At 61.7% G+C, this 56754-nt stretch carries 58 protein-coding genes (2 of these 58 only partly in view); 39 read left to right on the plus strand and 19 right to left on the minus strand.

Annotation, left to right across the window (positions count from 1 at the left end; all coding sequences use genetic code 11):
* Together VR863_RS07100 and VR863_RS07105 are read right to left on the minus strand one after the other, a co-directional pair.
* Positions 1–429, minus strand: partial view of a periplasmic heavy metal sensor gene (locus VR863_RS07100; RefSeq protein ID WP_324827772.1) — the 5' portion only. Its footprint begins 6 nt before the window's first position; 429 of the gene's 435 nt are visible here — the first part of the coding sequence; it begins with the start codon at positions 427–429; the stop codon falls past the left edge of the window.
* Between the two features lie 3 nt (positions 430–432).
* Positions 433–729, minus strand: coding sequence for a hypothetical protein (locus VR863_RS07105; RefSeq protein ID WP_202086632.1), 297 nt, complete (start codon positions 727–729; stop codon positions 433–435).
* Positions 730–878: 149 nt separating this feature from the next.
* On the opposite strand from VR863_RS07105, the gene VR863_RS07110 reads away from it, so the two are divergent.
* The 10 genes from VR863_RS07110 (at position 879) to VR863_RS07155 (ending at position 8417) form a co-directional block, all read left to right on the plus strand.
* Positions 879–1565 carry a class I SAM-dependent methyltransferase gene (locus tag VR863_RS07110; RefSeq protein WP_324827773.1) on the plus strand — a complete coding sequence of 229 codons (687 nt, stop codon included), beginning with the start codon at positions 879–881 and terminating at the stop codon, positions 1563–1565.
* Positions 1562–2029, plus strand: a complete 468-nt coding sequence (locus VR863_RS07115) for a DUF411 domain-containing protein (RefSeq protein ID WP_324827774.1) — start codon at positions 1562–1564, stop codon at positions 2027–2029. The genes VR863_RS07110 and VR863_RS07115 overlap by 4 nt, the downstream gene beginning before the upstream one ends.
* A 44-nt stretch (positions 2030–2073) precedes the next feature.
* Positions 2074–2349 carry a hypothetical protein gene (locus VR863_RS07120; protein WP_324827775.1) on the plus strand — a complete coding sequence of 92 codons (276 nt, stop codon included), beginning with the start codon at positions 2074–2076 and terminating at the stop codon, positions 2347–2349.
* Positions 2350–2630: 281 nt separating this feature from the next.
* Positions 2631–3914 carry an APC family permease gene (locus VR863_RS07125; RefSeq protein ID WP_434784977.1) on the plus strand — a complete coding sequence of 428 codons (1284 nt, stop codon included), beginning with the start codon at positions 2631–2633 and terminating at the stop codon, positions 3912–3914.
* Positions 3915–4026: 112 nt separating this feature from the next.
* Entirely contained in the window at positions 4027–4776 is a 750-nt protein-coding gene (locus VR863_RS07130) for a glutaredoxin family protein (RefSeq protein WP_324827867.1), read from the plus strand.
* Positions 4773–5186, plus strand: a complete 414-nt coding sequence (locus tag VR863_RS07135) for a potassium channel family protein (protein ID WP_324827777.1) — start codon at positions 4773–4775, stop codon at positions 5184–5186. Before VR863_RS07130 ends, VR863_RS07135 begins: the two co-directional genes overlap by 4 nt.
* Positions 5183–5710 carry a DUF305 domain-containing protein gene (locus tag VR863_RS07140; RefSeq protein ID WP_251105518.1) on the plus strand — a complete coding sequence of 176 codons (528 nt, stop codon included), beginning with the start codon at positions 5183–5185 and terminating at the stop codon, positions 5708–5710. The genes VR863_RS07135 and VR863_RS07140 overlap by 4 nt, the downstream gene beginning before the upstream one ends.
* Positions 5707–6195 carry a DUF6692 family protein gene (locus VR863_RS07145; RefSeq protein WP_324827778.1) on the plus strand — a complete coding sequence of 163 codons (489 nt, stop codon included), beginning with the start codon at positions 5707–5709 and terminating at the stop codon, positions 6193–6195. The genes VR863_RS07140 and VR863_RS07145 overlap by 4 nt, the downstream gene beginning before the upstream one ends.
* A 93-nt stretch (positions 6196–6288) precedes the next feature.
* Positions 6289–6993: an NAD(P)-dependent oxidoreductase gene (locus VR863_RS07150; RefSeq protein ID WP_324827779.1), complete on the plus strand. Its 705-nt coding sequence runs from the start codon at positions 6289–6291 to the stop codon at positions 6991–6993.
* A gap of 71 nt (positions 6994–7064) precedes the next feature.
* Positions 7065–8417, plus strand: a complete 1353-nt coding sequence (locus VR863_RS07155; RefSeq protein ID WP_324827780.1) for an MBL fold metallo-hydrolase — start codon at positions 7065–7067, stop codon at positions 8415–8417.
* An 11-nt stretch (positions 8418–8428) separates the two neighbouring features.
* On the opposite strand, the gene VR863_RS07160 is transcribed toward VR863_RS07155, so the two are convergent.
* The 14 genes from VR863_RS07160 to VR863_RS07225 all read right to left on the minus strand — a co-directional run bounded on the left by VR863_RS07160 (position 8429) and on the right by VR863_RS07225 (position 28027).
* The gene (locus VR863_RS07160) at positions 8429–10759 is read right to left on the minus strand and encodes a heavy metal translocating P-type ATPase (protein ID WP_324827781.1); all 2331 of its coding nucleotides are present in this window, start codon (positions 10757–10759) and stop codon (positions 8429–8431) included.
* A 139-nt stretch (positions 10760–10898) separates the two neighbouring features.
* Entirely contained in the window at positions 10899–11282 is a 384-nt protein-coding gene (locus tag VR863_RS07165) for a copper-binding protein (RefSeq protein WP_324827782.1), read from the minus strand.
* Entirely contained in the window at positions 11261–14428 is a 3168-nt protein-coding gene (locus tag VR863_RS07170) for an efflux RND transporter permease subunit (RefSeq protein WP_324827783.1), read from the minus strand. Before VR863_RS07170 ends, VR863_RS07165 begins: the two co-directional genes overlap by 22 nt.
* The gene (locus VR863_RS07175; protein WP_324827784.1) at positions 14425–15915 is read right to left on the minus strand and encodes an efflux RND transporter periplasmic adaptor subunit; all 1491 of its coding nucleotides are present in this window, start codon (positions 15913–15915) and stop codon (positions 14425–14427) included. The genes VR863_RS07170 and VR863_RS07175 overlap by 4 nt, the downstream gene beginning before the upstream one ends.
* Positions 15912–17147, minus strand: a complete 1236-nt coding sequence (locus VR863_RS07180) for a TolC family protein (protein WP_324827785.1) — start codon at positions 17145–17147, stop codon at positions 15912–15914. The genes VR863_RS07175 and VR863_RS07180 overlap by 4 nt, the downstream gene beginning before the upstream one ends.
* A 121-nt stretch (positions 17148–17268) precedes the next feature.
* On the minus strand, positions 17269–17784 hold the full coding sequence (locus tag VR863_RS07185) for a hypothetical protein (protein ID WP_324827786.1): 516 nt from the start codon (positions 17782–17784) through the stop codon (positions 17269–17271).
* Positions 17735–18373, minus strand: coding sequence for a cation diffusion facilitator family transporter (locus VR863_RS07190; protein WP_324827787.1), 639 nt, complete (start codon positions 18371–18373; stop codon positions 17735–17737). The genes VR863_RS07185 and VR863_RS07190 overlap by 50 nt, the downstream gene beginning before the upstream one ends.
* Positions 18370–20862 (minus strand): heavy metal translocating P-type ATPase, encoded by a 2493-nt coding sequence (locus VR863_RS07195; protein WP_324827788.1) that lies wholly within the window; start codon positions 20860–20862, stop codon positions 18370–18372. Before VR863_RS07195 ends, VR863_RS07190 begins: the two co-directional genes overlap by 4 nt.
* A complete protein-coding gene (locus tag VR863_RS07200) occupies positions 20862–24083 on the minus strand; it encodes an efflux RND transporter permease subunit (protein ID WP_324827868.1) in 3222 nt (1073 codons plus the stop codon). Before VR863_RS07200 ends, VR863_RS07195 begins: the two co-directional genes overlap by 1 nt.
* Before the next feature lie 46 nt (positions 24084–24129).
* Entirely contained in the window at positions 24130–25227 is a 1098-nt protein-coding gene (locus tag VR863_RS07205; RefSeq protein ID WP_324827789.1) for an efflux RND transporter periplasmic adaptor subunit, read from the minus strand.
* Between the two features lie 65 nt (positions 25228–25292).
* Positions 25293–26531 (minus strand): TolC family protein, encoded by a 1239-nt coding sequence (locus VR863_RS07210; RefSeq protein ID WP_324827790.1) that lies wholly within the window; start codon positions 26529–26531, stop codon positions 25293–25295.
* Positions 26532–26595: 64 nt separating this feature from the next.
* Positions 26596–27009 carry a hypothetical protein gene (locus tag VR863_RS07215; RefSeq protein WP_173214090.1) on the minus strand — a complete coding sequence of 138 codons (414 nt, stop codon included), beginning with the start codon at positions 27007–27009 and terminating at the stop codon, positions 26596–26598.
* A 2-nt stretch (positions 27010–27011) separates the two neighbouring features.
* Complete coding sequence (locus VR863_RS07220; protein WP_324827791.1) at positions 27012–27656, minus strand: class I SAM-dependent methyltransferase; 645 nt, start codon at positions 27654–27656, stop codon at positions 27012–27014.
* 8 nt (positions 27657–27664) lie between these two features.
* Positions 27665–28027: a DUF3703 domain-containing protein gene (locus tag VR863_RS07225; RefSeq protein ID WP_324827792.1), complete on the minus strand. Its 363-nt coding sequence runs from the start codon at positions 28025–28027 to the stop codon at positions 27665–27667.
* An 82-nt stretch (positions 28028–28109) separates the two neighbouring features.
* Between VR863_RS07225 and VR863_RS07230 the strand changes: the two genes are divergently transcribed.
* Entirely contained in the window at positions 28110–28496 is a 387-nt protein-coding gene (locus VR863_RS07230) for a MerR family transcriptional regulator (protein ID WP_010412642.1), read from the plus strand.
* Positions 28497–28543: 47 nt separating this feature from the next.
* On the opposite strand, the gene VR863_RS07235 is transcribed toward VR863_RS07230, so the two are convergent.
* Entirely contained in the window at positions 28544–28810 is a 267-nt protein-coding gene (locus tag VR863_RS07235; protein WP_324827793.1) for an AlpA family transcriptional regulator, read from the minus strand.
* 1 nt (position 28811) lies between these two features.
* On the minus strand, positions 28812–29204 hold the full coding sequence (locus VR863_RS07240) for a hypothetical protein (protein ID WP_324827794.1): 393 nt from the start codon (positions 29202–29204) through the stop codon (positions 28812–28814).
* A 432-nt stretch (positions 29205–29636) separates the two neighbouring features.
* On the opposite strand from VR863_RS07240, the gene VR863_RS07245 reads away from it, so the two are divergent.
* The 18 genes from VR863_RS07245 to VR863_RS07330 are packed head-to-tail and all read left to right on the plus strand — an operon-like array spanning position 29637 to position 47235.
* Positions 29637–29963, plus strand: a complete 327-nt coding sequence (locus tag VR863_RS07245) for a hypothetical protein (RefSeq protein ID WP_173214078.1) — start codon at positions 29637–29639, stop codon at positions 29961–29963.
* Between the two features lie 26 nt (positions 29964–29989).
* Entirely contained in the window at positions 29990–30277 is a 288-nt protein-coding gene (gene traL, locus VR863_RS07250; protein ID WP_324827795.1) for a type IV conjugative transfer system protein TraL, read from the plus strand.
* A 12-nt stretch (positions 30278–30289) separates the two neighbouring features.
* A complete protein-coding gene (locus tag VR863_RS07255; RefSeq protein WP_324827796.1) occupies positions 30290–30859 on the plus strand; it encodes a type IV conjugative transfer system protein TraE in 570 nt (189 codons plus the stop codon).
* Positions 30856–31611, plus strand: coding sequence for a type-F conjugative transfer system secretin TraK (locus VR863_RS07260; RefSeq protein ID WP_324827797.1), 756 nt, complete (start codon positions 30856–30858; stop codon positions 31609–31611). The genes VR863_RS07255 and VR863_RS07260 overlap by 4 nt, the downstream gene beginning before the upstream one ends.
* A complete protein-coding gene (locus tag VR863_RS07265) occupies positions 31611–32894 on the plus strand; it encodes a TraB/VirB10 family protein (RefSeq protein ID WP_324827798.1) in 1284 nt (427 codons plus the stop codon). The genes VR863_RS07260 and VR863_RS07265 overlap by 1 nt, the downstream gene beginning before the upstream one ends.
* Complete coding sequence (locus VR863_RS07270) at positions 32891–33769, plus strand: DsbC family protein (RefSeq protein WP_324827799.1); 879 nt, start codon at positions 32891–32893, stop codon at positions 33767–33769. The genes VR863_RS07265 and VR863_RS07270 overlap by 4 nt, the downstream gene beginning before the upstream one ends.
* Positions 33770–33813: 44 nt before the next feature.
* Positions 33814–34350: a hypothetical protein gene (locus tag VR863_RS07275; RefSeq protein ID WP_434784978.1), complete on the plus strand. Its 537-nt coding sequence runs from the start codon at positions 33814–33816 to the stop codon at positions 34348–34350.
* Positions 34347–36896 carry a type IV secretion system protein TraC gene (traC, locus tag VR863_RS07280; protein ID WP_324827801.1) on the plus strand — a complete coding sequence of 850 codons (2550 nt, stop codon included), beginning with the start codon at positions 34347–34349 and terminating at the stop codon, positions 36894–36896. The genes VR863_RS07275 and traC overlap by 4 nt, the downstream gene beginning before the upstream one ends.
* Entirely contained in the window at positions 36896–37300 is a 405-nt protein-coding gene (locus tag VR863_RS07285; protein WP_324827802.1) for a hypothetical protein, read from the plus strand. The genes traC and VR863_RS07285 overlap by 1 nt, the downstream gene beginning before the upstream one ends.
* Positions 37293–37673, plus strand: coding sequence for a type-F conjugative transfer system protein TrbI (locus VR863_RS07290; protein ID WP_324827803.1), 381 nt, complete (start codon positions 37293–37295; stop codon positions 37671–37673). Before VR863_RS07285 ends, VR863_RS07290 begins: the two co-directional genes overlap by 8 nt.
* Positions 37670–38176: a S26 family signal peptidase gene (locus VR863_RS07295; RefSeq protein WP_324827804.1), complete on the plus strand. Its 507-nt coding sequence runs from the start codon at positions 37670–37672 to the stop codon at positions 38174–38176. Before VR863_RS07290 ends, VR863_RS07295 begins: the two co-directional genes overlap by 4 nt.
* Positions 38176–38808, plus strand: coding sequence for a type-F conjugative transfer system protein TraW (traW, locus tag VR863_RS07300; RefSeq protein ID WP_324827805.1), 633 nt, complete (start codon positions 38176–38178; stop codon positions 38806–38808). The genes VR863_RS07295 and traW overlap by 1 nt, the downstream gene beginning before the upstream one ends.
* On the plus strand, positions 38805–39818 hold the full coding sequence (traU, locus tag VR863_RS07305; RefSeq protein WP_324827806.1) for a conjugal transfer pilus assembly protein TraU: 1014 nt from the start codon (positions 38805–38807) through the stop codon (positions 39816–39818). Before traW ends, traU begins: the two co-directional genes overlap by 4 nt.
* Positions 39815–40570 (plus strand): type-F conjugative transfer system pilin assembly protein TrbC, encoded by a 756-nt coding sequence (gene trbC, locus VR863_RS07310; RefSeq protein ID WP_324827807.1) that lies wholly within the window; start codon positions 39815–39817, stop codon positions 40568–40570. The genes traU and trbC overlap by 4 nt, the downstream gene beginning before the upstream one ends.
* Positions 40567–42288, plus strand: a complete 1722-nt coding sequence (locus tag VR863_RS07315; RefSeq protein ID WP_324827808.1) for a conjugal transfer protein TraN — start codon at positions 40567–40569, stop codon at positions 42286–42288. The genes trbC and VR863_RS07315 overlap by 4 nt, the downstream gene beginning before the upstream one ends.
* Positions 42285–43097, plus strand: a complete 813-nt coding sequence (locus VR863_RS07320) for a conjugal transfer protein TraF (RefSeq protein WP_324827809.1) — start codon at positions 42285–42287, stop codon at positions 43095–43097. The genes VR863_RS07315 and VR863_RS07320 overlap by 4 nt, the downstream gene beginning before the upstream one ends.
* Positions 43087–44523 (plus strand): conjugal transfer protein TraH, encoded by a 1437-nt coding sequence (locus VR863_RS07325; RefSeq protein WP_324827810.1) that lies wholly within the window; start codon positions 43087–43089, stop codon positions 44521–44523. The genes VR863_RS07320 and VR863_RS07325 overlap by 11 nt, the downstream gene beginning before the upstream one ends.
* 9 nt (positions 44524–44532) lie before the next feature.
* On the plus strand, positions 44533–47235 hold the full coding sequence (locus VR863_RS07330; protein ID WP_324827811.1) for a conjugal transfer protein TraG N-terminal domain-containing protein: 2703 nt from the start codon (positions 44533–44535) through the stop codon (positions 47233–47235).
* Position 47236: 1 nt separating this feature from the next.
* Here the strand turns inward: VR863_RS07330 and VR863_RS07335 are convergent, their stop codons facing one another.
* A complete protein-coding gene (locus tag VR863_RS07335; protein ID WP_324827812.1) occupies positions 47237–47446 on the minus strand; it encodes a hypothetical protein in 210 nt (69 codons plus the stop codon).
* 109 nt (positions 47447–47555) lie between these two features.
* Between VR863_RS07335 and VR863_RS14940 the strand changes: the two genes are divergently transcribed.
* The 10 genes from VR863_RS14940 to VR863_RS07380 all read left to right on the plus strand — a co-directional run.
* Positions 47556–47690: a DUF6961 family protein gene (locus VR863_RS14940; RefSeq protein WP_434784979.1), complete on the plus strand. Its 135-nt coding sequence runs from the start codon at positions 47556–47558 to the stop codon at positions 47688–47690.
* A gap of 300 nt (positions 47691–47990) precedes the next feature.
* A complete protein-coding gene (locus VR863_RS07340; protein WP_066769721.1) occupies positions 47991–48626 on the plus strand; it encodes a S24 family peptidase in 636 nt (211 codons plus the stop codon).
* A 361-nt stretch (positions 48627–48987) separates the two neighbouring features.
* Positions 48988–50928, plus strand: coding sequence for a hypothetical protein (locus VR863_RS07345; RefSeq protein ID WP_324827814.1), 1941 nt, complete (start codon positions 48988–48990; stop codon positions 50926–50928).
* A gap of 225 nt (positions 50929–51153) precedes the next feature.
* Positions 51154–51600, plus strand: a complete 447-nt coding sequence (locus VR863_RS07350) for a hypothetical protein (RefSeq protein ID WP_324827815.1) — start codon at positions 51154–51156, stop codon at positions 51598–51600.
* 87 nt (positions 51601–51687) lie between these two features.
* Positions 51688–52077: a YybH family protein gene (locus tag VR863_RS07355; protein ID WP_324827816.1), complete on the plus strand. Its 390-nt coding sequence runs from the start codon at positions 51688–51690 to the stop codon at positions 52075–52077.
* A gap of 54 nt (positions 52078–52131) precedes the next feature.
* The gene (locus tag VR863_RS07360; protein WP_324827817.1) at positions 52132–52713 is read left to right on the plus strand and encodes a VOC family protein; all 582 of its coding nucleotides are present in this window, start codon (positions 52132–52134) and stop codon (positions 52711–52713) included.
* A gap of 13 nt (positions 52714–52726) precedes the next feature.
* Positions 52727–53704 carry a sulfotransferase domain-containing protein gene (locus tag VR863_RS07365; protein WP_324827818.1) on the plus strand — a complete coding sequence of 326 codons (978 nt, stop codon included), beginning with the start codon at positions 52727–52729 and terminating at the stop codon, positions 53702–53704.
* A gap of 64 nt (positions 53705–53768) precedes the next feature.
* The gene (locus VR863_RS07370) at positions 53769–55661 is read left to right on the plus strand and encodes an SMP-30/gluconolactonase/LRE family protein (protein WP_324827819.1); all 1893 of its coding nucleotides are present in this window, start codon (positions 53769–53771) and stop codon (positions 55659–55661) included.
* A complete protein-coding gene (locus VR863_RS07375; RefSeq protein ID WP_324827820.1) occupies positions 55651–56448 on the plus strand; it encodes an SDR family NAD(P)-dependent oxidoreductase in 798 nt (265 codons plus the stop codon). The genes VR863_RS07370 and VR863_RS07375 overlap by 11 nt, the downstream gene beginning before the upstream one ends.
* Before the next feature lie 16 nt (positions 56449–56464).
* Positions 56465–56754, plus strand: partial view of a nuclear transport factor 2 family protein gene (locus VR863_RS07380; protein WP_324827821.1) — the 5' portion only. 112 nt of this gene lie beyond the right edge of the window; only the first 290 of its 402 coding nucleotides appear in the window; it begins with the start codon at positions 56465–56467; its stop codon lies off the right edge, out of view.

Here is a 56754-nt window from a genome sequence, read left to right on the forward strand (position 1 = left end):
ACGCGGATCGCGCGTGAGGGCCGCGGACACTTTCCGGTCGAACTGGCGCTGCTGATCGGGATGGAGAATTTCCCGCATGTCGAAGACGTGGCGCACGGTCGCTTTCTGCAAATCGCCCATGCGCGCATGCACCTCGTCGATCGCGGCACTGACTTCGGGCCCGTATTCGTGCTCGGTTTCCATTGCCTGGGCAAGCTGGGCGTTGGCCGCCCGCGCGGAGGCTTCGAGCCTCGCCTGTTTTACCGCGAAACGCGCTTCGAGCGCATCGAGCCGCTGCTCCTGGTCAGCCGTGAGCGACAGTTCATCGTGAACGAACTGATGCAGGCTACCCTCGGCATCGCTGTTGGACCAGCGTTCGGCGGCAAAAGCTCCGAGACATCCGGCGAGCGCCGCCAGCAGGACCGCCAGGACAAGGTGAAACTTCTTCAACGCCTATGACCCCACATGAAGCAAAGCAGCGGGCGACAGGGATTCTCCGCCAACGAGGCTCTCGCCAACAATTTCTGTAGGAGCGCCATATTCGGACGGCCATCCGCTGGTGCCAGCACCTGCCGCCAAGCCGACGACAAACAGACCGGCGAACAAGGCCATTCTGCGCCGCTGATCGGCAATTTCGCCAAGCTGTCCCGCGCGCTGCCAGACGCCGTTCATGAAGTCGGGCGGCACGTCGCCAGCCTCCTGCGAGGCCATGTTGCCGAGCATCGCGTCGAGTGTCTGATTATCACGCATCCCTTGCTCCTGTCGGTTGCACGGTTCCTATACGCGACACTTCGCGCAAACCCTCAAGTTTCTTTCTTGAGGGCTGCGGGTTGGCGACGCGTAAGAGGAGATAAGTGTAGTAACAGCGGTATGTACCAGCGTCGAATGGGAGCCATGGCATGAAAAGCGCGGCAGTTCCGCCAAAAGAACGCGAGTTCACTCCGCCGCTGGGCAAAAGCTGGCTCACGCCGTTCTATGACCGCGCGATCGCAATCTTTACGCGCGAGAGCCGGTGGCGCCGCGCGATCGTCGAAGAGGCCGTATTGGTGCCGGGCGACAAGGTCATCGATGTCGGGTGCGGCACCGGGACCTTGCTCAGAGCGCTGATGGCCAGCTGTCCCGAAGCCGGCTTCATCGGCGTTGAGCCAGACCCCGCCGCGCTGGCGATCGCGCAGCGCAAATTCGGTGCCGGAGTCGATATGGTCCGGTGGCACAACGGCTTTCTTGACAGTCTCGAGCTTTCCGGCGGCTGGCAACCAGATAAGATCGTCAGCAGTCTCGTCCTTCACCAGGTGCCCGTTTCGCAAAAACGCGCGATCCTCGAGCAGATCGAGAACCTGCTGGCCCCCGGGGGCATGGCGCTGATTGCTGACTATATGGGGCAGGATGCTCCAGTCATGCGCGCGCTGTTCCGTTCGAGCGTTCAGCTTCTCGACGGCGTGAAGGACACCCAGCCGAGCGCCGACGGAGCCGTCGAGAAATTGCTCGCCGAAATTTTCGCGGACGCCGAATTGCTCGATCATATCCATACCGCGACCGGAACCATTTCTCTCTGGCGCGGCATCAAGAAAGGCAATGTCCAATGAACCTCATGAAAGATCCGAGACCGCTACGCCGTTCGCTGGCGGCCTCGCTCCTCCTCGCCCTTGCAGCCTGCTCGAATGCAGCGCAGGCCGCGACCTACACCATGTACCGCGACGCAGGATGCGGCTGCTGTCTCAACTGGGCCGGTCACGTCGAACATGGGCTCGAAGCAGAGGTCGCCTCGGTCGACACCGACGACATGGCTGCGCTCAAGACAGCCAGGGGTGTGCCACAGGATCTGTGGTCGTGTCACACGATGGAAGTCGATGGCTATATCATCGAAGGCCACGTGCCGGCCGATGCCGTCGCGAAGCTATTGCGCGAACGCCCCGAAGGCGTTGCTGGCCTGGCTGTGCCCGGAATGCCGCTTGGCTCGCCCGGAATGGAAGTCGGAGAGCAGGTGCAGCCCTATGATGTCATCGCCTTCGGCCCAGGCGGGCGGAGCGTGTTCGCATCCTACCCGTGACTATGGACAAGCCATTTTCGCGCCAACTCTAACGGAGGACCATCATGTCGGACTATTCGGTCAAAACCTCAATTCTCATATGGGGCTGGACACTCAGTCTCTTCCTCCTTTTCAGCTACCTGATCTGCATCGGTTTCGGCCTGCTCGCGCCCGAACAGGCGCACATGCACGAAGCGTGGGCGCCGCTGCTTCCCGGTTTCGAATGGCTAACCCTCTCGGGCTTTCTGGCAGGCGCTCTCGGCAGCTTTCTGTACGGTTGGTACATCGCGGTCATTGCGGTGCCACTGCTGCGATTTTTCCGAAACCGGTTCAGGACGTAGTAAATCGGCAGCGATGGACGCGTGCCTTGATACTCGCGGAGTATTCTTCGGCTGCGCAAGCAGTCCGCTTCGGGCCGCAATTTGCTCGAGCGCCCCGAGCAAAACGCAACCCTCCGGATTTGTCCTGAAATATTTTTGAGGGATGAGCCCCGGCTGAACGTACTGGTCGGCATGATCTTTCTTGAACGGGAGACCATCGACAGGGGAAAGTCTTGCAAGACCATGAGCACGAGAATCAAAGCGAGACAGCTGGTTCGATAACCCTGCTGGGCGGCGTGGCGATGGGAACCGGCGTCATGATCGGTGCCGGCATATTCGCGCTGACCGGGCAGATCGCCGAGCTTGCCGGCCCGCTCTTCCCCTTATCCTTCATCGCTGGCGCGCTGGTAACCTCGCTGGCGGCCTACAGCTATATCAAGATGTCGAACAAATGGCCGTCTTCGGGCGGCATCGCGATGATCTTGCAGAAAGCATACGGACCCGGCGTCATTGCCGCGTCGGCATCGCTCCTGATGGCGCTCTCGATGGTCATCAATGAAAGCCTCGTGGCCCGCACCTTTGCGACTTACGCGCTGCGCCCGTTCGGCCTCGAAAGCAGCGGGTGGCTCGTTTCTCTCGCAGCGCTTGCCCTCATCATCTTCGCCTATCTCGTTAATGCAGCGGGCAACAAATCGGTAAGCGGCTTTTCGCTCATCATGTCCGCCATCAAGATCGGCGGCATCGCGCTATTCGCAGTCGCGGCGATCTGGGCCAGCGGTTTTTCATCAGGCGCATTTTCGCAGCCCGTTTCGCTGACGAATGCAGAAGCCCTGCTCGCCTCGGTTGCTTTCTCGATCCTCGCCTTCAAGGGCTTCACCACGATTACCAATAGCGGCGGCGAAATCGTCGACCCGCACAAGAATGTCGGCCGGACGATCATGATCTCGATCGCGGTCTGCATCGTGATCTATCTGCTTGTCGCAGTTGCGGTGGGTTCGAGCCTGAGCATATCCGAGATCGTCGAGGCGCGCGATTATTCGCTCGCGGCAGCGGCGCGTCCGGCGCTGGGTGAGCTGGGCTTCTATTTCACCGTCGCGATCGCGATCGCCGCAACGACTTCGGGCGTGATCGCGAGCGTATTTGCTGTGTCGCGCATGCTTGCGATGCTGACCGACATGAAGATGATCCCGCACAGCCATTTCGGCATGAGCGGCGGGATACGCAGCCACATGCTGGTCTATACGGTGGTCATTGCCGGGACGCTTGCCGTCTTGTTCGATCTGTCGCGGATCGCCTCGCTGGGCGCCTTCTTCTACCTCGTCATGGATATGCTGGTGCACTGGGGCGTCCTGCGTCACCTGCGCAAGGAAGTCGGCGCGCGCGCAACAATACTTCTCACAGCACTTGCGGCAGATGGCGTGGTCCTCGCAGCCTTTACCGCGGCCAAATTGCGCAGCGATCCTGCGGTTGTCGCCTATGCGGCGATCGGCATCGTCGCGGTGTTCGTGGGAGAATGGATTTACCTTTCGCACAATTCCGAAGCGCGCGCTTCTCACAAAGATGATCGGTCAGGAGAGAAGAGTTGATGGCACCTTCTTCAACCAGCTTTGCCGCTTTTACGCCGGGCTTTTTCGAAACCGTTCACCGAAAACCGGCGTTGAGCACGAGAAACGTCAGGCAAAACAGATGGAGCGATTCATGACGACCCGAACAGCGGCGGTCTACCGCATGGTCATGGAGGACCATGTCTGTCCCTATGGCATCAAGACGGTCGATCTCCTCAAACGGCAAGGCTTCGAGGTCGAGGATCATCACCTGACCAGTAGGGAGGAAACCGACGCATTCAAGGAAAAGCACAACGTCGAGACCACCCCGCAGACCTTTATCGAAGACAAGCGCATTGGCGGCTATGACGATGTCCGCGAATTCTTCGGCAAGAGCCGCTCGCAGCCCGAGGAAGGCGAAACCAGCTATCAGCCGGTCATTGCGATTTTCGCGGTCGCGCTTCTGCTCGCGCTCGGACTGAGTTGGGCTTTTTTTGATAAGCTCTTCACTGTCCGGGCCGCCGAATGGTTCGTCAGCCTGTCGATGACCCTGCTCGCCGTTCAGAAACTTCAGGACGTGCGCAGTTTCTCGACGATGTTCCTCAATTACGACCTGCTGGCGCGGCGCTGGGTGCCCTATGGCTTCGTCTACCCTTTCGGCGAAGCCGCTGCCGGCATTCTCATGACCGCGGGCGCGCTGACTTGGCTTTCTGCCCCGCTGGCATTTTTCATCGGCACCGTCGGCGCTGTCAGCGTCTTTAAGGCTGTCTACATCGACAAGCGCGAACTCAAATGCGCCTGCGTGGGCGGCAGCAGCAATGTGCCGCTCGGCTTTGTCTCGCTGACCGAAAATCTGTTCATGATCGGAATGGGTCTGTGGATGGGCGCGAAGCTTCTCGCATGATCACCGCGCTCCTCCTCGCCGTCTTGCTGTTCCTTGCAGCCGTCGCTTCCCACCTTGCCATTCTGGGTGTCGGCCACCGGCTTCTCGATCGCCGCCGCGATACGCTGGCAAAGCTTGCCGTTTCGCTGCTCGTGCTCGCGTCGCATTTTCTGGTCGCGATCCTTTTTGCCGCAGGTTTCTGGCTGGGCGCGCAATGGGGCTTGGGAGGTTTCGACAAGGCGCCTTCAATGGACTGGATGGACTACTTCTATTTCTCGCTCATCAACGTGACCACACTGGGCTTGGGCGACATTTATCCGACCGAGCACCTGAGAGTTCTCGCCGGCGTCGAGGCCCTCACTGGCTTCGCTCTCATCAGCTGCTCGGCGCAGCTATTCTGGACCATGATGCAAAAAGGAGAAAAAGCATGACTGAAAAAACCTCCCATTCGGACAAGGGAGGGGGCGGCAGCTACTGGCGGTTCATGGCCATGGTGTCGACCTCGACTGTGATCATGTTCTTCCTGATGTATGCCAACACCTTTACCGTCGATGATCTTTTCTGGAGCGAAACGCGCTTCTGGATGATGTTCGTCATGGGTGCGATGATGATGGTTGTCATGCTGCTCTTCATGTGGGGCATGTACAAGGACCGGACCAAGAACTTCATCATTCTGGGCGTCGGGGCCTTTGTGTTCGCGCTCGCACTATGGCTGGTGCGCAGCCAGACCACCGTCGACGATACCGAATATATGGCAGCGATGATCCCGCACCACTCGATCGCGATCATGACCAGCGAACGCGCGAGCCTGAAAGATCCTCGCGTGCGCGAACTCGCTCAAGCGATCATAGTCGCCCAGCGCCGCGAAATCGCCGAGATGAAATATCTCATCGACGATATCGAGCAGAACGGTCCGCGGACCGAAGAACGCCTGCCCGAGGAGATGCAGCAATGAACAAGATAGCTCTCACGGCGCTCATCGCGCTTCCGCTCGCCGCCTGCAATTCGAACACCGCTCCGGGCAACGACCGCGAAGCCCAGCTCGACCCGCCTGCCACTGCCGCGCCGATCGAGGATGCGGCCAGTGCACTGGCAAATGTTGACTCAGGCCTGATGCTTCCCGGGACCATGAATGACGCGGACCTTGCTGCTCTGGGCGCAGGACAGGCCTGCCAGTTCCGCCTGACCGAAGTGGCCTTTCCCTCATTTGTCTATGACGGTGACGGGAGCGGAGCGATCAAGATCAATGGCAAATTGATCCCCGTCGCTTCTGATGGTCCCGGTAGCTATTCGAATGGCCAGCTTCGGATCAAAACCCGTATGTTGGATGGTGAAGGCGATGCGGGCTTGCAAATGCAGGAGATGATCGTCGCAGCGCCAAGAGCCAAGGATGAATTCGGCTTTTGGGGCTATACCACCTGTCCGGCTGACGGAGCCTGAAACTGGCAGGGCGCACGGGCGGGCCAGCGGCTACCCCATGCGCCCGCGCCTCCTCCGTTCGTCGCCCCCGCCAGTTTTAACAGGAACAAGCAGATGACTGATACGAGGCCCATCGCTGTCTTCGGGGCGGGCGGGAAGACCGGCACCGAGCTATTGAGGCGTGCCCTTGCCTCGGACATACCGATCCGCGCCTTCGAACACACAGTGCCTGGATCAGACGAGCGGGTGGGCGACTTCGAATATATCGAATGCGATGTGCTGTCGGACGATTTCGCGGGCGATCTCGATGGCTGCCGCGCGGTTATCTCGACGCTCGGTGTCGCTTTCGGTCCGGGCAATGCGATCGATCCACCGACGCTCTATACCGATGGCACGCGCAACCTGCTCGAGGCGATGGCACAGACGAAGATCGACCGCATTGCCGTGATCTCCGCTGCCTTCGTCGAACATCAGTCGAGCGTCCCGGCCTGGTTTGAACTCACCGCCAAGCCTGCATTGTTCAATATACTCGAGCAGATGCGCGCCATGGAAGCGATGCTCAGCGACGCCCAAGGCATCAAATGGACGGCCGCACGACCGGGCTGGCTGCTGGATGAGCCTTACACCGGCGATGCCGTCATTACGGACGAACGCTTGGCAGAAGGCTGTTTCCGCTGCCGTCATGCTGATCTCGCGGCGAGCCTGCTTGAATTCGTGTGCGAAGATACCTGGATCAACGCAAAGCCTGCCATCGGCAGGCCCGAAGCCGAACATTTCGAAAGTCCCGCCGCCATCAAGGCCGAACTCGGGATCGATTGAGCGCCGTATAATTTTGCGATTTGTGACAGGCCCGCACGTTGCAAGTTGTGAGCAACAGACAAGGAAATCGTATGTTTCTGGAGAAAATCAAAACCCCTGGCCTCTCGCACCTTTCCTACATCATCGGCTCGGGCGGACAGGCAGCGGTCATCGATCCGCGCCGGGACTGCGAGGTCTATGTCGAAAAGGCCCGGGCCGAAGGGCTGGAGATAACGCATATCTTCGAAACCCATCGCAATGAGGATCTGCTCAGCGGCTCGCCGATCTTGGCCAACTTGACAGGAGCCACGGTCTATCACGGGCCCAACGCGGCAGGCGAAGTCATCTTTGCAAGGACCGTGCGCGAAGGCGATTGTTTCGAGCTGGGTCAATTGAAGATCGAAGTGCTGGAAACACCTGGACACACCGATGATCATCTCGCTTTCGTCATCCATGACAGCGAATATTCCGAGGGACCGGTCGGCGTCTTTACCGGCGATGCGCTGTTCGTCGGCGATGTCGGGCGCACCGATTTCTATCCCGAGCGCAAGGAAGAAGTCGCGGGCCTATTGTTCGACTCCCTGCAGAAACTTTGCGGCCTCGGCGATCAGGCGATTATCTACCCGGCGCATGGTGCGGGCTCGGTTTGCGGGTCCGGAATGGCCGACCGGGAATTCTCGACAATCGGCCACGAGCGGCGCAACAACCCGCGCCTGCGCATCTCCGACCGCGACGAGTTCATCAAGGCGAAGGTAGCAGAGCACCACTACCAACCGCCCTATTTCCGGGTGATGGAGCGGCTTAACCTCGAAGGGTCCGATGCCGCGCCGCGGATTATGCGGCCAAGGCGTCTGGGGCTGCAAGACCTTGGCGAGAGCGGCGCTAATCACCTGGTCGATGTGCGCGAGCCGCTCGCCTATGCCGCCGGTCATATGCCGGGCGCCATGTGCCTCCCGGTGGGAATGATACCGGCGTTTGCCGGATGGTTCCTCGGTGAAGGCGACAGGATCGCCCTCGTTGCTTCCGAGGAAGGCCAGCTAGCCCAGGCCATGTCCCATCTGGTGCGCATCGGTCTCGATAATGTTGTGGGCGGCTATGTCGGCGTGGTTCCAGCCGCCGCACAGGGCAAAGCGATGCGCAGCATTCCCATGATTGGCACCGAGGAAGTCGCGCGCAGGCTCGATCAAGACAGCGGCGAGTGGACCTTGCTCGACGTGCGCGACGCGGACGAACGGCAAGAAGCAAGTATCGACGGCTCAGAACATATCTATGTCGGTGAGCTCAACACGCTGTGGGAAGAGCTCGACCGCGGCCGCCACTACACGCTGATGTGCGCGAGCGGTATGCGGGCGAGCGTTGCTGCGGGCTGGCTGGCAAGCCAGGGCTTCAAGCGCCTCGACATCTATCTCGGCTCCATGGGGGCATGGAAGAACGCGCATAGCTGAAGTTTGGCCTCTCAGACTACAAGGCGCAGACCCCGCAGCCGCAGTGCATTGCCAATGACCGATACGGAAGAGAGGCTCATGGCCGCCGCCGCGATCATTGGGCTTAGCAGCACTCCGAAGAAGGGAAACAGCACGCCGGCCGCGACCGGTATGCCGAGCGTATTGTAAGCGAAGGCGAAAAACAGGTTCTGCCGGATGTTGCGCATCGTCCCACGCGACAGCACGATGGCCTGCACCACTCCCGTCAGGTCGCCGCGAACCAGCGTCACGCCGGCGCTTTCGATTGCGACATCGGTGCCGGTGCCCATCGCAATCCCGACATCGGCGGCGGCGAGTGCAGGCGCATCGTTGATTCCGTCCCCGGCCATGCCGACGCGGCGGCCTTCCGCTTTCAGCTCTTCGATCTTTCTGTGCTTGTCTTCGGGCGAGACATTCGCATGCACCTCGTCGATTCCCATTTCGCGCGCGACCGCTTCGGCAGTGCCGCGGCTGTCGCCCGTCAGCATAACGACCCGGATGTCGCGCTTATGCAGCGCCGCAATGGCCGCTGCGCTGGTAGGCTTGATCGGATCGGCGACAGCGATGAGCCCTGCCGGACGGCCATCGAATGCCACGAACATCACCGTCTGACCCTGCTTGCGACCATTTTCGGCCGAGCCCAGCCAGGCCTCGTCATTGATCCCAACGCGCCGCATCATCTTCTCATTTCCGATCGCAACACGGCGGTCCTGGACGTTGGCTTCAACGCCTTCCCCAGTCGTCGAAGCGAGATCCGTGGCATTGGCAGGAGAAACGCCGCGCGTCCGCGCGCCCTCGACAATGGCATAGGCCAGCGGATGTTCGCTCCCCATTTCGACACCTGCCACCGCAGCCAGGAAATCGCTTTCCTTGATGTCATCTGCCGGCGTCACCGCCACCAAATCGGGTTTGCCCATCGTCAGCGTGCCGGTCTTGTCGACCACCAGCGTATCGATTTTCTCGAGTGTCTCCAGCGCCTCGGCATTGCGGATCAGAATCCCGTGCTGGGCACCCTTGCCTGTGCCCGTCATGATCGACATCGGCGTAGCGAGACCGAGCGCACAGGGACAGGCGATGATCAGGACTGCAATGGCATTGACCAGCGCATAGGCAAGCGCTGGTGCGGGCCCCCAGATTCCCCATACCACGAAGGTGGCGATGGCGATCACAACCACCGCAGGCACGAACCAGCCCGCCACCCGATCCGCCAGTCGCTGGATCGGTGCGCGGCTGCGCTGCGCCTCGGCCACCATCTGGACGATCTTGGACAGCATCGTGTCCTTGCCTACACCGGTCGCGCGCATGACGAACCCGCCAGTCTGGTTGACCGTGCCGCCAATGACTGTGTCGCCAGCCTGTTTGGCGACCGGCAGCGGTTCGCCGCTGATCATGGATTCGTCGATGGCGCTCGATCCCTCTTCGATCTCGCCATCGACCGGAACCTTATCGCCCGGTCGAACGCGCAGACGATCGCCTGTGGCCAGCTGGTCGAGCGGCACCTCGCGCTCATCGCCGGAGCCGAAGATCTTGACCGCGCTGGGCGGCGCCAATTCGAGCAATGCGCGCAAAGCGCTCGAGGTCGAGCCTCTTGCCTTGAGCTCGAGGACCTGTCCGAGCAAAACGAGTGTGGTTATGACCGCTGCCGCCTCGAAATAGATCCCGACCCGTCCCGAATGGTCGCGGAACGCTGCAGGGAACAGATCGGGCGCGACCGTCGCCACCACGCTGAACAGATAGGCGATGGCAACGCCAAACCCGATCAGCGTGAACATGTTGAGATTGCGCGTCTTGAGCGACTGGACGGCCCGAACGAAGAACGGCCAGGCTCCCCAAAGAACAACCGGTGTGGCAAGGGCAAACTGCGCCCATTGCGCCCAGGCAGGTTCGATCAGCCGGTCGAAACTGAGCCCCGGTGCCATGTCGCTCATCGCGTAGACGAACAAAGGCAGCGTGAGCAGTGCGCTCCACCAGAACCTACGCCGCATGTCGACCAGTTCGGGGTCGGGGCCATCGTCCAGCGAAACGGTTTCCGGTTCGAGCGCCATGCCGCAAATCGGGCATGAACCCGGCCCGGGCTGGCGGATTTCAGGGTGCATCGGGCAGGTGTAGATCGTGCCTTCGGGCATAACCTCGACCGCGACGAGATGCGCACCTGAGAGATAGAGCTCGGGATCGGTGACGAACTTGTCGTGGCAGCGCGAAGAACAAAAATAGTGCTCGGCCCCCGCATGCTTCGCGATATGCTCTGCTCCGTCGATCGCTACGCTCATGCCGCAGACGGGATCGATGGCGGTGCCTTCGAGTAAGCTTGCGTCCGTGCTCATCGCTCTTCCTTTCTCACTCTAAAGCAGACCTCTTACAGCCTTGTGCCGAATATCTTGGCGGTGCCGGCACGATACCAGATTCCGGTCGCCCCGCATCTCATTGGGCGGCACCAGGTTTGCCAGGCACCACCCAACCGACTCACTGCTTCGTGATCGACGTGATCACATTGCCTTCAGAACCGGTACGAAATTCAAAGGCAATTCCCTCACCGAGGCTTACTTCGCTGCGCAGTTGTTCATCGGCTTCAAACGCCATGGTCATTGCAGGCCATTCGATCGCCGGGACCGGACCGTGGTCGACGGTTATCGTGCCCGCTTCGGCATCGATTGCAGTAACCGTGCCCTCTGCGCTGGCGGTTTGCATTTCGCTGCCAGGTTCCATCATCGGCATATCTTCGCCATCCATCATCATTTCATTCTCTGCCATCGGCATGTCGTTCATCTCGGCAGTGTCCTGGCCAGAATCGCAGGCCGCCAGCGCCAGCGGGGCGGCCAATAGGCTCATGAGGGTTGTGGTACGCATTCTTCTTCTCCTTGCGGTTGGGTTGGCCGTTCGGGCCGGGGGCGCCGCATCAACAAATATGCGGCGGGGATAACGAACATCGAAAGCAGCGGCGCGGTGATCATGCCGCCCACCATCGGCGCGGCGATGCGGCTCATGACCTCCGAACCTGCGCCGGTTCCAATGAGGATCGGGAAGAGACCGGCAAGAATGACGGCCACGGTCATTGCCTTGGGACGCACGCGCAAAAGAGCGCCCTCCCTGATGGCTTCGCCCACGCCGTCCGCATCGAGGGCGCCGCTGCGCCGGGCCAGTGCAGACTTGAGGTAAATCAGCATGATGACGCCGAATTCTGCTGATACCCCGGCAAGGGCAATGAACCCCACCGATGTCGCAACAGACTGGTTGTAGCCCATCAGATAGAGCAGCCAGAAGCCGCCGGTGAGGGCAAAGGGCAGCGTGCCCATAACAAGTAGCGCTTCGTCGAAGCGGCGGAAGATCAGGTACAGCAAAACGAAGATGATGCCGAGCGTCGCGGGAACGACGACCTGCAACCGCTCATTAGCGCGGGTGAGATATTCAAACTGGCCCGCGTAAGAGATGCTCACACCGGCAGGCAGATCGACGCCATCTGACACTGCCTCCTGAAGATCGCTTACGACCGAGGTTAGATCGCGCCCGCGCGTATCGACATAGACCACGCTGATAAGACGGCCTTGCTCATTCTTGAGCATCGGGGGGCCATCGCTGACGCTCACCTGCGCTACGGTGCCGAGCGTAATTTGCTGGCCAGAGGGGGTTAGCAAAGGCAGCGCGCGCAGTTCTCCGAGACTGTCGCGGATCTCGCGCGGATAGCGGACATTGATAGGATATCGCGCCAATCCTTCGACTGTCCGTCCGATATTCGCGCCGCCGATCGCGCCTGACACAATTTGCTGAACATCGGCGATATTCAGCCCGAAACGCGCCGCAGCGACCCGGTCGATGTCCACATCGACATAGCGGCCTCCCGAAAGACGCTCTGCCAATGCGGAGCTGACGCCAGGAACCTGTTTTGCGACATTCTCGACCTGCAAAGCTACGCGCTCGATTTCGGCAAGGTCCTCGCCGGACACTTTCACGCCGATCGGGCTTTTGATACCGGTCGCGAGCATATCGATGCGGTTGCGGATCGGGGGCACCCAGACATTGGCGAGTCCCGGCACCTGCACAGCACGATCGAGCTCGTCGACGAGCTTCTCTGGCGTCATGCCCGGCCGCCAGTCTTCGCGCGGCTTGAACCGGATGGTTGTCTCGAACATCGTGAGCGGCGCGGGGTCGGTCGCTGTATCGGCCCGCCCCGCTTTTCCGAAAACGGTGTCGACTTCCGGTACGGATTTGATCAGTCGGTCCGTCCGCTGAAGCAATGCGGACGCTTCACCAGGAGACAGGCCAGGCAGAGCGCTCGGCATGTAGAGGAGATCGCCTTCATCGAGCGGGGGAAGAAATTCTCCTCCAAGACGGGTGAACGGGATCAGCGCTGTAAGGAATACCAGTCCGGCCACAACCAAAGTGGTTTTCGGTCGGCGCATTACCCAATCAAGACCGGGCCGGTAGGCGTTGGTCAGCAAGCGATTGAGGACGTTGGTGTCCTCCTTGGGTATCTTCCCGCGGATCAGCCAGCCCATCAGAACGGGAACCAGCGTCACCGACAGAATGGCGGCCGCCGCCATGGCATAGGTCTTGGTAAAGGCCAGTGGGGAGAAGAGCCGCCCTTCCTGCGCCTGCAGAGTAAACACCGGCAGGAACGATAGGGTTATGATCAGGAGGCTGAAAAACAGCGCTGGCCCCACCTCTTTCGATGCGTCCGCAATCAGTTTCCAGCGCTCATCGTTGGACATCTGTTCGTCCGGATGGTCCTCTTCCCAATGCTCGATATGCTTGTGCGCGTTCTCGATCATGACGATGGCAGCGTCGACCATCGCGCCGATTGCGATGGCGATGCCGCCCAAGGACATGATGTTCGCATCGACCCCCTGGAACCGCATCACGATAAAGGCCGCCAGCACCCCCAATGGAAGCGTGACGATCGCCACCAATGCTGACCGCACATGCCATAAGAATAGCGCGCAAACGATCGCGACGATGATAAATTCGGCGATGAGTTTTCCGGTCAGGTTTTCGATCGAGGCGTCGATCAGCTTCGAACGATCATAGGTCGTGACAATCTCGAGCCCTTCGGGAAGACTAGCCTGGAGCACGTCGAGCTTCTCTTCGACAGCCGCGATGGTTGCCCGCGCATCCTCGCCCTGTCTGAGCACGACAATACCGCCTGCGACCTCGCCTTCGCCATTGAGTTCGGCGATCCCTCGCCGCATTTCGGGGCCAAGCTGTATCGTGGCGACATCGGACAAGGTGACGGGGATACCGTTACCGACCGATTTCAGCGGAATCTCTCTGAAGTCGTCGAGAGACGTGAGATAGCCTGAAGCGCGGACCATGAATTCGGCCTCGCCCATTTCGACCACCGATCCGCCGGCCTCCTGATTTGAGGCCTGGATGGCACGCACGACATCGCTGTAGGTGACGCCAAGCGAAGCCATCCGGTAGGGTTCCAGCACGACCTGGTACTGCTTGACCATGCCGCCAACGCTGGCGACCTCTGCAATGCCGGGGATGGTCTGGAGCTCATAGCGCAGGAACCAGTCCTGAAGACTTCTGAGCCCAGCAAGATCGCTGTTCCCCGTTCGGTCGACGAGAGCATATTCGTAAATCCAGCCCACCCCCGTCGCGTCCGGCCCGAGCGAGCTTGTCACACCTTCGGGCAATTCGTTTTGCACCTGGTTGAGATATTCGAGCACGCGCGAACGCGCCCAGTAGAGGTCCGTCCCATCCTCGAAGATCACGTAGACGAAGCTGTCGCCGAACATCGAATAGCCGCGCACTGTTTCCGCGCCCGGCACCGAGAGCATCGTCGTTGCGAGCGGATAGGTGACCTGGTCCTCGACGATACGCGGAGCTTGCCCCGGATAATTCGACCGCACCACGACCTGCACATCAGACAGATCGGGGATCGCATCGACAGGCGTTGCGCGCACCGCCCAGAAGCCAGCCAGCGTGACCGCGAAGGCCGCCAGAACGATGAAAAACCGATTGGCGATCGAGGCATCGATTATGCGCGCGATCATCGGTCGGTCTTCCGAATGGATTCGATGCGCGGACCGGTGTCGTGCTGCGAGAAGGTAAACTCGACCTTGTCGCCCGGTTCAATACCGTCAACTAGAGCGGCGTCGGCGAGGGCGAAGGGCATGACCATGCTTGGCCATTCGAGGGCGGGAACCGGCGCCTGGTTGAGAGTGATCGAAGCACCAGCGATTTTCGTCACTCTTCCCGTAGCGGTGTATGCCCTCATCTTTGGCGAGCCGTCCGACGCCATGCTCATGGTCCCATCGATCGACCTGACGTCGATCCCGCCAAGACTTGCTTCGGAGTCGATCAGGAACTGACCTGAAGTGACGACCTGCTCGCCCTCCGCAAGGCCTGCGAGTATCTCTGTCCTGCCATTCGCTTCGCGCCCGATTTCGACCTCGGCAGGCAGGAACGCGCCTTCATCCTGCTTGAGCATCACGAGATTTCGGCGTCCGGTTCGAATGACCGCCTCCGACGGTACCAGCAAGGCTCGCCGTGTGTCAGGTGAAAGCGACACCTGCGCGAACATCCCCGGTTTCAACCTGCCGCGCGGATTGGGTAGCTCAGCCCGGACGGTGATGGTTCGGCTCGCGGCATCGGCGCTAGGAAGGATGGCAACAATTCGTCCCGCAAATCGCTGATCCGGATACGCTGCCAAGGTCGCACTGATGGGCTGGCCCTGCCGGACATTTGCGGCCTGGACTTCAGGAACCGAAGCTTCAAGCCATATCGGCGTAAAGCCCGTAATCTCGGCCAAAGTTTGACCTTCCATTACAGTCATGCCCGAGCGCACCCCAAGCATTGTTACGGCACCGCCCACGGGAGCCGTGACGGTGATCGTGTTTTGAGCTCTGCGTGTGCGTTCAACGGACGCGATCATTGCGTCGGTCATGCCGAGCAAGCGCATGCGCTGCCGCATCGCGTCTGCAAGTGCCTGATCGCCGGTATCGAGCACAGCAATGTATTCACGCTGCGCGCCGCCCCAGTCAGGGACAAGAATGTCGACTATCGGAGCGCCGCGACGCACGACATCGTCCTGTGCAAGACCATAGGTGCGTTGGACATATCCGCCCGCTCTTGGCTGGACGATGGCAACATCCCGGCTGTTGTACGCGAGGACGCCCGTCACGGTGATTTCCGGCTCGAGAACTCCGAACTCCGCCGCTGCAGTGCGAATGCCGAAATTCTGGACTAGGCCCGGATCAATCCGGACGCCCGCTTCCGCAGCTTCTCCCGCGCACTTGGGAACCAGCATCATGTCCATGAAGGGCGACTTACCGGGCTCGTCAAAACGTTGTCCGGGCACCATCGGATCGTACCAATAAAGCACATCCTCACAGTCAGTATCCGTCGCCGAGCCAGCTCCGCTGCTCTCGCCGCCGAGCATGTGAAGACCGTAGCCAGCAGCCAGGCTGACAAGGGCAATACCTAGCCCAGCCGCAAACATGCGTTGGCGCTGCGTAAATCGTTCGAGCACGGAGTTCATGGCCTGCCCTCCCCGTATGTGAGTTGTAGCTCGACCGCCGCCTGCACGGCCGCCTGTTCGCGTTCGAGAATTTCCAGCTCGAGCAAGGCAAGTGCGGATTTCGCCGCAATCACATCGACGAGATCGGCACGCCCGGCCGCAAAGCTGGCTGTCTCGAGGTCAACGCGGTCACGCGCGAGCGGAAGAAGTTCATCACGCGCGCGGCGCCATTGGCGCATAGTGCTGCGCCAAGTGGCGAGATCGGCTTCGAAATCCGCAACCAGCGCGCGTCTGCGATCCTCGCGGTCGGCCAAAGCGGCAGCGGCATCGGCTTCGGCGGCGGCGATGCGCGGATTCTGCCGCCGGTCGGTGAAGATCGGAAGAGTAATCGACCCCATGACCGACACCGCATCGCCAAACGCCTGGTCGCGACGACCATAGTTGACGCTCACCCCAAAATCCGGCCTCTTTTCAGCGCGAGCGAGCGCGACACCGGCTTCGGCCCGGTCTCGTTCCGCATCGGCCAGAATGAGTTCGGGATTCCCTTCCAGTTCGAAGCGAAGCTGGTTTTCATCCAGAGCCGCCGTGGGAGCCTCACCCAAGGCAACCGGGTCAGGGAACGGTATGTATCGGGAAAGCTGCGCTTGCGCCGTCTCGCGCTCGGCCTCGATCGACGTCGCTGCATCCTCGATCCCAAGCAATTCGCGCCGTATCACGAGGCTTTCGGCCGGGCGGGCCGAGCCCGACGCAACTGCGCTATTGGCAACAGGGATGAAGGCTCGCAGCTCATCGAGCGCTGTGCTGGCGAGATCGAGGCGTTCTTGCGCGTAGAACAAGCTGACCCAAGCGGTTCCAGCGCTTGCGAGAAGATTGCGCTCCGCCATACCGAGCCGTGCTTCCGCCACCCGAACTTCGGAACTGGCAACGCCATACCTCGCCCGTCGCCGCGCAAGATTGGGTATCTCCTGCTCGATACCGATGGCGACTTGCGTAGGAAGTTGCCGGTCAAGCTCGAACGCCGCGGGTCCGCTTACCGGAAGGTTCATAACCCCTGCGCGTAAACGCGGGTCGGGAAGCTCGTCCGCCGCTTCCGCAGCCTCGCGCCGTGATTGTACACGCAGCGCGCCAGCTTCCAAAACGGGTTGCTCGCCCCGCACCGCTGCAAGTGCTTCCTCGTATCCGACAGACTGCGCTTGCGCAGCTTGCGCGGCGAGCAGTGCCGAAAACGGCACCCAGCCAATTCGCCAATCCATAATTCTCACTCTTTCAAAGCGAACTGGCCGGGAACGACTTCGGCGTACGCGTCAATCGACACGGCGCAAGTCAAGTAATCCGTCAAGCTCGCAAACGGCGCAGAGCACCGCCCGGGAAATGCTAGATGGTGAGTTCGGTTTGTGGAGGCGGAGATTCCGGCGGTCGAGGCTGGCTGTCGAGCCTGTTGGCGCTAGCGGCCAGATACGTAGGCGCAACAGGAAACGGTCCTGCATGCGCCAGTCCCGGACCCGCAAGCGCCAGCGGCGGCAGGCAATTCATGGCTACGAGACAATCGAGGCTCATCTCGCAGCATGAGCCATGCTGTTCGGTCGGTTCCGTATCGGTCACCATCTGTTCGGGCATCGCGTGTTCAGACATGCCGTGCTCGGTCATGCTTTGCGCCATTTCAGCACAATCAGCCGACCCAGCCATTTCGCTCTGCGGAACGGCCGCTTGCGCAGCAACCTGCACAAACAGTCCAAAGCTGAAGCAAATCAGGGTCAAGGCGCGAACAAACTTCACGAAGCTGCGATAGTCTGAATACGGAGCCGAGGCAATCCAGCGACCAAAATGCGAAATTCGAGCATCATCTTCGGAATTCGTCGCCTTTGATATGTTCGGTGCCCGCTTCCTCATGCTTATCCCTGTGCGCATCGCGAAGGATATCGATCCCGCCATACAGGGCGATGCCAGCAACCGCGATCCCAACCACGAGGTCTGGCCAATTTGCCCCTGTAAGCATAACGATGATCCCGGAGACGATGATGCCGCCGTTCGATATGAAATCGTTGAAGCTAAAGGTGGTCGCTGCGCGCAGATTGACATCCTTTTGCTGAAGCTTCTGGAGCATGCGCAGGCATATGAGGTTCACCACCGCCGCGATGGCCGCCATGGCGATCATCATCAAGCCGCCCGGCTCGGAGCCTTCGATGAAACGCCTGACGGCATCGGCGATAACGCCTCCGGCGAAGACTAGGAGCATAATGCCTGAGAAACGCGCGGCCCCTCGTTTCCAGGATTGCGAACGGGTGAGAGCCAGAAGACTGAGCGCGTAGACAAATGCATCGGATGAATTGTCGAGCCCATTGGCCAAGAGCGCGTTCGAGTCCGCAAAATAGGCAACGACAAAGAAACCAACCGCGATTGCGACGTTGAGCCACAATACGATCCACAATGTGCGCCGTTTGTCCGCCGAATCCAGATCGAAGTCATCGGTGCAGCTCATACTGACTTCTCCGCTATGTCTTTTGTGCTGCCCTTCTCTTTATACGCCAGAAGGCGAAGCGCATTGGCGACCACGATTAGCGTTGATCCCTCGTGAACTGCGACAGCGGGGCCTATCCCGAGACCGAAAATTGTTGCCGGGATGAGCACGACAACAATTCCGAGACTGACGATCATGTTCTGCCGGATGATTGACCGGGTTTGTCGGCTCAGATCGACGGCGAAAGGCAGTCGGGCGAGATCATCGGCCATCAGCGCGACATCGGCTGTCTCCAATGCAACGTCCGAGCCGGCAGCCCCCATTGCTATTCCGACCGTTGCGTTCGCCATGGCCGGAGCGTCATTAACCCCGTCTCCGACCATCGCAACCTTGTCCTGGCCGGCAAGCTTGCGGATGGCCTTGACCTTGTCGTCGGGCATCAGATTGCCCCAGGCCTCGTCGAGGCCGACTTCCTTTCCAACCGCATCGGCCACTCTTTGGTCGTCGCCCGAGATCATGATCATTCGGGTGATCCCGAGGCCGCGCAACGCTTCGAGCGTCGCCTTTGCCGCCGCGCGCGGCGTGTCGAGCAAGCCGATCGCTCCGAGATCGCGCGTTTCCAAGCGAACGCCCATTGTCGTTCGCCCGCGCTCGCGCATGGACTCTATAGCATCCGACAGTTCGGCACTGAGCTGAGGGACCCCATCTTGCCCAAACATCTCGAGCTTGCCGATCCACACCCGCTCATCGCCAACAATTGCGGTGATGCCCTTGCCTGTGAAGCTTTCAAGATCGCGCGCTTGGGGCAGTGTCTCATCGCCGAGCTGCTCTCGGCCATCCTTGACGATCGCCTGTGCCAGAGGATGATCGCTCAGGCTTTCGGCGGCAGACGCAATCGCAAGCAGCTCTCGTTCCGCTACGCCGGGCGCTGCCACAACATCGGTAATGCGGGGTTCGCCTTCGGTAAGAGTACCGGTCTTGTCGAACGCGATGGCCTTGAGCGCACCGAGATCCTCGAGCGGCGCGCCGCCCTTTACCAGAATGCCGCTGCGTGCAGCTCTGGCCACTCCGGACAAGACCGCGCTCGGGGTCGCGATCGCCAAAGCGCAGGGGCTCGCAGCCACAAGCACCGCCATCGCCCGGTAGAAACTGTCGCGGAACGGCTCGTCGATGACAACCCATGCGAAAAGGAGCAGGCCGGCCAGAGCGAGCACGGCAGGCACGAAAATTCGCTCGAAGCGCTGCGTGAAGCGCTGAGTAGGAGATTGCTGAGCCTCGGCTTCGCTCACCATTTGGACGACCTTGGCTAGGGTCGTATCGCTCGATCGCCGGGTCACTTCCACTTCGAGCGCGCCCGATCCGTTGATCGTCCCCGCGAAGACGCGATTGTTGTCCGCAAGATTGTCAGGATTTGCGCGCGCAGAAGCGACATTCGAAACCGCGCTCTTGTCGACCGGCACGCTTTCGCCGGTCACCGGAGCCTGATTGATGGCACTGACGCCGTCCAGGATGAAGCCATCAGCCGGAAGGCGTTCGTTCGGACGCACGATTACCACGTCGCCTAGCGCAAGCTCCTCGACCGGGATCTCAACTACGTCAGTTCCGCGCTTTACCCGTGCGGTGTCCGGGGCAAGCTCGGCGAGCGCTTCGATAGCTTTCTTCGCGCGCCCCATCGCGTAGTGTTCAAGCGCGTGGCCGAAACTGAACAGGAACAGCAGTAGCGCGCCTTCGGCCCATTCCCCGAGAAAGGCGGCGCCCGCAGCGGCGACAAGCATGAGGCTGTCGATTTCGAACCGGCGGAGGCGCAAATTGTCCCACGCCTCTCGGAGAGTGAAGAAGCCTCCGAAGAAATATGCCGCTATATAACAAGCGAACGGCAGCCAGACCGGATGCCCGTCCCATAGCTTCTCGATCCCGAAGCCGATGGCGAGAAATGCGCCCGAAGCGAGCGAGAAAAAGAGTTCAGTATTAGCGCCGAAGATGCCGCCGTGACTGTGCCCGGAATGATCTTTATCGTCATGGCGGTGTTCTTCAGCATCTCTGGCATTTGCGGCGATTTTGTCGGCCTTGATTGAAACCCCCAGTTCTTGCAGCGCATTGGCAATCGCGGTCTCATCGGTACGCCGGCGGTCGAACTCGGCGACCAGCTTTCCGCTCGCATCGGCATTTGCTTCAAGTACGCCGGATTCGCGGGCTACCAGATCTGCGACTGTCTGCGCCCGGCGCACCGAATTAATGCCCTCGGTTTGCCACACAACATGCCCGTAGCGCCCGGAAATTTCCGCTCCTGCTACGTGCGCAAGTTCTCTGATCCGCGCGATCGTGAGACGATCGGGATCGTAAGATATTGCAAGCTGGGCAGGTGCACTGTTCGATCCTTCAACGACCTCAACCGCATGCACACCTGCCCGCGAACTGAGCAACGACTGCAGCCGAGCGATACATCTGTCGGTGTCGCTCGGAATGTCCGGGAGAAGCGACGATAGTTCGAGTTCGATATTCCGTGTCACTAGCTGTCGCTCCTCGCTGCTGCTGATGTCTCAACCTGGGTCGCGCGCGGTTTTCTCGCGAAGATCAGGCTTACAATGGCTGGCAATACGAACAGGGTGAGCGCCGTGGCGGTGATCAACCCACCAATGACAACCGTAGCCAATGGACGTTGCACTTCGGCCCCGGTTCCCGTCGCAAGCGCCATCGGAACAAAGCCGAGCGATGCAACTAGCGCTGTCATCAACACCGGCCGCAGCCGCGCGATCGCGCCCTCGATGATCGCGTCGCCCAGTTCCAAGCCTTGCTCGAGACGCTGCTTGATCGCTGTGATCATGACGAGGCCGTTCAGCGTCGCAACCCCGGAGAGAGCAATGAACCCCACCGCTGCCGAGATGGAAAAAGGCATGCCGCGCAGAGCCAGGAAAAAGACCCCGCCAGCCAGTGCCATGGGGATTGCGCTGAACACCGCCAGCGCAGGGACCCAACCGCCGACCGCCATATAAAGCAACAGTAGGATAACCGCGAAGGCAAGCGGGACCACGATGAGCAGACGCTGCTGAGCTTGTTGCAGGTTCTGATACTGGCCACCCCATTCGATGAATGATGCGGACGGCAAATCAACATTCGCGGCAACCTCGGACTGTGCCTGCTCGACGAATGACCCAAGATCACGTTCACGGACGTTGGCGGACACAATCACCAGTCGGCGCCCTTGCTCGCGCCGGACTTCGGCCAACCCATCTATCACCTGAAATTCTGCCACAGCACGAAGCGGGACGCTTCCGCCATTGGGCAGGACAATGGGTAATGTTCCAAGCTGGTCAAAGTCGTTGCGGTTCGCATCGGACAGCCTGACCACGACATCGAACCGCCGGTCACCTTCGAACACGAGACCCGCTTTGCGACCGCCAAGGGCAATGGCAACCGACTGTGTCACGTCTTCGACCGTCAGGCCGTAACGCGCGATTGTGGGTCTATCGAAGGCAATATCGAGCGTTGGAAAGCCCGACACTTGCTGAACTTTCACGTCGGCCGCACCATCAACGCCGCGGAGAACTGTGGCAACTTCATTGGCTGCTGCCGTCATGGCCGTGAGATCATCGCCGTAGAGTTTGACCGCGACATCGCCGCGAACGCCTGCGATGAGCTCGTTGAAGCGCAGCTCGATGGGCTGGCTGAATTCATAGAGATTGCCAACGAGATTGCCGAGCGCCTCTTCCATCTCGCTTACAAGTTGATCCTTAGACAGCGAGGGGTCAGGCCATTCTTCGCGCGGTTTGAGGATAACATAGGCATCCGAGATGTTCGGCGGCATAGGGTCGGTCGCGACCTCTGCCGTGCCGGTGCGCGAAAATACCAGCTCAACCTGCGGGAATTGCTTCAATCGCGCTTCAACCTGGCGCTGCATTGTAAGCGACTGCTCCAGTGGGGTGGAAGGAATACGCAATGACTGGACAGCCAGATCACGCTCGTCGAGCTGCGGTGTAAATTCGCTGCCGATGAAGCTGAAGACAAGCGCCGCGAGCGCGAACACGCCGACTCCGGTACCGATGACAGGCCATGGACGGGCAAGCGCTCTGCGCAGCAGCGGACCATAGCGCTCCTTTGTCATTCGGATGGGCTTTGCTTCCTGCTCGTTGATTTTCTTGTTCAGCAAGAGAGCGATCATCGCGGGGACGAACGTGAGCGAGAGGATGAATGCCGAGGCAAGTGCCAGCATCACCGTGATGGCCATGGGCGAAAATGTCTTGCCCTCAACCCCGGTGAAGGTGAGGAGTGGCGCAAAAACCAGAAAGATGATCGCCTGGCCATACACCGTTGGCTTGATCATCTCATGCGCCGCTGCCCGCGTCTCGGCAAGGCGTTCGCGCAGTGTGAGCAAACGTCCCTTGTGCTCCTGCCTTGCGGCGAGGCGCGCGATGCTGTTTTCGACGATGATGACAGCGCCATCGACGATCAGGCCGAAATCAAGCGCTCCAAGACTCATCAGATTGCCCGATACGCCAAGCCGGTTCATGCCAATAGCTGCCATCAGCATCGACAATGGGATGACCAGAGCTGCAATGATCGCGGCGCGGATGTTTCCAAGCAGCAGGAACAAAATGACGATGACGAGCAGCGCGCCCTCGACCAGGTTGTTGCGTACCGTCACGATGGTCGCATCTACGAGTGTCGAACGGTTGTAGACGATCTCCGCTTCAACTCCTGCCGGAAGCGACGATCGTATCTCGTCGAGCCTGTCGGCAGCACCCGCAGCTACGGTGCGGCTGTTTTCGCCTGCGCGCATCAGCACAGTACCGACGACGGCTTCCTCGCCATTCAGCGAGGCTGCACCAGTGCGGAGATCGCCGCCAATTTCGACCGTTGCCACGTCGCCGACGCGGATCGGCACACCTTCGCGCGTTGCCACCACTGCCTGCGCAATGTCTTCTACGGAATTCAGCCGGGAATCGACACGTGCAAGAAGAGCTTCGCCAGCCCGTTCGACAAAGTTGGCGCCTTCGGCCTGGTTCGCCGCTTCGAGCGCGGTAATCAGCTGGTCGAGCGAAACGCCGTAGCCGTTGAGGCGGTCGGGGTCTGGCTGCACCAGGTACTGCTTCTCAAAGCCACCGATCGAGTCCACGCCCGCCACGCCGTTGGCCGTACGCATCAGCGGCGCGACAACCCAATCCTGTACCGTGCGCAGATAGGCGGCTCTTGCCACCGCCGTGTCCAATCGCTCGCCCCGGTCCGTGAGAAAGCTGCCGTCCTTCTGCCAGCCAACAGCACCACCCTTGGGCGCATCGGTTCCACCCGGATGCTCGAATTCGATGGTATACATCAACACCTCGCCGAGACCGGTTGCAATCGGACCCATTGACGGCTCCGCACCTGCAGGAAGCGAAGAGGCCAGGTTGGCGATCCTCTCTTCGACCTGCGACCGGGCAAAGTAGATGTCGGTGCCTTCTTCGAAGATCGCGGTGACCTGGCTGAAGCCGTTACGCGAGATCGAGCGGGTCATCTCAAGTCCCTCGATACCGGCTAGTCCGGTTTCGACAGGGAAGGTTACCTGCGTTTCGATCTGCGAGGGCGAGAGGGCCGGTGCCTCGGTGTTTATCTGCACCTGAACATTGGTGATGTCCGGCACCGCATCAATCGGCAGTTTTGCAAGATTGAACGCGCCCCAAATGGCAACACCTAGGGCAAAGGCTACGACCGCCCAGCGATTGCGCACCGACCAGTCAAGGACGCCGCCAATCAGGCCATCATGGCTGCTGCGCTCCTCCTCGAAACCGCTTTCAGACCGATCAATGTCCATGTTCGGCCTCCTCTTTTCCGAGTTCGGCTTTGAGCAGGAAGGCGTTTTCGGTCGCGATCCGCTGGCCATTCTGCAATCCGGACTCAATCACGATGCGCCCTCCCGAGCGCGATCCCGTCACGACAGGCATCGCCCGAAACCCGGTACGCGTGCGAACGAACACGACTTCACGGCCTTCGACCATCTGAACTGCGGATTCAGGCACCGAGATCGAGGTCGCATCGGTTTCACCTGAGGGTCGGATGCGCGCCTGCAAGAATGCGCCTGGCTGCAATCCGGGGACCGCTCCGGCGAGTGAGATTATCGCTGTCGCGCTACGGCTTTCCGGATCGAGTGCCGGGGTCACCGAGCGCACACGTCCGCCGATCTCCCGGTCCTGCCCGAGCTCCAACGTAGCTTCATCGCCCGGCCGAATTCTCGCAGCATCGCTGGCAGGCAAGGCGACCTGCACCTGCAAGCCGCTCGCGTTCACGATCTGGAACATCTCTTCACCGGCGGAGACGTAGGAGCCAAGCACGATCGGCGCGCTGGTGATCTGCCCTGAAATCGGACTCGTCACGGCCAGCGAACGCCCATCCCCGCTGACACCAGCAGCTGCGGATGCGGCTTGTGCGCGTGACAGCTCCGATCTTGCCACTTGCAGATTGGCCTGCGCCGCTTCGAGATCCTGCCGGGCCGTCACATTGGCCTCGAACAGCCGCTTTTCGCGGTCGTAGAGCGCAGACAGTTCATTGACCCGCGCACGCGCGGCAGCGACCTGCGCAGCCAGTCCGGCAGCATCAGCGCTCTCGATCCGCGCGATCACCTCCCCCTGCCTGACATAATCGCCAAGCATCTTGTTCACGCTCTTCACCACACCGGATGCACGCGCATCGATCCGTGCGCTGGCATTCGGCGCCGCGGCGACGGTCGCTGGGAATACAAGCTCCGTTGCTGCGCCGAATTGGACAGCTTCGATTTCTATCGACGAAGCTGCGATCTGCTTCTTGTCGATCAGCAGAACGCCTTCGGAGACTTCGCTCTTTTTACCTTGTTCCGCTTGCTGGTCGGGTCCGTTTGAGTCAGCGGGCCAGAAGACCCAGGCCAAAGCGGCCAGCAAGATCAGGACGCCGCTTACGGCGATCAAATGGCTACGTTCCATGGAAATGGGCCTCACTGTGTGTTGAGCCAGATGAGCCGCGCCGCGAGCAGGCCGCGGGTCTCTTCTACCTGAATCAGATTTTCACGAATGGCGTCGCGCGCTTCGGCAGCCGCCAGAACTTCGATCAGCGGAAATCTGCCATTGCGGTAGCCGATTTCGACGAGCCTGAGCGCTTCCTCAGCCTGCGGCAGGGATGCGCTGGAGAGGGTCTCCACACGCGTTTCGGCGGCCAGATAAAGCGTTCGCGTCCGCTCGAACTCCACGCGGTAGTCCGCCTCGGCTATCGCCTCGCTCGCGCTTGCCGCGCGGTATTGCGCCTCGGCGGCTGCGATGTTGCCCTGGTTGCGGTTGCGAAAGGGAAGCGGAATGGAAATCCCGACGATGAACGCTTGATCGTTGCTTTCCTCAAAACGGCGCACGCCTGCCGACAGCGTTGGGTCGGGAACGCCAAGCGAGCGCTCACGCGCAATTTCGGCTTCAGCAAAGCTGGTTCGAGCGCCCGCAATGCGCAGTTGCAACGGATCTTCGGAAACCGGCGGCGCAAGGGGCGGCGATAAGTCAGGAAAGACGTTCGATACTGCGGGATTGGGATGTCCGGATACCCAGAGAGCCGCGAGCGCCTGACGTGCTGCTAAATCGTCTGCTTGTGCAGCCTGCAATTCGGCCTCCGCCTCGGCAAGCGTAGCTTGTGCACGCATAGCTCGAAGAGGCGGCTCCCGCCCGACCTCTACAAGCACGTTGGCGATCCGCGTCAGTTCACGGTTTCGCTCGACGATTTCCCGCGCGAGAACGAGGCGTTGGCCTGCGGCGACAGCCTGCACATAACGCTCGCGCACCCCCAAAGCGAGTTGCGACAAGGCAAATTCGCTCTGCAAGCCGGCGAAATCGGACGATGCGCGTGCGCTCGCGATGCGTGCGCTTCGCTTGCCGCCGAGTTCGAGCGGCTGACCGATCGCTAGGGTATACTCGGTCGATCGCAGCCCGGAGAAAGCGCCGGAGCCCGCGATGTTTTCGGCCTCGAGCGATAGCTCGGGATTGGGTCGGAGGCGTGCTTGGTCGATAGCCGCACGCGCGGCTTCGGCCTCCGCCTGAGGGCCGTAAACCCGTGGATTGCTGGAAGGGTCATCTTCCCCTTCAATGCCGACGCCCGCTCGAGCGAGCGCTTCCTCGAGTGTAACTGTTTCCTGTGCCAATACTGGCGAACCCGTGGACACGGCAATCAAGGCCGCGGCCAGTGCAAAGCACCGCATTATTGTATCTCCTGACTGAAACCAATCGAGCGCACGCGCAGGCGCACTCGCACATGATTTGCTGTCAGGCTTTGGGAGGTTGGATCAGAACCGGCGGCGCGCGCGAGGTGAGCATCGAAGTCGCAAGCGGACCCTTCAGGCTATTCGTGCGCGCAAAGGGCGACCCCAGGAACACTCCACTATCGGCGAGGCTGAAGCTGCAATTGTGATGATGCGTTGCCGAATGGTCCTGACCATCATGGTCCGGCTCGGGATCATTGCTATCGAAGTGGTCCGCCCCATGCGCATAAACGTGATCGGCCGCATGAACGAAGCTTTCGCCTTCTGAAGCATGCGCGTCAGGTAACGATAGGACACTACCGAAAAGAATGGCGATGATCGCAAGGAAGGGGAACACAAGCCGCGGCATGTTACTCAACCCTTTAGGAGCCTTGCAAAGCTTGCGCAACCACGGCTGTCTGAGCGCTTGTCTTTTCATGATCACGATTTGGCACCGACGAATTCATACGCACAACCGGCCAGAAACTCGCGGAAATGAACTTCGCGCAAAACTTTGCGTGCTGGAAGCCAAGGGCGAAACTCTTCATATTCCCGCGCCACACCAAATGGTTTGGTCAGCACTATGCCGATTTCAATCAGCCATCGCGGCCAGCGCTCGGGGTGCTTCAGGCCAAGCAGGGCCATCCGGCCACCCGTCGGGAGAGCAGCTGAGGCGCGCTCGATGATCGCGGCGTAGTCAGGTGGCATTTCCAGTCCAAAGGTGCTGATGACTGCGCTGGTCTCGCTCGGAAAGCGGAAGGCGGCTACGTCTGACTTCACAAATTCGACATTGCTAGCTCGCAGGCGCTTCGCTCGTCGACGGGCTTGGTCGAGCATGCCTTGCGAAAGGTCGACCAGCGTCACCTTGCCGCTTGGTCCTACTCTTTCAAGCAGAAACGCGAGGTTTGCGCCGGTGCCAGCACATAGATCGATCACATGGTCACCGGCGTTGAGTTCAAGCCGGTTAACCAGATCGCGTCGCCAGCGACCAAGACCGGCCCACCGAAACCCCGACACCAATCGGTCATAGATTCCCGCGTTCTTGTCGTAGAGACGTTCAACCTGTTCGTTGGATAGAATTGCCATGGCGCGTGCTAGCGAACCTCGTCCGAAGAGATGGTGAAAACCTCCGCGAGGTCGTCCGGGTATGGCATTGGCGCGAATGCGCTCACGTTTGCGCGTCCGGTATTGCCCCAGGGGAGCCGTCCGGTGAGATTGCCAAGGGGAGCGAGCGCAAGACGTATGACCTGCCCCAGAACTTCGCGGCCATCGCGGGTTTCAACTGCATAGCTCAGCATCGTCATATGTGAACGAAGGTGCGGCCCGAAGAAGCCCTGGCCCAGAATATGTTCCCGCTCGAGCGCGGTCCAAGCCAAAGCCCGGTCACCAGACTGCCTGGCGGCACGGAAAACGCACCGCTCAGCTTCGATAAGTTCAATAATGTCCTTCTTTGCCACAGGATTTTACCGTTCTGCTTGCATCTTCGAATCGTCTTATGCACCTTGTAGTGGCTACAAGGTCAAGCATTGCGAGAAACCCATGAAGATTGGTGCCCTGGCGCGGAAGACCGGCACGACCGCCGAAACGATCCGCTACTACGAACGGACCGGATTGCTGGAGGAACCACCACGCACCGCCGGAAACTACCGGGACTATGGCCCGACCGAATTGGCCAGATTGCGGTTTATCCGCCGCGCACGCGACCTTGGCTTCACCATGGCGGAGGTGCGCCAACTGCTTTCTTTGTCGGATGATCCATCGCAATCGTGCGAAGCCGTGGACTCTATTGCCAGCCTCCACCTACGCGAAGTGGATCGGAAGCTTGGTGACTTGCGAAAACTGCGAACCGAACTGCGCCATATGGTCGACGACTGCCAGCACGGAGCGGTTGGCGAATGCCGGATAATCGAAGTGCTTTCCGGCTAGCGGGACAGCGCGCGTTTATTCGAGCGGTGACGGGACGCAAACCATGATCATCTCGAAATTCGGGGCGTGTTCTGACATATCTCGTCGGTGCGTTCGACAATAGAACCGATCCAGTCATCGATCTCGGCTTCGACCCAAACCGTGCAACGGGGACCGAGCGAACGCGACTTTGGAAAACGGCCTTCGCGCATCCGCTGATAGATTGCCGTTCGGCGCAGGCCCACGCGCGCCATGACCTCGGGAAGACGAATGAGCCGGTCTGGCGTTGGCTCGACAGGAACGGCTTCCGCGTCCGTTTCGAGACCAGTCGTCATTTCAGAGAGCGAAGCTTTGTTCATCCTGCCGCTCCAGTTGCGCGAGGTGATCCGACAGGAGACCGGCGGTGCGGTGCGCGGTCCCCTTTGCCCAGCGCGGTCTCACATCGAGCAGCCTCTGGCCCAGCGCTTGATCCAAAGCAGACGGCAACTCGCTTATGAAGGTTTCAAGAAATTCCAGCACGCCGCTATTCTGCCAATCCTTGCTACGCTGCGAGTACCCCGCGAGTGCCAGCATCAGGGAGGTGCGCGGCGCGTGTCCGCTCGCGTCAAGGATGGCCAGCGCCTCTGGCAGTGTGGCTGACCTTGTCCCGGCGAGGATGCGTCGGAGCGCGTCCTTGTTGATATTCGTCTGTGCGGCAATCGTCCGCCGGGACTTGCCACTTTCGTCCACGGCATGGTCGAGGAAAGCGGCGACTCCTCGCGATAGTTCTTCCCATTTGTCGTTTGTGTTTCGCGCCATTGTTCCTGCTTCCGGTGATCTTCAGCGAATCACCAACAGGCTAGGCGACGCGTCAAACTGTAGGAAAGGAAAAAGAACAAATAAGCAACACGTAGGAAACTGGCTCATCGTCACACGATTTGATTCGCGCAGTTTCCGGTCCCTCGATCTCAGACTTCGGTATGGGTGGCGCAATGATCGGTATTCTTGGCCGCAATGTCTGCACCGGTCGCGCAAAGCCTGGTCAGATTGCCCAGAATCGACGATTTCTCTTGGTCGGAATGCCGCGTGCGGCAGTTTCCGTTTTCCTACACCCTGCCTTCCAATCGAGGAAAGAACATACAGCGAACGCATCGCTGCCAATGTTCGAAACGGAGTTCCTCGATGAACAATGCAATCACCCTTCCCCGCCCATCCGTTAAAGGCATTCGTGCCCGCGACTATATTCTTCCGGCCGCGATTGCGCTCGCCTGCGCCGGTGCCGCCTATGCCGGTGCCGACACGACCTTTGATCCGGCGCTGCAGAAGTTCACTGACTTCCTCGAAGGTTCGGGCGGCAAGATCATCACCGTCCTCAGCCTTGCCGGCGGTTTGATCGCGCTCGCCTCGGGCCGCTTCGCCCTTGGGCAGGTCGCGGTCCCGGTCGGTGTCGGAATTGGCGTCGGCACAGGCGTGCCGATCGTCACGTCGGTCGTGACCGCAACCATTTGATCGCGGTCTAACGACGGGAGGGCGGCATGGCCGACAGATACCTCGTTCCACGGCGGCTCGACGACCCGGAGCTCATCGGCTTCTGGACCATCGACGAGTTTGCGGGACTGCTCGTCCCCTTCGCGTGGGGCATCCTTTCGCAGCACATCATCATCGGCACCGGCCTATCGGTCATGACCTGGTTCGCCCTTCGAAAGGCGAAGGCATCAGGCGCAGGGTCGAAACTGGTCCATGCTGCCTACTGGTATCTGCCGAGGAGCTTCCTCGGGCTGAAAGCCACGCCGCCCTCCCACTGCCGCCTGCTCGCAGGCTGAGGGAGGACCCAAGTGAAATACGAATTCGCCTATGAGGAAGCGCAGCGTCACCTCAAACAGCGCAACCGCTTCGCCGCGCTGTCAGCCGTGCTGGGCCTTACCAGCCTGCTGGCGGTCGGCGCGGCGGCGACGCGCGAGGAAAGCGTCATTTTGGTGCCTGTCACGACCGAGCGCCTGACGCTCGGGAGCGGCGGTACCGATGCGCACTACCTCGAACTCGTAACCCGCGACACCGCGCTCATGCTGCTCAATCGCGCACCCGAGAGCCTCGACTACTGGATGGAACAGGTCCTCAAGGTGGCAGATCCGTCAGCGCACGGGAGCCTCAAGGCCGAGCTCGTCAAGATCGTCGACGAGCAGCGCGGTTCGGACATCAGCCAGGCCTTCGTCATCTCGCGGATGGTGGTCGACGCGCAGGCGCTCACCGCTGTCGTCACCGGCACGCTCAAGACCTTCGTCGGTGCGCAGGTGATCGCAAGCCAAGAGCGCAGCTTCGAATTCAGCTGGAACCGCCGCGGCCTCAGTCTCGGCCTCACCGGCTTCCGCCAGCTCCCAACCGAAAACGAGGAGGAGAACCCATGACACTCCTATCCCGCCCCTTCCCCGCCGCGCTGACCAGCGTTGCGCTGGCAATCGCCACGGCCGCCTACGCTTCACCGGCACATGCCGACCAGTTCGTCGAGGCCGCTGATGGCGCCGCGATCGACTGCGTGCTCGCACGCGGCGCGCTGACCCGTATCGCCCTCATCGAGGACGGTTTCGCCAATGTCTCGAAGATGGCGAGCGGTTTTCCCTACAACGATTTCGAGGTGACCCACGAGCCGGTGCGCGGCGACATCTATGTCTCGGTGCCGCTGCAATATGCGAGCGCAAGGGTCAGCTTCTTCGCGACGAGCAGCGCAGGCTATGTCTACAAGTTCACCTGCCGCGTCGAAGGCGAGGAAGCGAGCCAGCTCTTCGTCACCAATCCCGCGCTCGCCAAATCCCAGGCGAGCGAATGGGAAGGCACAGCAGCGACCCGCGACGAGGCCGCGATCCGCCTTATCGGGGCGATGGCGAGCGACGGGGTTCTGCCAGGCTTCCGGGCCCGCGCCGAACTCTCTCGACCACGCCGAACCGACAGTCTCGAAGTGCAGCAGGTCGCCGAATACGAAGGTGCCGAGCTGATCGGACAGGCCTTCACCCTGCGCAATCTTGGCCCGGCGCCCGTCGACCTTGCCGGTGAGCGCGAGGCGCCCGCCGGGGCGCTGGCCTTTGCCTATGGCCGCAACTCCCTCCAGCCCGGCGAGAGCACTCAGGCCTTCCTTGTCTTTACCAAGGGAGGGCTCGAATAATGGCCGATACCGACACAAGCTATACGCCCGCGGCAGCGCCAAAGGACGAGACGCGCGGCGAAGCCCGGCGCGATCTCAACCGCACGGTCGCGCAGCGCCAGAAGCTGCTGCTTGCCGGGATCGGCGGCGTGGCGCTCATCGCCGGTTCGATGTTCATCTTCGGCGGCGAGGATGAAGCGAGCGCCGACGGCGCGGGCGCAACCACGATCGAGACCGGCGCGCTGGTCAATCGCAATCTCTCGCAGCGCGAATTCGTCGCCACTTACGGCAACCGCCTCGATGCGCAGGGCAAGGCGATCAAGGACCTGCAGGAGACCCAGCTTCCCAGGGCTTCGATCGAGCAGGAGCTCGAAAAGCTGCGGGGCGAGAACGCGCGGATGCTGAGCGACGGGCAAGCTGCGATCGATGCGATCTCGGCGGAGAACGCTGCCTTGCGCTCGGAACTCGAAACCGTCCGCACCAATCCCCCAGTTGCGCCGGTGGCCGCAGTCGATCCGCGGGCTCCGGGCTTCGCTCCTGGACCGCTCGAGCCACCCAGCGAACCCAAGGCAAGCCTGCTGAGCTTCTCAAACGACAAGCCGGGCACCGCCAAGGCCAAGGCAACCGAAAGCGCGCCGGCGCTGCTGCTCGAGGCAAGCCGCGATTACCTGCCGCCCAACAGCTATGCACCTGCCACCGTAATCGTCGGGGTCGACGCCTCGACCGGGGTCACCAGCCAGAGCGATCCGCTGCCCGTGGTGCTGCGGATCACCGGTCCGGCGCGCTCGGTGCTGCAGGGCAACAAGCTCCTCACCACCGATCTCACCGGCTGCCTCGTCAACGGCGCGGCGCGAGGCGATCTCTCGGCCGAGAAGGTTTACGTCAAGCTCGTGCGCATGACCTGTGCGCAGCCCGGCGGACGCTTCGCGGTGAGCGAAGTGAAGGGATTCATCGCCTTCGCCGGCAAGTCGGGCGTGCGCGGCAATGTCGTCAGCCGCGAAGGCAGCCTCGTCAGCCAGGCGCTGCTCGCCGGAATCGTCGGCGGCTTCGGCCGCGGCTTCTCGGCCAATGCCAACGGCATCTTTGCGCAGCCTGTCGGCAGCGACGGCAAGCGCGACGCGCTCTCGCCGACCGACATCCTCGCAGGCGGCCTGGGCCAGGGCGCGGGCGAAGCCGCCGACACCGTCAGCAAATACCTCATCGAACGCGCAGAACAGTACCAACCCGTCGTCGAGATGCCGACCGGCATCGCAGTCGAGATCGTCTTTCTCGACGGCGTCCATGTCAGGAGCACACCCCAATGAACTACTCGAACCAGCGGCCCGGCCTCAAGGCGCGCGCCGCGCACATATCGCTCGCCGCCGCCAGCGCAGCAGCCCTCCTTACAAGCGGCGTCGCGATCGTAACCGCCATGCCCGCGCAGGCCGCGATCACGCGAGATGTGGTTGAAGCGCTCAAGCTTCGTCTGCCCAGAACGCCGATCGACTCGCTCGATTGCACGACATTCGCGCCATGGTGCGAGGTCGTCTCGGGAGAGACGCTGTTCTACATCGACGAAGCGGCACGCTACCTCTTCGTCGGGCGGCTCTACGACATGGAGGAGCGGCGCGACGTGACTGCCGCGCGCCTGCTCGAACTCAACCCCGACCTGCTCGCCGCCGGCGCAGCCCGCCACGCCGGCGAGGACACTGGAGGGCGCCATGACGTTGCCGAAACCCGCGACAGGCAGGTCGCGACGCATGTCGATCTCAAAGCCCTTCCCAAGGAAGGCGCGATCCTGTGGGGCAATCCCAAGGGGCCGAAGCTGGTTGTCTTCTCGGATTTCCAGTGCGGCTACTGTAAGCGGCTCACCGGCGAACTCGAGAAGGCAGGCGTTCTTGTCGAGGAACGGCCGATCTCGATCTTCGGCGCATCGAGCCGGCGCAGGTCCGAGGCGGTGCTCTGCGCCGCCGATCCGGTCGGGGCGCTCCATGCCGCCTATACCGGCAAGCACCTCGAACCGCGCGCCGCCTGCAAGAAAGCAGCTGCGCTCGATGCCAACGAAGCCTTTGCACAGGCCAACGGCTTTGCCGGAACCCCGGTAATCGTCCGGGCGCGCGACGGTGCGGTGCTGCACGGCTACCGTGATGCAAAGACACTGCGCGCTTTTGCCAATGCCAAGACCGGATCGAAGCAATGAGCGGCGGTGCGACCCGTGTCGGAGCGACGGCAATTCTCGCGTTGATGATCGCCGGCTGCGCGACGCTTGGCGGCAACGTCAAGGGCGACTTTTCCTGCCGGGCACCGGAGGGAAGCTGCGCGCCGACCTCGATGATCGACGATACCGCGACCCGCGTTTCACAGGCAGAACGGTCCGGTCGTGCCTCTGCGGGAGCGCACAGGGCCGGTGATCGCGGATTGCGGATCGTTGTTGCGGGCTACCGCGACGGGGCGGGCCGCATCCACGAGGCCCGGGTTGTTCATGTCGTGCTGCCCGATCGCGCTGCCGAGCGCTGGCGCGCGCCGCGTTCGACCGGCGACGTGCTTCGCGCACTGGCGCGTCCGGCTGAAGCAGAAGTCGCCCCGCCCGCCGCCGCAGAAGCAATTCCTTTTCAGCTTTCCAATCCGTCCCCCCAGCAGCCTCCCGATGTCCTGGTCATCCCCTCGCAGGATCTGACGGAGCTGCCCGGCGCCAAAGCGCCGGACCCCGGGGCACCTGGTCGTCCCCCCTCCCCCGGCCAGGTGCCCCACCCCGTTCTGCCCGAAGGAGAGCCCAAGTGAACCTCTCGCTATCCTCTGCGCGCGACGCGCTTCTCGCTGGCCTGTTCGGCGATGCGAAAAGGGGCGACCATGCGCAGCCGCGTTTCGCGCTCGACATGCTGTCGGACTGGCTTCCGTACCGAGTCTATGACGAGGGCCCGGGGCTCTACCGCAACGCGCACTCGAAGGGCTTCATTCTCGAAGTCACCCCGCTCATCGGCGCCGACGAGCGGACAGGTGAGATCCTCGGCCAGTTCTTTTCCGAGAGCCTGCCGCAAGGCGCCTGCCTCCAAGTGCTGAACTTCGCGTCCCCGCGCATCGGCGCCATCGTCGGCCCGTGGTTCGCACCGCGCTACGAGCAGGGCGGGATCTACGAAGCGATTGCGAAAGCCCGCACCAACCGGCTCTACGATCTCGTCTGGAAGTCGGGCTCGGCACACGCGCCGTTTCATGCACGCCATGTGCGTCTGGTGCTCTCGCTCGGCGTTCCGGTGCCCGGAAGCGTCACCGATGCAGAACTCACCGAATGCCGCGACGGGATGGCGGGGATGCTGAACTCGCTCGGCCTTGCATCGAACAGGCTCGAGCCCGCAGGCCTGCTCGCACTGGTCGACGAGCTCACCTCGCCGACCACCGCGCGCGAACCCGATCTCACCCACTGGAACCGCGAGGACACGCTCGACGCGCAAGCGATCCGCCGCGACATCGAACTCGAAGTCGAGGACGACCGGCTGATCTTGCGCACCGAGCGCTTCCGCGAGACCGGGCGCTCGCGAGATGGCGTGCCGCAGGTAGGTGAATGCTATCCCGACCGCTTCGATGTGCGCCATTACGGCGTGCGCTCTACCCCTGAGCGCTGGGCACCGTGGGAATGCGCGCGGCTCATCGGCGACATGTTCACCGACAAGCTGCGCTTTCCCTGCCCGGCTGCGACCATGCTGTGCCTGCATTATCCCGACCAGGAAGCCGCCTCGGCGCGCGCAGGCTACAAGTTCATGCGCACCACCAGCCTGTCGGAAACGAAGAGCGCACGTTTCCTGCCCAAACTCTCCGAGCAATCGGCAGAATGGAGACATGTCCAGGCCGAGCTCCAGGCGGGCAAGAAGCTGGTCAAGCTGTTCTACGGTCTCACCACCATCTCGCCGCTCGGCAATGGCGATGCGCATGAGCGCACGGTCAAGGCGATCTACAAGGCGGCCGGATGGGACCTTGCCGACGAACGCTTTCTCCAGCTCCAGGGTCTTGTCGCGGCGTTCCCGCTGAGCCTCGCCGATGGTCTGGTCCACGACCTTGCGCGGCTCAAACGCTTTCGGACCATGCTTTCGACCACCGCGGCCAATATCGCCCCGCTGCAGGGCGAGTATCTCGGCGGGACGATCCCACACCTGCTGCTGCTCGGACGGCGCGGCCAGCCCTTCTTCTGGTCGCCCTTCGAGAACGCGGCGGGCAACCACAATATCGCGATCTGCGGGAAGTCGGGCTCGGGCAAGTCGGTGCTGCTGCAGGAACTCTGCGCTGCGCTCCGCGGCGCGGGCGCCAAGGTCGTAGTGATCGACGACGGGCGCAGTTTCGAGCATTCGGTCAAACTGCAGGGCGGGCGCTTCGTCGAGTTCACGCTCGCCTCGGGCTTCTCCTTGAACCCGTTCTCGATGGTCGATGATGCCCGCGCGCACGAGGATGAGGATTACCGCCTCGACTGCTTTGCGATGATCAAGGCGATCGTCGGCCAGATGGCGCGGCCGAGCGCCGCCCCCTCGGACACCGAGCGCGGGCTGATCGATCGTGCAGTAACCCAGGTCTGGAATGCGCTCGGCAGCGGCGGCGCGATCGACGACGTCGCGCATGCGCTCCATCAGAGCGAGAACGAGGCGGGCAAGGACCTTGCCACAGCGATCGCGCCCTTCTGCCGCGGCGGCAGCTATGCCGGGTTCTTCTCGGGGAAAGCGAGCTTCGCGCTCGAAGACGTTTTCACCGTCTTCGAGATGAGCGACCTCGCGTCCCGCGAGGAGCTTCGAAGCGTCGTCCTCTCGGCGATCATGTTCATGACCGGCCAGGCAATGACGCGCTCGTCGCGTTCGACCAAGAAGCTGCTGCTGATCGATGAGGCCTGGGCGATGCTCAGGGGCGGTTCGATGGGCGAGTTCGTCGAGACCTACGCCCGCACCGCACGCAAATATGGCGGCGCGCTTGCGACCGCCACCCAGTCCTTGAACGACTATTACAAGTCCGATGGCGCGCGGGCTGCGCTCGAGAACAGCGACTGGATGCTGGTACTCCAGCAAAAGCCCGAGACCATCGCCGATTTCCGCAAGGAGGCCCGGCTCGACATGGACGACCGGACCGAGACGCTGATCCGCAGCCTCAAGCGCTCGGGCACCGAGTACAGCGAGATCTACCTCAAAGGTCCCGAGATGGAAGCCGTTGGACGCCTGGTACTCGACCCACTCTCGGCAACCATCTTCTCCTCCGATCCCGACACCTACGCCGCGATCCACCGCCATGTCGAAAACGGCATGCCGCTGGAGCGCGCAGTCGCGCTGGTCGCAGGTGTGGAAGGAGGCATGTGATGGTGCTCGAGACCACCACGCTTGTAGATCGCGTGCCGCTTCCGTCGGTCAGACAAGCCCGTGACAAGCACCGTGCGATCGACTGGCTGGCGCTGTTCCAGGGCACCTGTCTGGTGCTGATCGAAACGGCAAGCTTCGCGGCGAGCACGCTGCTGCTGATCCTCGGCGTGCCGCTGTTCGTGTTCCTGGCTGTAGCAGGCTGGGATCTCACGGCGCTGTTCGCGCAGCTTGGCAATCTTGCCGACCATTACCGCAGTGCCGAACCGATCGCGCGCCGCTTCTTCGCGCAGGACCTCCAGATCGCATTCCTCATCGCTACCGGCGGGCTCGCGCTGCTGCGGCTGCCGGCATTCCTGCACCGCCTCGATCGCCGCCTTTCCGAAGGAGCCTCCCGCCATGCATAGACTGAACCTGACGCTTCGCCAGCTGGGCCCGAAACTCCTCGCTCTAGCGTTGCTCGTTGCCGCGCTCCTGTGGGGTGCGTGGATCACGCAGCAGGTCACAACTTCACCCAAGCAGCGGATCGTCACTGTCCGGCTCGCCGAGACCATCGGCACCTTCGTCGAGGAAGCCGCGCGCGCCGATGCCGATCCGGCGGTCGTCCAGGCGGCGAGCCTTGCCTACCTCAAGGCCGCCGAAGGCGCCGTTGCCGACATGGGCCATGACGGCCGCGTGGTGCTGGTTGCCGAGGCAGTGCTCGCGGGCGCTGCCGAAGACGCAACGCCCGAACTCGAGCAGCGCATTGCGGACAAGCTCGCCGGGGAGAAGCTGCCATGAGCCTTCCCCTCTCGCTACGCCGTCCGCTGCTGCTCTCGGGGCTGGTCCTGCTGCCGCTCGCCTGGGCACCGCTCGATGCCTTCAGCAAGGACCACGCTTTCCTCATCAATGCGAGCCCGAGCCTGCCCAACTGGGCGTTCTGGCTCGACAAGCACGCGCCGATCGTTCGCGGCAGCCTGATCTTCTTCGAGCCGCCGCAAAGCGAGCTGGTCGAAAGGCATTTCGGAAAAGAACCACAGATGTTCGGCAAGCGCGTCCTTGGCATGCCGGGCGATGTCGTGCGCCACGAGGGCGATGCGGTCTTCATCAACGGGAAGCAGGTCGCGAGCCTGCTCGAGGTCACCCGTCTCGGTGTCCCGCTCACGCGGGGGCCTAATGGCGTCATCCCCGAGGGCTGCTACTACACCGGCACCAGCCATCCCCGCGGGCTCGACAGCCGCTATGGCGCAATCGGCTTCGTGTGCCGCGGACAAATCCTTGGCAGCGGGAAGGCGATCCTGTGATGCGCTCCCTCTTTCCGCTTGGCGCGCTTCTCCTCGCTGCGCTCCCGGCCAGCCTGCAGGCGCGAGACTATGGCCAGCGCGGCGCGGTCTTCCCCGTGATCGAGCGCGATCTGCTCGAACAGATCCATGCTCGCCTCGCGCAGATGGAAAAGTCGGGCGAGACCGCGCGGCTCAACGAGGAACTCAAGCGTCGTACGATCGCCCGCGTCAACCGGCCTGATCCGGTTGCCGGCGTGATCCGCGCAAGCGCAAGCCGCCAATGGGCCTTCGATCCGACAATTACGCTTGCTGCCGATATCCGGGGCGCAAAAGGCGAGCTGATCCATGCCGCCGGAACCCGGGTCAATCCGCTCGACAGCGTCAAGCTGCGCGGCGACCTCCTGTTTCTTGACGGCGACGATCCCACGCAAATCGCCTGGGCGCTGAGGCAGGACGCCAATGCCAAGCTGATCCTCGTGAAAGGCGCCCCGCTCAAGCTGATGAAGGCCCGCCAGCGCCGTTTCTATTTCGACCAGGGCGGCAAGCTGACGGAGAAATTCGGCATCAGGGCCGTCCCCGCGCGGGTGCGCCAGAATGGGCGTGTCCTCGAAGTAAGCGAGATCGCGCTGCCGCCTCGAAAGGCCCAGCCATGAGCAGCATCCGCGCCTTGCTGATCCTCACCACCGCGACGTTGTCGTTCGCTCTTGCCTCGCCCGCCTCGGCCGATGCCGGGCCTGGCAAATGCACCGGGCAGTTCGTCAATCCGATCACCGACATCTGCTGGTCGTGCCTGTTCCCGATCTCGGTCGGCGGGCTCGAAATCTGGCCCAGCAATCGCCCCGATCCCGACAATCCCGATCTGCCCGTCTGCCTGTGCGGTCTTCGGCCCGGCATCGCGATGGGGTTCTGGGAGCCGGTCCGGCTCGCCGATGTCAGTATGAAGCCTTGGTGCTTCGTGAACCTCGGCGGGATGAAACTCGATCCCGGCTTTGATATCGGCTTGCGCTCGATCTCCGGTCCTTCGGCCGTGGGCGGCGCAAGCCAGTATTATTCGAGCTGGCACGTCCACTGGTATGCCTATCCGCTGATCTACTGGATGGAGATCGTCGCCGATTTTCTGTGCCTCGAGCCGGGTTCGATCGACATCCTCTACATCTCCGAGATCGATCCGCTGTGGCAGGACAGCGAGCTCACCGCGATCATCAATCCCGAGGCCGTGCTGTTTGCCAACCCGCTGGCGCTTGCCGCCTGCGCGGCGGATTGTGCTGCAGCGACCGCGAACCTGCCGCTCGACGAGATGTTCTGGTGCGCAGGCTGCCAGGGCTCGATGTATCCGATGAACGGTAACGTCTCGGCTTCGATTGGACATGTCCAGGCCTCGCGGCTCGTGCTCTCTCGCTTCGCCTACAAGCTCCACCGCGAACTTGTCTCATGGGGCACGATGGGCTCCAAGGGTCTGTGCGGCAAGTACCTCATGCCGGTGATGAGGAAGCAGCAATACCGCTTCCAGGCCACCAACCCCAATCCGGCGACCAAGGGCCGCTACGCCTGCCCGCCCATTGGTGCCTCCACCACCTTCCAGTCCCCCGGACAGGTCATCCCCGCCATCGGCGAAGACATGGGATACCTCGTCTGGCGCAAGAGGAATTGCTGCGCGCTATGAGAAACGCTTTCCCCATGCTCGTTGGCCTGAGCCTCGTGATCGCTGCCGGATTTGCCGCAGCTTCCGCGCAGGATGCCGGGCCCGACCTTGACCTCGCTGAGATCCGCGCGCGCGCGGCCGAACATGCCGCCGACGCCGAGGCGCTCGCCACATCGGTCAGGACAAAAGCGGATGCCCTCGCAGAAGACGCGCGCGCCGCTCAGCAAACGGCTTTCGACAATCGCGCAGCTTATGCCGAGACTGCGCAGGCGACCGCGAATGCCGGGCCGCTCGATCTCGATGGCATGATCCGCGCCCAGGCCGATGCGGAAGTCGCAGCGCTGGGCGAAACGCCCCGGTTCATCGCGTTTGCCTCCTTGGCAATGCCCGAACCCGCATTGAAGGCACTGGTTCGCGATATCTCGAGGGCCGGCGGCGTCACCGTGCTGCGCGGATTCCCGCAAGGCGACGGCGCGCGCTTCAAGCAGCGCATCGCCGCGATCTGGAGCGATAGCGATGATGCCGGCGCGCTCGGTATCGACCCGCGCCTGTTCCGCGCCTTCGATATCAAGGTTGCCCCGAGCTTCGTGATGATCGCAAGCGATTTTGCCCCGTGCGACGGGTTCGACTGCAAAGACGTCTTGCCGCCGCACGACCGCATTGCCGGCAATATCAGCGTGGCCGAAGTGCTTGACACCTTCGCTTCGGGAGGCGGTCCGGGAGCGCAGCTCGCGCGCCTCCATTCCCGCAGGCTCGAAGGAGAACGGCCATGAGGCTCATACAATCGCTTCGCATAGGACTTCTCGGTCTTCTCGCCGTCGCCGCGCCCCTTTCCGCGCAGCAGCAGGACGCGCGGGCCGATGGCAAGGCCTTTGGCGAAAGCCTGCGCGGCGAAGCGCAAGAAGCTGCCAGATCGCAGCCCAATGCAGCAAACCTGCCCAACTACGACCGCAACGCCGTGCGAAACCTGGAAACGCTCGCCGACGATCCCGACCGGATCGAAAGCAATGCGGCCGCCGCTGCTACCGGACACCAGGGCTATCGCGCCATGCGCGACAGCGTGGCCAATCGCGCGCGCTTCGATCCGGGCGAGATCGAGGACGTGATCGCGCGCAGCCTCGCCATCAATGAGACCCCGCTCGACTACACCAGCGGCATGGCAATCTCGGGTGGCCAGGGCAATTGCGTGCCGCTGCCGCCCGGGTCCGGATCGGCAGGAACCTACACCGCGACCTGCAACACCGGCACGCGGATCGAACAGTCGGTGGGTCAGTGCGCGGTGCCGCTCGTTGCCAGCGTGATCCGGCGCCAGCAATGGCACTATCTCTGCAATGAGACGAGCACAGTCTATGGATATCCCTGGTGCTCGGCATTCGATGGAGGCTCGTGCCGGATCACCGGGTATCGGCCCGGCCCCTGCCTCCAGTGGCGGCAGGACCAGTTCTATAGATACTGCACCGAACCTGGCGACCCCATCGCCGAAATCACATGCGACAATCCAGATGCGCGCTACACGCCCTATGCGGTGACCACGGACAACTCGATCGATACCTTTTCCGACGAGAGCCAGTGCACCGGATTTGCCGATAATGGCGATTGCACACTCGATGCAGAGATCTGCACCGATGCCGATCCGCAGACCCGCGTGATCGACGGTGTCTCGGTTACGCGGTCCTGCTGGGAATGGCAGCGTAGCTACACCTGCACATCGCGCGAGGCGGCGACCGACTGTTCGGATATCGAAAGCCAGGGCACCTGCCGGTTCATCGGCGAGGAATGCCTCACCGACGAGACGCCCTGCGAGACCTGGGAGCGCATCTACGAATGTCCCCTGCCCGGTACGGACAGCTCCACGCAGTATGTCTGCGACGGCGACGTCTATTGCATCGATGGCAGCTGCGAGACGATCGAGCGCACCGCCAATGACGAGTTCAAGGATGCGGCGGTCGCATTGCACGCCATGGACGAGGCGCGAGGGGCATTCGATCCGAACACGCTGACGCTGTTCCGCGGCACGCGCAACACCTGCTCGTCCAAGGTCTTCGGCGTCCTCAACTGCTGCAAGGGCAAGGGCTTCCCGCTCATCCCCGGAATCAGCCTGCTGGTCGCGCTCGGCTGCAACCGCGAGGAAGTGCTGCTCCACGAACGCGATGCGCAGGGGCTGTGCGCCTACGTCGGGACCTATTGTTCGGACAAGTTCCTTGGCGTCTGCCTGACGAAGAAGAAGGTCTATTGCTGTTTCGAGAGCAAGCTCTCGCGGATCCTGCAGGAACAGGGCCGCAAGCAGCTCCCCAAGCCATGGGACAAGCCCAAAGAAGAACAATGTGAGGGGTTCACTCTCGACGAGTTTGCCCGGCTCGACCTCAGCCGGATGGATTTCAGCGAAGTCTATGCCGAGTTCACTGACGCCGCACGGCTGCCCGACGAACTCGAGACCAGCAACCTCATCCAGCAGAAGATCGAAGATTATTACGCAAGGGGCGGCCAATGACCCATCTGCATAACCTCACGGCGCTCGCGCTCGCCATCGCTGCCCTGCCCGCCACTCTGGCCCAGGCGCAGGAGCGGCAGGACACAAGATCGACCACCGCTGCCGACGCGCTCTACTGCCAAGAGCGTAGGCTCGGCTACTGGTTCTACTGCGTGAAGCCCGCTCCCATTGAAGATCCACAACAGCCTGAAGCCGAGCCGGTCGCGGCAACGCAGGAACTCGACGCGATCACCTCCGAGCTGCGCGAACTCAAAGCGCGCGCGATCCTCTATCCGACCGAGGCCAATGTAGCGGCCTATATCCGCTTCCAGCGCGCGCAGCTCGACCGCGCCTCGCTGTTCTCCGATGTCTGGCAGCGGGCGATCTGGCAGGACCCGGAACTCGACTACACGCTTGAACGCCCCGTCGGAGCGGTCGCCAAGAAGCAGTGGCAGGATGCCCGCAGCGCGGAGCGCGATCACGTCATGGCAACGCTCTCGCAGCGCTACGGCCTTTTCTATTTCTTCAGTTCGACCTGCGGACCGTGCGAAGTGATGAGCCCGATCGTGAAGGGCGTCGCCGACCGCTGGCGGATCACCGTGCGCGCGATCTCCACCGATGGCGGTCCATCCAGGCATTTTCCCGACTATCGGGTCGAGACGAACCAGCGCGGCAAGCTTGGTCTCGAAGGCAAAGCCACCCCCGCTCTGGTGCTGTGGGACAGCGTGACCAAACGCCCGATTCCGATCGGCTACGGCGTTCTCTCGGCCGACGAGCTGCAGGACCGCATCTACCTTCTCACCTCCAAGGAAGCCGGACATGATTACTAGCATCCGCAATGCGGCATTGACCCTCGCCGCCGCCAGCATGGTTGCCTCACCGGTCGCCGCGAATGTTGGCGACAGCATGGACCGCTTCATGGATGACATGGGCGCGGCGGCGAATGTCACGGGCCCGACCGCCTTCGAAGGCCAGTCGGCAGGCTATTACAGCCTTGGCAATGTCTGGACGCGCTTCCCGCAGAAGACCACCAACATCGCCAATCTCCAGCTGCCGCGCGCAAGGGCGGGCTGCGGGGGCATTGATATCTTTGCCGGGTCTTTTTCCTTCATCAATGCGAGCGAGATGGTCGCTCTTCTGAAAGCCGTCGCCAACAACGCGGTCGGGTTCGCGTTCAGCCTGGCGATCGATACCGTGTGCCCAGAGTGCAACAAGATCATGCAGGAGTTTAGCCAGAAGGCTCAGCTCATGAACAATCTCTCGATCAACTCCTGCGAGATGGCGCAGGGGCTGGTCGGCGGACTGTGGCCCAAGGGCGATCTCGCCGACAAGGCGATCTGCGAGGCGATCGGCAATTCCGAAGGTATCTTCACCGACTATGCGGCCGCCAAGCACGGCTGCGGGACGCGCGGCCAGCGCACTTCGACCAACGAAGGCGCTGGCACCGACTATGCCGACATCAATCCGGGTGTGGCACGCAACTACACCTGGCACGTCCTCAAAAAGAGTGCCTTCTTCAACCCCGGTGGGACATTCGACCGCGACCTAGCCGAATACGCCATGACGCTGATTGGCACGGTCATCTACGTGCCGCCCAAGGATGACGAGCAAGGCAAGTTCGTGCCTTTCGCGGGCGATGGGTCCTCGACTCTGGTGAGTGCACTACTTGACGGGACGCAGGGCCAGACCGTGCGCGTTTTCCGCTGCGACGAGACCGACCTCTGCCTCAATCCCACCTTCGAGCAGATGAGCCTTGCCAACGCCAAGGCAATCCGTCCGCGCGTCGCGCTCCTCATCGGCAATATGGTCGACGCGATCCGCGCCGACACCGCAATCGGCAATGCCGAAAAGGAATTGCTGCAGGTGGCCTCGGTCCCCTTGTACAAGATCCTTACCGTCCAGGCCGCCTATGGGCGCGGAATGCCGACCGACGACCGTGACACGCTCGCCGAGATCGCCAGCATCGACCTGCTCTATGCCATCCTCGACCGGATCGTCTCGGAAGCCGGTCGCTCGATGGCGAGCTTCATCGCCGGCGACGAAGCCAAGCTCGCGATCTGGCGCGGCCAGGTTGCTGAGGTGCGTTCGGGGCTCGTCCAGCGACAGGCCACCGGACAGGCCAAGGTCTCCGCTATCATGCAGATCATCGAGAAAACGGCGATGATCGAGAACGCCCTTGCCGCCTCGATGTCGCCCTCGATGTCGGCAGCGCTCGACTGGTCGCGCGGGCTCCAGTCGCGCTCCATTATCCCCTGAGGCCGCGACATGGTCGAGATCTTCACAACCGGCGGCGGCGAATACATCGTCAATGTCTTGAACGCCGTCGCCGCGTGGACCGGGGCCGGTGGCTACAAGAGCCTGATCCAGGTGGCATTGGTCATGGGGATGGCGCTTGCGGTCATTGTCGTCGCGTTCAACCAGGACTGGCGCGCCTGGCTCAACTGGTTCCTCGGCGCGACGCTCATCTACATGTGCCTGATGGTGCCGCGCATGGATGTGCAGGTCACCGACCGCGTCAATCCGAGCCTTGCACCGGCAGCAGTGGCCAATGTCCCGCTGGGCCTAGCGCTCATGGCAAGCTTTACCAGCCAGGCGGGCGACTTTTTTACCCGTTCCGCAGAGCTCGTCTTCGGCCTTCCCGACGATCTCAACTATTCGAAGAACGGCATGATTTATGGCGCGCGCCTGCTCGAAGCGACGCGCTCGCTGCGCATTGCCGACCCCGAGTTTGCCGCCAATTTCGACGAGCATGTGCGGCAATGCGTGTTCTACGACCTGCTCCTCGGCCGCTACTCGATGAAGGAACTTTCGGAGAGCAACGACATCTGGTCGACCATCGCACCAGGCAGCGCCGCGCGTGCACAGCGCTTCGTCACCCGGCAGGCGGACGATAGCGTCACGGCCACGATCATCACCTGCCGCGAGGCCTACACTGCGCTCTCCAACCAGTGGGCCGGTCTTATCGATGAGATGACACAGGTCGCCGGGCGCCAGCTCTACCCCCGGCAGACCGAAGTGCTAGCGAAGACCAAGCTCATCGCCGACCTGCCGATTGCCTATCAGTACCTCACAGGCGTCTCGAAGGATGCAAGCAGCATCTTCCGCCAGGTTCTGACCATTAACGCGATGAACCAGGCGATGCATGGATTTGCCGGAGCGAGCGGCGCGTCGAGCGTCGATGTGTTCGCGCAAACCCGCGCCGATATCCAGACCGAGCGCACCTATTCCTCGATCGCGCATAACGCGATGAAATGGGTGCCAATCCTCAATGTCGTCTTGACGGTCGTATTCTACGCGCTTTTTCCGGTGCTCTTCCCGCTGTTCCTGATGCCGAAGACCGGACCGATCGCGCTCAGAGGATACGTCACGGGCTTCTTCTATCTGGCAGCCTGGGGGCCGCTGTTCGTCATCCTGCACATGATCATGATGCTCAAGGGTGCGAGCGATGTGGCGGCAGCGGGCGGCGCAACCGGTCTCAGCCTCGCTACCTTCTCCGGTATGACCGACGTCAATAACGATATCGGGATCCTGGCCGGCTACCTCGTTGCATCAATCCCGTTCCTTGCAGGCGGCGTGGCCAGGGGCGCGCTCGCAATATCGGGACAGGCAACGAGCTACCTCAACCCTAGCCAGAACGCGGCAGAAGAGGCGGCGCGCGAAGCGAGCACCGGCAATGTTTCGCTCGGCAATACCAGCCTTGAGAACTCGAACGTGTTTTCGCGCCAGTTTGCGCAAGCCAGCCTTGCTCCCAGCATTGGCTACGGCGCCGCGCAGACGCGAGCCACGGGCGAAAACGGCACCCAGACCACCGGCTTCCCTCAAGCCGAATTCGCCACCGTGCCGACCTCGAGCTATCCGTTCACCCCGACACTCGGGCAGGACTTCTCGAGCCGACTTGCGACCATGGCGAGCCAGAGCCGCGGCCAGAGCGAAACATTCTCGAACCTTGCCCAGCAGTCGACGAGTTCGGCTGTCACCCGCTTCAGCGAGCTACGCGATGCGTACACCCGCTCGCGCTCGAACGAGAGCGTCAGTGGCACGTCAACGAGCGACAGCATCGGCAGCGCCTTCAGCGAGGTCGACAACGCCTCGAAGACACTCCAGCAGCAATTCGGGCTGTCTCGTCGAGCCGCCGACGACATCACAGTCTCGTGGTTCCTAAATGGAAATGCAGGGATCGAAGGAAAAGTAGAGCGAAAGGGAACGAAGGGAACACTTGGGCTAGGCGGCGGCCGCAATCAGAGCTGGACTGACAGCGATATCGGGATCGCTTCAGAGGACCGGTCGCGGATCACGGGCGCGCTGCGCCAGATCTCGGACAGCCGTAGCTGGTCGAGCACGCGGGAAGGTTTCTTGCGCGAAACGAGCTCCAGTTCGGAAGCACTGGTGTCCAGCACCTCGGCAGGCATCACTACCTCGATCACAGAGGCGCAGAGCTACACGCGTGAAGCGCGCCGCGCCGAAGAGATCGCCAGCCGACTCGAGAACCAGGCAAGCTGGTACGAAAGTGCCAATGCCGCAGGCACTCTCAACCTCAGCCAGGCCTATCGCGAATGGGGCATGGCGGAGATCGAGGCTAACCGGGACTACTACGGCCCGGTCCGCTTTGACGACATCGACTTCCAGATGAGCGCGCGGGGCCAGCAGCTTCAGGCGCGGTTCGTCGAAAGCTATGCGGACCAGTTCAATGCCGAGATCGCGGGCGACCTGGTCTTGCCACCCTCTGTGCCCGTCGCTCGGCCCTCGGTGAGCAGTGCGGAAAGCGTCCGGGGATCGGTGCAGCTTGGCGGCGTGCCGGGAAGCCTGAGCACCCCGTCCAGCGAAAGAGAAGACATCGCCCGCGATGTCGATCGGGTCCAGCGACGGGGAGAACAGAGCATCGGTTCCGTAAAGGGCTACCTCGACGGAAAGACCCGCGATGCCAAGGGAGCCTCGGCTGAAGCGGCGGACGATGTGAAGGAATGGTAGCTCAGATCAGTCCGTCGTAGATGATCACGTAGATCACAAACGCTAGGAACAACGCGGCAAATAGGTAAATTCCGCGCCGCTCCCAAGGATCAGCCCAGATCTTCTTCCAGGTGTAGGAAGTAAGGCGGTTCTTGGCGATGGCCCGATCGACTTCACGTAGACCTTCCCAGTCATGCTTGCCGCCAGTGTGATTGTTGTCTGGATCGCTCATGGCTCATTCTCCTTCACACGAAGGGAGCCGCCCTCTCCTCTTCTCAGCCCCATCTTGCTGCTGAGAAAATAGCCGAAAATCATCGGAAAAGCGAGCACGGTGTCTTGGCCTGCAGACTCGAAAATTCATTGCGTCGAAGATTGATCAGCTAAGCCAGGCCGGCGAGCTCGACGGGGCAAACCTCTGGCAGGATGTTGCAGGTCGCTATTATCAGCTTGGCGAGCGCACTCACCCTCACTCCTGATGCAGTCGGGATTGGTACTCTCAACCGACTGTAGATACGCTTCCAGCCGCTCGAGGGTTCTGCGGCGCGGCTTACGCCCTTGCCTGAGGTCGAGTACGAATCGAGGATCACCGACTGCCCGCCTACCGAAGCGTGTCGCCGAAATATGATGATCTTTCAGATGCCTTTCGATCCGTTCCAGCAAGGTCATGACCCTTTCGCTCCGACTCGCAAATCCCTTGTGTTCTTGTTATGTTCTTAGTAGGATCCCATCCGCGAGTCTAGGAAAATTCCTACGATTGAGATTCGAAGGACAGACAGATGGAACACGTCAGGGAAGAACTCGACCGGTTGATCCTCAAGGGTGGATATGGCTACGCTTCGATATCGCGGCTGCTCGGCCGCAACCCCGCTTATGTACAACAATTCATCAAGCGCGGCTCTCCGAGAAAGCTCGATGACGAAGACCGAAAGACACTCGCCTGCTTCTTCGGCGTAGATGAGCAAGTGCTCGGCGGTCCCGCCAACCCGGTCAATGATGGCATGGTCGAGATACCGGTTCTCGATGTCGAAGCATCTGCCGGCTTTGGCGCGGTCGCGTCTAGTGAGACCGCACACACACGGTTCGGATTCGATGAGCGGTGGCTGCGGCACCTGACTTCGGCCAAGAGCGCCAGCCTGTCGATCGTCGGCGTAAAGGGTGACTCGATGGAGCCCACGCTCAGCGATGGTGACGAGGTCCTGGTCGACGCGTCAGACCATGGCTCACGATTGCGCGATGGAATCTATGTTTTGCGCGCTGATGATGCTCTGGTCGTTAAGCGTATTGCTATCAAGCCTGGTGGCCGACAAATCACAATCGCCAGCGACAACCCAGCTTATCCAACTTGGCACGACATGGACCGATCTGAGGTGCACGTCGTCGGTCGGGTCATCTGGTTTGGCCGAGCCTTGTAACGGCAGGACTTGGGCCGACTGCGGACAGTCTGCTTTTTTACGCGCAAAGTGGAATGCCGACTTTGCGGGTAAAGACCTGATATAGAAAATTATCGGGCTACTTTTGTTGCGCTACGATCATGGAAGCAGACATCGAATTCTGAGCATGTGCCGATTGCAAAGTCCCTTCGAGGTTGTAGTCTCCTCGCCAAAGGGGGGACTATTGGACCAGGCGGGAACCGGAGTCATCGCACGAAGAGCGGCGAGAGCCCGTCTATTCGGAGAATTCCGGCTCGAGACGCCGGATGGCACGCCGGTAGTTCTGAACAACCGTCGCGCATCGCTCTTACTCGCGATCCTTTTCCTTGAATCAAGCAACAGCATGGACCGCGAAGCGCTTGCGAAGCTGCTTTGGCCCGATCGATTTCTTGCGCAGGCCAAAGCCAGCCTGCGCCAGTGCCTGCTCGACTTGAAGCGAGTGTTGGGCAAGCATGATCTGGATTGCCTTGTCATCACGCGTTCCCAGATCGCCCTTAATCCGCAAAGCACTACATCCGACTTGCAAGACCTTGAGACAATTCTCTCATCGGAATGCCCTGAACGAGCCGTCTCTTCGATACTGGAAATCGGCACCCGTTCGCTAGTTCAGGAACCGCCGCTGAACTCCGAGATCGACGAGTGGCTGACCAAACGGCGCCAGCATGTCGACGCTCGTTTGCGCGCCCGTCTGTCCGAAGCCATCCGGGCCTCTTCGGGTGCGACGCGCGAAAAGCTTCTCGAAGCGACTGGGGCCCGTTTTCCGACCTATCGGCGGTTCAGCCAAGTGGTCGATCAGGTAACGATTGCGCTCCTGCCCTTCGCGCAGATCGATACTGTGGGCGGCAACTTCTTTCTTGCTGACGGAATTGTCGACGAGCTTTCGACGCGGCTTGCCGGGATCAACGGCATCGGCCTGTCGGGTCGCACATCGGTCGCCGCCCTGGCGAACAAAGGGCTCACTCTCACCGAGATGGCATCCGACCTCGGCGTTTCTCACCTGATCGAAGGAGAGGTCAGACGCGGAGAAGCTGGGATCGAAATTCGAATTGCGCTTGTCAGCGGACAGTCAGGCACCGAGGTCTGGTCGGATCGGCTCAGCGGCTCGATCGAAGACTTCTTCGATGGCCGCAAGGTTATCGGCTCCAATGTCATCGGCGCAATTTGCCGCGCTTTGGGGATGGCTCCCTCTCCATCGCCATCGCGCAGGATGACCGGCAATCGCGAGGCTTACGCGTTGTATCTGCAGGCGCGGGCGATGGTTCAGAAAATCGGCGTTGACGGCGCTTTTGCGCAAGGGATCGAATTTCTCGAACAGGCGCTCGAGATCGACCCCGAATTCGCCGAGTGCTGGACCGCGCTCGCCAACGCGCACATCATGACAGCGGCGATCACGCCCAGCCTCACGCGGGTCGAGCAATCGGCCGAGGCCGCGCGCTGTGCGCGGCGCGCCATCGAGCTCGATCCGGGACAGGGCCACGCATTCTCGATTCTCGGCATCCACGAATGGGCCCAGTTCAATCCGGCAGGCGCGCTGGAAATGGCATTCGAGGCCTATGCCCGCGATCCCAATGACGCCGATGTCTGCTCGCGGCTTGGGTCCTGCCTGCTTTACCTGGGAAAGGCGCGCGAGGCACTGCCATACGTCGAGGAAGCCGTGGATCGCGACCCGATCTACGGTCGCAACTATGCAATGCTGACCTCGGCCTACCTCAGCCTCGGAAAGATAGACAAGGCCTTGGCGGCAGGCCAGCGGCTGGCCGATCTCGGAACACCGGCGCTCTGGCTGGCGCTGGCCCAGTTCGCCAATGGGGATAATGAAGCGGCGATGCAGACCCATTACGACGTTCGGTCGTATCTGGGATCAACCGTTATGCGCCCACCGGGCATGCCGCCGATGGATGATGGTGCGCGTGACGCCTACTTCGCCTTTGCGGCGCGCGGCATCTATAGTGGCAAGGAAGAAGACCGCGCCGCCTATTGCCGGATGCTCGATGGCTTGCACGCCACGATGCCCGATCCATACGATTCAACCATAGCTTTCCCGGCAATCTGGATGGGCCACAGCGACCTTGTGATGAAGATGTATTCGGCACGCATCCATCCGGCCAACATGTTCGGCCTGATGAGCCTCTGGATCGATATCGACCCGATCAACCGCACGATCCGGCATCCTGATTTCATCGATTTTGCCGAACGCATCGGCATGACCCAGGCGTGGGAGCGCTTTGGCTGGCCCGATCTCATCCCCAGCGATCCGCAAACAGGCCGAATTCCCACGAATTGACGCTTTTTTGACGGTTCGGCGGCTTGACCGGCGGGCTCTCGTGAAGGCATCTCAATGCCCACGGGGAAGACAGCAACAGTGCCGGATTTTCGGAACCTTGCGGGCACCAGCGCGCCGGGTGACGGGCGGACTTTGCCCAGATTCCTCCAGTGGGTCGCACCACTTAAGACCGGCCTTTGCAGCGCTGCTGCTGGACCGTTCGCGACCAACATTGGGGGAGTTTCAATGACCAAATTCAAGAGCCTGCTCGCCGCCGCAGCCATTGCCGTTTCGCTGCCGATCGCCATGCCCGCCGCCGCGCAGGAATTCCCGCTCGAAGCGGGCGAATATGCGCAGTTCAACGGCATCTACGTCAAGGATGGCGGCGATTACAAATACGCCGAATGGCTCGCGGGGGAATGGAAGCAATTCCAGGACTACGCGCTCTCGCAAGGCTGGATCACCGGCTACAAGATCTTCTACAACGTGAACCCGCGCGACGGCGAACCCACGATGTATCTGATGACGAGCTACGCCAGCCTGCCCGATGCAGCAGAGCAGGAGCGCCGCAATACCGCCTTCGATGCCTGGGCAAAGAAGACCTCCGAGCAGCAGATCGCCGAAAGCGGTAACCGCGCCGAGTATCGCACGGTCAAGAGCAGCATCCTGCTCCAGGAGTATACGCCGCGCTGAGCGCGTCGTTACCGAGCCTCGGCGGGTGCTATGCGACCCGACGCCCGCCGGGGTTCATCCTTCGAAACAACACGAGGATCGATACCGATGGCTACAACAACCACGCCCGCAACCGACCTGCACCGCGCCTATATTGCCGCGATCAACACCAACGAAACCGACACCATCCTAGCGCTGCTGAGTGATGACGTCGTGTATCAGGTTCCAGGCGAAGCGGAACTGATCGGCAAGGCGGCTGTGGCCGAATGGGCTTCGGCCTTCTTCGCCGGATATGAAGCGCAGTGGGACAAGACCGAACACGCGCTCGAAGTGTCAGGCGATCTCGCGGTCAGTCGTTACACCTACACCGCCAAGTTCCGCGCCCGCGAGGACGGAGCGGAGATGGGCGAGGTCGGCAAGGGCACCTGCGTCTACCGCCGCAACGCCGCCGGAGAATGGCTGCTGATGATCGATAGCTGGAGCACGCACGAGCCCTGATCAGAAGGGGCCGTACGGCTCGGCACCCCGCAGTCTTGAAGTGGAGGAACCGCAATGCCTGTTCCAGGACCTGTACCTGCTCATGTCGTTTATCGCACCCGCCGAATGGCCGAGATGCTGACATGGTACGAAACCGTATTCGGCGCGAAGCCTGTCTATCGCAACGAGGCGCTGGCCTTTCTTGCCTATGACGAAGATCACCATCGCTTCACCTTTGCCGATCTCGACATCATCGCACCGGGCGGCAAAGCCGATGATCGCGGCACGATAGGCGTCGACCACGTCGCCTATGACGTTTCATCGATGCGCGATTTGCTCGAAGCCTGGAGCGATCTGAAACAGGCAGGCATCACGCCCTACTGGTGCGTCAATCACGGCATGAGCGCCTCGCTCTATTATGCCGATCCCGACGGCAACCAGCTGGAATTTTCCGTAGATTGCTTCGCCGCGAAAAGCGACTGCAGCGCCTATTTCGCCGCCATGACCGCCGACACCAATCCGGTTGGCGTCGAATTCGATCCCGCCGACTGGCTCGAGCGCCTGCGCGCAGGCGAAGATGAGCGTGCGCTGCTTGCAATCGATCCCGAAGGCGACGTGTCGCCGATACGTGGTGCACTGCAAACGATGATTGCTTGAGGAGCCGAAATCGATGTTGATTAGACAGCCCGAGAAGACGGTCGTCAACTGGCACAGCGACACATCGTGCTGGCATGACTTCAAGCTACGCAGCGGTGACATAGTTGTCGTCACTCCGCCGAAATGCGGCACCACTTGGGTTCAGCGCATTCTCGACATGCTGCTCAATCGCTCAACCGAGCAGCGGCAATTCACGATGTCCCAACCCTGGCTCGATGCCTATTTCGTTCCGAAGGATATGGTGCTGCCGGCGCTTGATGCCAGTGTCGAACGACGCTCGCTCAAATCGCATGCCCCTCTCACCGCGCTGCCGCTGCATGACGATGTGCTCTACATCAACGTCGCACGCGACCCGAAGGACGCGTGCATGTCGTACCACGATCACACCACCGCTTACACCGCCAAGACACTCAGCGAACTCGACCAACGCGGCCGTGAGATTCCCGAGCTTGGAGCGCCGTATCCGCGAGCGTCAACCGATGCCCGTGCATTCTTTCGCCGCTGGCTCGGCGATCCCGACTACGCCCCTTTCGATGATTACACGGCTCACGAGATGTTCGAGCTTGAGCGCAGTTTCTGGACGGAGCGTCATCGACCGAACGTGCTCATGGTCCACTACAACGACCTCAAGGCGGACCGCGCCGGAGAAATGCGGCGCATCGCGGATTTTATCGGGGTCGAGATCGACAAACCGCTCTGGTCGGAGATGGTCGAAGCAGCAGGCTTCGAGGCCATGAAAGCAGGGGGCGAGGCAATGCTCCCAAATGTTGCAGAGGCGTTTGAAGGCGGCGCGCAACGTTTCATCAACAAAGGCACGAACGATCGCTGGAAAGGTGTGCTGACCAAACAGGACCTCGCCGATTACGAAGCGCTGCTCGGTAGAGAGGCGACGCCTGACCTCGCAGAGTGGATGACCAACGGGAGACTGGAAGCAGGCGATCCAACTCCGTGCGAACCTCTCGTAGCAGGCGGGCGCTCAACCAAGTGTTGACCTTCCTTACTTTCGTGCAGCCTTGATCAATTGAGGGAATGAGATGTCAATTTTCGCAAGACTCGTGTCTCGCTATCTTATTGGGCTGGGTGGGCTGGCAATTGCCGCAACCTCGGTCCTTGCACTCGTTCCATCGAGTGCTCTTGCCAATAGCGCGGCCGAGGAAGAGGCCGCCTTGGCAGCCGCCAACCGCTTCCTCGCAACGCTCAGCACAAAAGATGCTGAAGCCTACGCCGCGACGACCATTCCGGAAGGACGCGGGACGGGGACGGAAATAAGGGCGGACGGTTCGCGCGTCTTTTTCACCTACACATTCGAAGAACTGGTGAAAGTCCTGCCGACCGCCATTCCCGATGGATCGGTCGAGGCACTCGTCAATCCCATGGTCCGGGTCGATGGCGATATCGCCATGGTATGGTCCGACTATACCTTCACCATCGATGGCCGGCTTTCGCATTGCGGCACCGACCATTTCGATCTGATCCGGCAGGATGGTGTCTGGCGCGTGTTCAACCTGACCTGGACCACACGCCGCGACAATTGCGAGAAGCTGATGGCAGCGGCCACATCGCCGATCGAACAGTTCGCGCAAGATTACGCCGAGGCGTGGTCGAGCGGAAAACCCGAGCAGGTCGCTGCCCATTTCGAAATGGATGGCCGGCTCCAGGTCAATGACACGCAACCGGCGCGCGGGCGGCAGGCCATTCATGAGGTCGCACGCGGGTTCATGACCGACTTGCCGGACATGAAGGTTCGCTTCGATGGGCTCGACCGCGATGGCGAGCGGATCGTCTTTCGCTGGACGCTGACCGGCACGAATACCGGGCCTGGGGGTGCAGGTGCCCCGATCAGGATCAGCGGGGCGGAGGCGTGGCTGCTGGGCGAAAACGGTCTGATTGCGGACTCGCTCGGCCGGTTCAACGAGGACGACTACGCGCGGCAACTGGCAGCCTCGTCGTCGCGATACGTCCCACCCTCGATACCTTACAGCTTCTTTCCCGCAGACAGATCGCTCACCCATGCGGAAGATGGCGTAATGCTGCCCGATGGGCGCTTGCTGGTGGGGGACTGGGAGCACGGCCTCGTCGGCTTGAGCCCGGATGGTACGAAACACCCGTTCGGCGATTTCGCCGCTGCGGGTTTTCGGACGAAGCCCGATCCGCTTTGGAACAGCCCCAATGGGATCTCCTGGGAGCCGGATGGGCGCCATGTGCTGGTGGCGGATATAACCGGTGGGCATATCTACCGCGTCGATACGAAGACCGAAGCGGTAAGCCGCATCTACGACCACCCCTTCGGCGTCAATGCAGTGGTCCGCGATCCGACAGGTGTGATCTGGTTCACGCAATCGACCGAGAACGCCGCCGGAGAGGGTTCCGAAGCGCGCATGTTTGCCGCTGCCGACAAGCCGCTTGGCGATGGCTCGGTCTGGCGCATGGCAGCCGATCAGGTCGGATCGACGAACCCCGAGGTGGTGAAAGTCGCGGAGGGACTCGATTTCGCTAACGGGATCGCTTTCGACGCAGTCCGCGGACGGCTCTATGTGGCCGAAATCGTCGCCAATCGCGTGTTGAGCTTCGCTGTCGATCCCGACACCGGATTGCTGAGCGATCGCCGGGTGCTGGCCGAAATTACGACGCCCGACAATCTCGAGCTGGACGAAGACGGCACACTTTGGGTCACCAGCCCGTTCGCCAACGCCGTCTTTACCGTCGATCCCGATACGGGAAAATGGGAGGTGGTATTTGCGCCGGCACCCGAAACCAGTGAGCGGATCGTAGCCGATTTCAGGCGAAGGCAGGCTGCTGGTGCGCCCATTCTGCCGCTGCTTTCCCCTGACATATGGGGTCCCATGCCGGGCCTTCTGACCGGCGTAATCCATGCGTCCGATGGCACGGTCTACGTCTCGGGCCTGGGAGATGCCCTCGTTCGGCTGGATCTGCGCGATGAACGCTAGGGAATCGAGCCACGAGCCATCACCTTTCGATCTCTCCGGCAAGGTTGCGATCGTCACGGGCGGCAATCGCGGTATCGGCCGCGCAATTGCCCTGGGACTTGCCCGGGCGGGCGCAGCTGTCGCAATCCTGGCCCGCGATCCGGAGCGCAACGCCACGGTAGAAGCCGAGCTGGAGCAGATCGGGCGTCCAACCCACGCGGACATCCTCGACGTAACCGACCGGGCAGCCATTGCCGAGGCGGTAGGACGGGTCGAAAAGGCGCTCGGCCCGATCGATATCCTCGTCAACAATGCAGGCAATACCGATATCAGCGGCGGGGTTCTGAACCAGACTGAAGAAGGCTGGGACAATGCGTTGGCAACGCACCTGACCGCCACCATGCTGCTTTCAAAGGCGGCCGCCAGTTCGATGCAGGCGCGCCAGCGGGGCAAGATCATCAACCTCGCCAGCATGTATTCCACATTCGGAGCGGCGGCCGTCCCGTCCTACGCGGCGGCGAAGGGCGGCATAGTCCAGCTCACCAGGTCGATGGCAATCGAGCTCGCGCCGCACGGCATCCAGGTCAACGCCATCGCGCCCGGCTGGATCGCCACCGAGATGACAGAGGTGGCGCGCGAAGATCCGGACTGGAGCGATTTCAACACCATGCTGTTGGCGCGCACCCCGGCCGGACGGTGGGGCGAGGCGGAGGAATGCGCGGGCGCCGCGGTGTTCCTCGCCAGCGCGGCGGCGGACTTCGTCACCGGCATCACCTTGCCCGTCGACGGCGGGTATTCGGTTTTCTGATAGGGGAGAATTGCAAGTGACGAACAAACAGGTTGTCGAGGCGCTTTATGCCGCCTTTGCCGCTGGCGATATGGATGCAGCGGCAGCGGTCATGGCCCCCGACATGACGTGGAACGAGGCGGAGAATTACATCTTTGCCGACCGCAATCCGTACATCGGCGCAGAAGCCGTGTTCGCCGGGGTTTTCGGAAGAACCGCCGAGCTGTTCGACGACTTCGCAGTCGAAGTGGGCACCTTTATTTGCGAAGGCGAGACCGTCGCGATGCAGGGTCGCTACTCCGCAATCGCAAGGGCGACTGGCGAGCG

The sequence above is a fragment of the Qipengyuania zhejiangensis genome, from assembly GCF_035607565.1.
GTDB lineage: Bacteria > Pseudomonadota > Alphaproteobacteria > Sphingomonadales > Sphingomonadaceae > Qipengyuania > Qipengyuania zhejiangensis.

Excerpts from the sequence above, each read along its gene's own strand:
- VR863_RS07315 (WP_324827808.1), top strand. The coding sequence starts at position 40,567 with ATGAGGCTCATACAATCGCTTCGCATAGGACTTCTCGGTCTTCTCGCC.
- trbC (WP_324827807.1), top strand. The coding sequence starts at position 39,815 with ATGAGAAACGCTTTCCCCATGCTCGTTGGCCTGAGCCTCGTGATCGCT.
- VR863_RS07365 (WP_324827818.1), top strand. The coding sequence starts at position 52,727 with ATGTTGATTAGACAGCCCGAGAAGACGGTCGTCAACTGGCACAGCGAC.
- VR863_RS07290 (WP_324827803.1), top strand. The coding sequence starts at position 37,293 with ATGCATAGACTGAACCTGACGCTTCGCCAGCTGGGCCCGAAACTCCTC.
- VR863_RS07160 (WP_324827781.1), bottom strand. The coding sequence starts at position 10,759 with ATGAGCACGGACGCAAGCTTACTCGAAGGCACCGCCATCGATCCCGTC.
- traU (WP_324827806.1), top strand. The coding sequence starts at position 38,805 with ATGAGCAGCATCCGCGCCTTGCTGATCCTCACCACCGCGACGTTGTCG.
- VR863_RS07215 (WP_173214090.1), bottom strand. The coding sequence starts at position 27,009 with ATGAAAAGACAAGCGCTCAGACAGCCGTGGTTGCGCAAGCTTTGCAAG.
- VR863_RS07135 (WP_324827777.1), top strand. The coding sequence starts at position 4,773 with ATGATCACCGCGCTCCTCCTCGCCGTCTTGCTGTTCCTTGCAGCCGTC.
- VR863_RS07165 (WP_324827782.1), bottom strand. The coding sequence starts at position 11,282 with ATGCGTACCACAACCCTCATGAGCCTATTGGCCGCCCCGCTGGCGCTG.
- VR863_RS07150 (WP_324827779.1), top strand. The coding sequence starts at position 6,289 with ATGACTGATACGAGGCCCATCGCTGTCTTCGGGGCGGGCGGGAAGACC.
- VR863_RS07170 (WP_324827783.1), bottom strand. The coding sequence starts at position 14,428 with ATGATCGCGCGCATAATCGATGCCTCGATCGCCAATCGGTTTTTCATC.
- traL (WP_324827795.1), top strand. The coding sequence starts at position 29,990 with ATGGCCGACAGATACCTCGTTCCACGGCGGCTCGACGACCCGGAGCTC.
- VR863_RS07320 (WP_324827809.1), top strand. The coding sequence starts at position 42,285 with ATGACCCATCTGCATAACCTCACGGCGCTCGCGCTCGCCATCGCTGCC.
- VR863_RS07175 (WP_324827784.1), bottom strand. The coding sequence starts at position 15,915 with ATGAACTCCGTGCTCGAACGATTTACGCAGCGCCAACGCATGTTTGCG.
- VR863_RS07295 (WP_324827804.1), top strand. The coding sequence starts at position 37,670 with ATGAGCCTTCCCCTCTCGCTACGCCGTCCGCTGCTGCTCTCGGGGCTG.
- VR863_RS07275 (WP_434784978.1), top strand. The coding sequence starts at position 33,814 with ATGATCGCCGGCTGCGCGACGCTTGGCGGCAACGTCAAGGGCGACTTT.
- VR863_RS07130 (WP_324827867.1), top strand. The coding sequence starts at position 4,027 with ATGACGACCCGAACAGCGGCGGTCTACCGCATGGTCATGGAGGACCAT.
- VR863_RS07235 (WP_324827793.1), bottom strand. The coding sequence starts at position 28,810 with ATGACGACTGGTCTCGAAACGGACGCGGAAGCCGTTCCTGTCGAGCCA.
- VR863_RS07105 (WP_202086632.1), bottom strand. The coding sequence starts at position 729 with ATGCGTGATAATCAGACACTCGACGCGATGCTCGGCAACATGGCCTCG.
- VR863_RS07260 (WP_324827797.1), top strand. The coding sequence starts at position 30,856 with ATGACACTCCTATCCCGCCCCTTCCCCGCCGCGCTGACCAGCGTTGCG.
- VR863_RS07185 (WP_324827786.1), bottom strand. The coding sequence starts at position 17,784 with ATGAGGAAGCGGGCACCGAACATATCAAAGGCGACGAATTCCGAAGAT.
- VR863_RS07330 (WP_324827811.1), top strand. The coding sequence starts at position 44,533 with ATGGTCGAGATCTTCACAACCGGCGGCGGCGAATACATCGTCAATGTC.
- VR863_RS07325 (WP_324827810.1), top strand. The coding sequence starts at position 43,087 with ATGATTACTAGCATCCGCAATGCGGCATTGACCCTCGCCGCCGCCAGC.
- VR863_RS07265 (WP_324827798.1), top strand. The coding sequence starts at position 31,611 with ATGGCCGATACCGACACAAGCTATACGCCCGCGGCAGCGCCAAAGGAC.
- VR863_RS07350 (WP_324827815.1), top strand. The coding sequence starts at position 51,154 with ATGACCAAATTCAAGAGCCTGCTCGCCGCCGCAGCCATTGCCGTTTCG.
- VR863_RS07285 (WP_324827802.1), top strand. The coding sequence starts at position 36,896 with ATGGTGCTCGAGACCACCACGCTTGTAGATCGCGTGCCGCTTCCGTCG.
- VR863_RS07355 (WP_324827816.1), top strand. The coding sequence starts at position 51,688 with ATGGCTACAACAACCACGCCCGCAACCGACCTGCACCGCGCCTATATT.
- VR863_RS07140 (WP_251105518.1), top strand. The coding sequence starts at position 5,183 with ATGACTGAAAAAACCTCCCATTCGGACAAGGGAGGGGGCGGCAGCTAC.
- VR863_RS07180 (WP_324827785.1), bottom strand. The coding sequence starts at position 17,147 with ATGGATTGGCGAATTGGCTGGGTGCCGTTTTCGGCACTGCTCGCCGCG.
- VR863_RS07110 (WP_324827773.1), top strand. The coding sequence starts at position 879 with ATGAAAAGCGCGGCAGTTCCGCCAAAAGAACGCGAGTTCACTCCGCCG.
- VR863_RS07345 (WP_324827814.1), top strand. The coding sequence starts at position 48,988 with ATGGACCGCGAAGCGCTTGCGAAGCTGCTTTGGCCCGATCGATTTCTT.
- traW (WP_324827805.1), top strand. The coding sequence starts at position 38,176 with ATGCGCTCCCTCTTTCCGCTTGGCGCGCTTCTCCTCGCTGCGCTCCCG.
- VR863_RS07340 (WP_066769721.1), top strand. The coding sequence starts at position 47,991 with ATGGAACACGTCAGGGAAGAACTCGACCGGTTGATCCTCAAGGGTGGA.
- VR863_RS07115 (WP_324827774.1), top strand. The coding sequence starts at position 1,562 with ATGAACCTCATGAAAGATCCGAGACCGCTACGCCGTTCGCTGGCGGCC.
- VR863_RS07335 (WP_324827812.1), bottom strand. The coding sequence starts at position 47,446 with ATGAGCGATCCAGACAACAATCACACTGGCGGCAAGCATGACTGGGAA.
- VR863_RS07360 (WP_324827817.1), top strand. The coding sequence starts at position 52,132 with ATGCCTGTTCCAGGACCTGTACCTGCTCATGTCGTTTATCGCACCCGC.
- VR863_RS07145 (WP_324827778.1), top strand. The coding sequence starts at position 5,707 with ATGAACAAGATAGCTCTCACGGCGCTCATCGCGCTTCCGCTCGCCGCC.
- VR863_RS07120 (WP_324827775.1), top strand. The coding sequence starts at position 2,074 with ATGTCGGACTATTCGGTCAAAACCTCAATTCTCATATGGGGCTGGACA.
- VR863_RS07125 (WP_434784977.1), top strand. The coding sequence starts at position 2,631 with ATGGGAACCGGCGTCATGATCGGTGCCGGCATATTCGCGCTGACCGGG.
- VR863_RS07270 (WP_324827799.1), top strand. The coding sequence starts at position 32,891 with ATGAACTACTCGAACCAGCGGCCCGGCCTCAAGGCGCGCGCCGCGCAC.
- VR863_RS07245 (WP_173214078.1), top strand. The coding sequence starts at position 29,637 with ATGAACAATGCAATCACCCTTCCCCGCCCATCCGTTAAAGGCATTCGT.
- VR863_RS07210 (WP_324827790.1), bottom strand. The coding sequence starts at position 26,531 with ATGCGGTGCTTTGCACTGGCCGCGGCCTTGATTGCCGTGTCCACGGGT.
- VR863_RS07155 (WP_324827780.1), top strand. The coding sequence starts at position 7,065 with ATGTTTCTGGAGAAAATCAAAACCCCTGGCCTCTCGCACCTTTCCTAC.
- VR863_RS07375 (WP_324827820.1), top strand. The coding sequence starts at position 55,651 with ATGAACGCTAGGGAATCGAGCCACGAGCCATCACCTTTCGATCTCTCC.
- VR863_RS07230 (WP_010412642.1), top strand. The coding sequence starts at position 28,110 with ATGAAGATTGGTGCCCTGGCGCGGAAGACCGGCACGACCGCCGAAACG.
- VR863_RS07190 (WP_324827787.1), bottom strand. The coding sequence starts at position 18,373 with ATGAGCTGCACCGATGACTTCGATCTGGATTCGGCGGACAAACGGCGC.
- VR863_RS07220 (WP_324827791.1), bottom strand. The coding sequence starts at position 27,656 with ATGGCAATTCTATCCAACGAACAGGTTGAACGTCTCTACGACAAGAAC.